This window comes from Pseudomonas sp. Ma2-10 (assembly GCF_054330215.1).
This window is the reverse complement of sequence record NZ_JBTEYL010000017.1, coordinates 56,500-111,498: the sequence shown is the minus strand read 5'-3', so window position 1 is coordinate 111,498 and position 54,999 is coordinate 56,500. Positions and strand designations below refer to the sequence as shown.

Here is a 54,999-nt window from a genome sequence, read left to right as displayed (position 1 = left end):
CGCCGCAACAGTGCTTGGCACCAGGTTTTCGAAGTTACCGCCAGTGGCTTTGGTGATTGTCGCCTGAACAGTGCCGGCATCTTTGTAGACGTCATCGGCCGGAGCAGCAACGGTCACGGAACCGGTGGTGGCGCCGGCAGCGATGGTGATTACCGCGCCGTTGCTCAATGTCACGGTGACTGGTGTACCAGCAGCATTGGTCAGGTTGGCGGTGTAGACGATCGAGCCGCCTTCAGCCACTTCAGGCGAGGCCAATAGGCTCAGGCCGGTAGTGTCTTTCGAGTCGGTGATAGTCGTCAGTGCCGGCTCAGCGCTTGGAGTCAGTTGCTCGAAGTTGCCGCCGGTGGTGCCAGTGATCGTTGTGCTGACTGTGCTGCCGTTGTTGTAAACGTCGTTCGGCGGGGTGTTGATCGTGACGGTGCCGGTGGTTTTGCCCGCTTCGATGGTAATGACCGAGCCATTGCTCAAGGTCACGGTCATCGGCGTGCCTGCCGGGTTGGTCAGGGTCGCGGTGTAAGTGATCTGACCGCCTTCGACGACGGTGCCGGTGGCGGTGAGGCTCAGGCCGGTGTTGTCGATCGAATCAGTAATGGTCGTTACAGCGGGAGCCGGGTTCGGCGTCAGCTGTTCGAAGTTGCCACCGGTTGCGCCGGTGATCGTGGTACTGACGGTGCTGCCGTTGTTATAGACGTCGTTGGCAGGCGTCGCGACGTTCACCGTGCCCGTGGACTTGCCGGCGTCGATGGTGATGGTCGAACCGTTGGACAGTGTCACGGTAACCGGGGTCTGCGCCGGGTTGGTCAGCGTCGCGGTGTAGGTGATCTGGCCGCCTTCAGTAACGGTGCTGCCCGCTGTCAGGGTGACGGTGGTCGTATCAATGGTGTCAGTGACCTGAGTCACGGCCGGCGCGGTCGGTGTGGTGACCACAATGCCGGCGCCGCCGCTGGTGCCAGTAACGGTTACGCTGATCTGAGTGGCGTCGTTGTAAACGGTGTCATTCGGCGCCAGCGGCACGTTGACGGTGCCGGTGGTCTGGCCGGCCTGAATCACGATCACCGAGCCGTTGGACAGAGTAATGGTCAGGTCGCTGGTCGGTGCCCGAGTCAGGGTCGCGGTGTAAACCAACACGCCACCGGCTTCGGTGATGGTCGGAGTGGCGCTCAGGCTCAGGGTCGAGGCGTTGACGACGGTGGTGTTGGTGGTCTGGCCACCGACGGTGTTCTGGGTGCCCAGCGCGGCAGTGCCGATGCCCGCAGTCGGGAAACCAATGGTCGGGTCGACCCGGCCAGCGGTTGCATCCAGCATCACGAAGCTGTGGCCGCCACCTGCCGCGCCGCCTGTGCCGGCAGCTGTCGGGCCGGCCGCGGTGGCTTCAAGATCGGTGGTCGGGTCAGCGCCGGCAGCGATGGCTTGCTGCAGTTCTTCAACCGACGGTGCGGCTTGCGCAGTGGCTGCTGCCAGGTCGGCGCTGGAATCCGGATCACTGCCGCTCCACTGAGTGTCGCGGCCCAGGTCCAGGGTCCGGCCGTCAGCCAGTTCGAGCGTGACGGCGCCTGCTATGCCTGTGTCTACCTGATCGCCGACAAACAAGCGGTCGCCTTCAACGAGCACGCGGCGGATGCCCTCTGGGGACACCGCGAAAACCTGACCGACAATGCTTTTGACGATGGCCACAACACTGCTCATTGAAGACTCTCCGGGTGTTGCATTCAGTTGACTTCCATGGACTTGAGGGCGTGTTTGCCAATCCAGTCTGGACGTACTTTCAAGGTATTAAGGCACAATTTTGACACGGGTATTCGTCAATAAATTGACCATATTTTTTCGTTATAAACTTTATGCCAAACTATTGACCTTGCGCCTGACATCCTAAACACTCGTCTCTGTAATGTCACATTGATATTTTGGTGCCGACCTGCCTCACAGAGTGTGATGCAGTTCAAAAATCCAACTTTCCGACACGCGGTCATTCCGGTTGTCATCATCCGATGCAGCGGCACGTTCTGCAGTGATTCAAGACAAGCAATTGCGGGAAACTCCAATAATGCGTTTGCACCTGCTCACGGCTTTACCCTTCGTCCTTGCCGCCAGTTTTGTTCAGGCGCAATCCCTTCCGGAGGCCATGCAACAGGCACTGGATGTCCATCCCGAAATCCAGGCAGGCGTTAACAGCCGATTGGCCGCGGATTATCAGTTAAAGGCAGCAAAAGGGGGATACCTCCCACGGGTCGATCTGCTGGGCGGTTATGGGCGTGAAGGCACTGACAATGTCACCACGCGTGCCGCTGGCAACAACAATCACTGGGAAACCCTGAATCGCAGCGAGTCGAGCGTGCGGTTGTCGCAAATGATTTTTGACGGTTTTGCGACCTCCAGTGAAGTGGGGCGTCAACAAGCCACTGTTAATTCCCGCGCCTACTCCTTGCTGGGCACGTCCGAACGCACCGCGCTCACCGTCGCTCAGGTTTATCTCGACGTACTGACCCGCCGCGAGTTCGTGCGCCTGGCAACCAATAACCTGAAGAGCCACGAACGGATTTTCGACCAGATCAAACTGCGCACCCAGCGCGGCGTGGGCAGCGGCGCCGACCTTGATCAGGCCGAAGCACGCATGGCTCAGGCCCGCAACAACCTGATCACCGAGCAGACCAACCTGGCTGACGCCGAGACCAACTTCCTCAGCGCCGTTGGCCAGATGCCCGATCAGTTGGAGCGTCCTTCCGATTTCATGGCGTTGTTGCCGGCCAACCTGAATGAAGCCCGGACGCAGATGCTGGAAAACAGCCCGATCCTGCGTTCCGCCGAATCCGACATCGCCGCTGCCGAGAAACAGTACGAAGCCGCCAAGTCGACGTTCTACCCGCGCTTCGATGCCGAATTGGGTCGCACTGCCGACAACGATCTCGACGGCCAGAACGGTCACAGCAATGAATGGCAGGCCATGTTGCGCATGCGCTTCAATCTGTATGCCGGCGGCAGCAACAAGGCTGATCTGGAGTCCAAGTCCTACCTGTCCAACCAGGCCCTGGATATTCGCAACAACGCTTTGCGCGTGTTGAACGAAGAGCTGGGCCTGGCCTGGAATGCCTTGAACAACGCCAATGCCCAAGTGCCGATCGCCCAGCAATATGTCGATCACAGCACCCGTGTGCGCACCGCCTATCAGAAGCAGTTCGGTCTCGGCGAGCGCACCTTGCTCGACCTGCTCGACAGTGAAAACGAGCTGTTCTCGGCTTCTCGTCGTCTGGCAGAGATCAAAAACATTCAGTTATTTACTCAGTACCGAATCAAGGCGACCATGGGCGAGTTGCTCAAGAGCCAGGGAGTGGTCGCACCGTTGGCATCCGTTGTGCAGAACGACGTGAAGCCTAAGGTTCAATTGCCCGGTATGAATTGAGCAGAACCTTCATTGTTCAATTGTTAGCCAAGAGTGTGCCGCGCGTGGAATCAGAAGTCAGTCGAGTTCAACTCATTCATGATCCGCGCGCGCTGCACGACGATCCATTACTGGACGGCTTGCTGGCTCTTTGCACCCTGCATCAGAAGCCCGCCAGCGCCGCGATGTTGACCACCGGCCTGCCGTTGCCCAAGCAACGCCTGAGTGTTGAGTTGCTGCCCCGCGCGGCCGCTCGTGCCGGCCTGCAAGGGCGGGTGCTGGTACGCAAACTGGAGCAGATCCCGGCGATTGCCATGCCGGCGCTGTTGCTGCTAAAGGATGGTCGCAGTGCCGTCTTGCTCGGTTGGCAAGGTGAAGACCAGGCGCGCCTGCTGCTCAGCGAAAGCGATGGCGGTGAAAGTGTCGTCAGCCGCGAACTGCTGGCCGATGACTACATCGGCAAAGTGTTCTTCGCCCAACCCCAGCACAAATTCGACGTCAATCACGGCACGCTGATCCCGCGTGCGCGCTCGTGGTTTCGCGACACCCTCAAGCGGTCCCGCTGGCTGTATGCCGACGCCATCGCCGCCAGTTTCCTGATCAACATCATTGCCATGGCCGCGCCGCTGTTCGTGATGAACGTCTACGACCGCGTCGTGCCGAACCAGGCCGAATCGACCCTGTGGGTATTGGCCATCGGCATCACCGGGGCTTACCTGTTCGACCTGATCCTCAAGAGCCTGCGCAGCCTCTGCCTGGACCTGGCCGGGAAGAAGACCGACCTGATCATCTCGGCCACATTGTTCGAGCGCATCGTCGGCATGGCCATGAAGTACCGCCCCGCACGGGTCGGCAGCTTCGCCCAGAACATCCATGAGTTTCAGAGCCTGCGAGACTTCCTTGCTTCGCTGACCCTCACCAGCCTGATCGACCTGCCGTTTACGCTGCTGATCTTCATGGTTATCGCGATTCTCGGCGGGCATCTGGTATGGATTCCGGTGTTGGCGTTCCCGATTGCCCTGCTGATCGGCTATGCGCTGCAGAAGCCGCTGGCGGCGACCATGGAGCGGACCATGGCGCTGGGCGCCGAGCGACAGTCGAGCCTGATCGAAACCCTCGCCGGCCTCGATGCCGTGAAAGTCAACAACGCCGAAAGCGAGCGCCAATATCAGTGGGAGCAGACCATCGGCACCCTCAGCCGCCTCGAGTTGCGGGTGAAAATGCTTTCCGGTCTGGCGATGAACATCACCTTGCTGATCCAGCAACTGGCCGGGGTGATCATGATCGTTTTCGGCGTGTACCAGATCATCGACGGTCACCTGAGCATGGGCGGTTTGATCGCCTGCTACATGCTCAGCGGTCGCGCGCTCAGCCCGCTGGCCTCGCTGTCCGGCCTGCTGACGCGTTACCAGCAAGCGCGGGTGACCATGACCTCGGTCGATCAGATGATGGAGTTGCCGCAAGAGCGCAACTTCGAGGAACGCCCACTGAGCCGCAAGGTGCTGCAAGGCGCCATCGAATGCCGGCAGATGAACTTCACTTACCCGAACCAACAGAACGCGGCGTTGAAGAACATCAACCTGATCATCAAGCCGGGCGAGAAAATCGGCATCATCGGGCGCAGCGGCTCGGGGAAAAGCTCCCTGGCCAAACTGCTCGTAGGCCTCTACCAGCCGGACGACGGCGCCCTCTTGGTGGATGGCGTCGATATCCGTCAGATCGACGTCAGCGAATTGCGCCACAACATTGGCTACGTGGCTCAGGACATCCAATTGCTCGCCGGGACTTTGCGCGACAACCTCGTGTCGGGCGCGCGCTATGTCGAAGACGAGATGGTGCTGCAAGCTGCCGAGTTGGCCGGCGTCCACGAATTCGCCCGTCTGCACCCGCAAGGTTATGAGCTGCAAGTCGGCGAGCGTGGGCAGAACCTGTCTGGCGGTCAGCGCCAAAACGTTGCCCTGGCACGTGCGTTGCTGCTCAACCCGCCGATCCTGCTGCTCGACGAACCGACCAGCGCCATGGACAACACCGGCGAAGAACGCCTCAAGCAACGCCTCGCGGCGGTGGTTGAAAACAAAACCGTGGTGCTGGTGACGCACCGGGCTTCGCTGTTGTCGCTGGTGGATCGTCTGATCGTCATCGACCGCGGGCAGATACTCGCCGACGGGCCGAAAGCCGCCGTGATGGAAGCGTTGAAGAAGGGGCAGATCAGTGTTGCTTAAGTCGGGCTTCAAGAATTCGATCGGCCGTTATTTCAAAGGCTCCGAGTCGCTGCATGGGCAGCCACTTCCCGAGGTCAACAAAGCGCTGATCGAAGACGCCCCGCGCGTGGTGCGGCTGACCATCTGGGCGATCATCGGCTTCTTCGTGTTCCTGTTGCTCTGGGCCAACTTCGCCGTGATCGACGAAGTCACCAAGGGCGACGGCAAGGCGATTCCGTCGTCCAAGATCCAGAAAATCCAGAACCTCGAGGGCGGCATTGTCTCCGAGTTGTTCGTGACCGAAGGGCAGATCGTCGAGGCCGGCGCACCGCTGATTCGCCTGGACGACACGCGATTCGCCTCCAACGTCGGCGAAACCGAAGCTGATCGGCTGTCGATGCTACTGCGAGTCGAACGCTTGAGCGCAGAAGTCGACGACCGCCCGCTAAACTTCCCCGCCGATGTGCTGAAGGCCGTACCCGGTCAGGCGGCCAGCGAAGAGTCGCTGTACATCAGCCGCCGTCAGCAGTTGCACGATGAAATTGGCGGTTTGGAGGAACAGTTTATCCAGCGTCAGCAAGAGCTGCGCGAATTCACCTCCAAGCAGTCGCAGTACCGCAACGGTCTCGCGTTGCAGCGTCAGGAAATCAACATGTCCGAGCCGTTGGTGGCCCAAGGCGCGGTATCGCCGGTTGAAGTGTTGCGACTCAAGCGCGCCGAGGTTGAAACGCTCGGACAACTGGACGCGACTACCCTGGCCATTCCTCGCGCTCAATCAGCGATCAAGGAAGTGCAACGCAAGATCGACGAGACTCGCGGCAGATTCCGTAGCGAAGCGCTGACTCAACTCAATGAAGCACGCACTGATCTGAACAAGGCCCGGGCCACTGGCAAGGCGCTGGAAGACCGGGTCAGCCGGACGCTGGTCACCTCGCCGGTACGCGGCATTGTTAACAAGTTGCTGGTCAATACCATTGGCGGCGTAATCCAGCCGGGCAGCGATCTGGTGGAAATCGTGCCTCTGGATGACACCTTGCTGGTAGAAGCGAAGATTCGCCCGCAAGACATTGCCTTCCTGCATCCGGGGCAGGAAGCGACGGTGAAGTTCACGGCGTATGACTACACCATTTATGGTGGGATGAAGGCCAAACTTGAGCAGATCGGTGCTGACACCATTACCGATGAAGACAAGAAAGCCACTTACTACATCATCAAACTGCGCACTGATCGCAGCCACTTGGGGACGGATGAGAAGCCATTGCTGATCATCCCTGGGATGGTGGCTTCGGTGGATATCATTACCGGTAAGAAGACCGTTCTCAGTTATCTGCTCAAGCCGATTATTCGCGCCCGCGCCGAAGCGTTGCACGAGCGATAAGCCTGACTGAGCGAAGACCCTCCGGGTTTCCATGCGGCGATGTTTGCCTTGCCTGATTCCGATTTGATTCTGCCGGTGGTGGTGTCTGTAGGAAAGGTCAGGGCTTGGACGACAAATCCGCCATTCCCTTGAGTAATTCAATCGGCAGCGGAAAGACAATCGTCGACGTCTTGTCCCCGGCAATCGCACTCAATGTCTGCATATACCGCAGTTGCATTGCCCCAGGCTGGCGTCCGAGCATTTCGGCGGCTTGCATGAGCTTTTCCGACGCCTGCAATTCGCCCTCGGCATGGATCACCTTGGCCCGGCGTTCCCGCTCGGCTTCGGCCTGTTTGGCGATGGCGCGGACCATCGATTCGTTGAGGTCCACGTGTTTGATCTCGACATTGGCGACCTTGATGCCCCACGCATCGGTCTGGGCGTCGAGCACTTGCTGGATGTCGATGTTCAACCGCTCACGCTCGGCGAGCAGTTCATCGAGCTCATGTTTACCGAGCACCGCCCGCAACGTGGTCTGAGCCAATTGGCTGGTGGCCATGAGAAAGTCTTCGACCTGAATAATCGCTTTCTGCGGATCGAGGACGCGGAAATACAGCACGGCGTTGACCTTGACCGACACGTTGTCGCGAGTGATTACATCTTGCTCAGGCACGTCGAGGACCACCGTGCGCAAGTCAACGCGAACCATTTGCTGCACCACCGGAATCAGCAGGATCAGGCCAGGGCCTTTGACCTGCCAGAAGCGCCCGAGCTGGAACACTACCCCGCGCTCGTATTCGCGCAGGATGCGCAAGGTCGACCCCGCCAGTGCAATCAGCAGTAACAGCAGCGCGACAAAACCCAGTTGCAGGCTCATGGTTATTCTCCACCCGGCGCCGCGTCAGCCGCGGCCACTTCCAGCAATAATCCCTTGCGTGCCACCACCCGGACCCTTTGCCCGGGTTGCAGCGGCGTGGCACTGAGTACTTGCCACTTCTCTCCTTGCAGGTGCACCCAACCGTTGCAGGCGTTGCCGGCCAGCGACATCACCGGGGTCACGCTGCCAACCAGTCCTGCATCGCCACTGACGTTTTCGCGAGGTCGGGTTTTCAGGGCGTGGATCAGCAGGAAAATCAGCAACAGAGCACTGATCAGTCCCAGGCCGATCATCAACGGAACAGGCAACTCGGTGTTGGTCAGAATCACTGCACCGATTACAAACATCACAATGCCACCCAGGCCGATTACCCCGTAATTGGGCAGGGCGGCCTCGGCGATCAAAAACGCGATGCCGAACGTGATCAACCAGATCCCGATGGGGTTGGGCGCCAGCAGGACGACGGCGTCCGCGGCGAATACTGATCCGCTCAAGGCCAACAGCAGCGCTACTGCACAACAACGAGTGCTCACGTGACCCTCCGGGAGAGTCATTGATGGTTCTTCATACAGTCTAGCTGAGCTCTTGATTGTACGAATTTTGATCAGTTGTTGACGTTGTTCCGGCGGGCAGATTTCCCGCGCGATTGCGCCAGCGGGCCTAGACTTTTAGTGGAGAGAAAGGGTTTAACCATCGTCCGCGAAACGCTATTGCGGACTCCGAGGTGCATCATGCGTATGGCAAAAACTGTGCAGGAAAGCCTCAATAAGGCTCACTGCGAATTTGACGTCGTCACCCATCCGCATTCGGCCAGCAGCCTTGAAACGGCGCGGGTCGCGGGTATTCCTGCCGAGCGGGTGGCCAAATCGGTGATCCTCGACGACCACCACGGTCATTTCCTGATGGCTGTGTTGCCGGCGAGTCGTCACCTGGACCTGAGCAAAGTACGCGGCAGTGGCGAATGGCAGATCACCCGGGAAAGCACCCTGGCGTATCTGTTCACCGACTGCGAACGCGGCGCCGTGCCTGCGTTGGGCGAATCCTATGGCCTGGACGTGGTCATCGACCCACTGCTGACCCGGCAAAAAGACATCTACCTGGAGGCTGGTAACCACAACAACCTGATACACATGAGCGTGCCGCAATTCCTCAAAATGGTGCCGCATGCTGAAGTGTGCGAGTTGAGTCAGTAGCTTTTGCGGCGTCAGTTACACCGCCAATCATGTGCCATAAAAAAGGAGCCCGACATGGAATCCCCAACCCACAGCCTCCCCTCCCTGTTCAAACAACTCGGCCTGCCTGATGACGCCGAAAGCATCGATAAATTCATCGCCACCCATTCACCGCTCAAACCCGAATTGCACCTGGCGGATGCGTTCTTCTGGACCAAGAGCCAGGCGGATTTCTTGCGTGACGAGATTCTGGATGACGCCGATTGGGCGGAGGTGGTGGATCAACTGGATGTGCTGATGAGGAAGGGGCGAGGGGTGTAAATATCAACTGTTTGGTGGCCACTGTCGGGATGTATGGACTAGGGCGAGTATTCAGATGCCGTACGATCCTGTGCAGCTGCAGGCGTCCAGATTATCTTCATCCTTTTTTGGCTGCCTGTGCACGCCTGGCCGCGAACTGCTCGCGCAGTTCAGGTTCAAGTTTCATTGTAAAAACGGCTTGTTTGGACATAGCTGCATCCTCGATTGAAATACTGGCGAAGTATAGACATCGTCATTACCGAGTCTGATCCAAGCAAGCTCCTCGCGACAGATGACCGCCAAATTGTTTCAAAACTTGACCGACTTTCCCCTCAAATGTCATATTGATAGTTAGCAAACTAACAGTGTGTATCCCCTCGTGCCGAAGACCCTCGACGCTCTCCAGATGAACATCAGCAGCTCCATGGTGGTGGCCGCCAGGCATTGGCGGAAGATCTGCCAGACCACGCTGGTCAACTATGGAATCTCCGAAGCCTGCGCTGTCCCGTTGTTGATGATTGGGCGTTCGATGAGGTGCCGGCGGATTTCCGCATGATCGCCGGGCGTACCGCCACGGTGTCGATCATTGGCGATGAAACCCAGGTCACCCGCTCACAAACCCAATTCAAATCCTTGCGCGCCGATATGCCGCGTTATGAGGCGGCGCGTCAGGCGGGGTTGTTCCGGTTGTCGATGCTGCTGGCCAAACCTGTGGATCAACTGCCGGCCGGCACCGATCGCTGCGCGGAGCTGCCAAAGATTGCGCAATTGTTGCCGGTCGGTGACGGCGCCACCTTACTCAAACGCCGTCCCGATGTGCGGCAGGCCGAGCGACGACTGGCTGCCGCGACTGCCGGCATCGGCATCGCTACTGGCGAGTTGTACCCGGACATCAGCATCGGCGCGACCATCGGTACCGTCGGCATCCTGGAAAACCTCGGCAAACCGGCGACCAATCGCTGGGGCTTCGGGCCGTTGCTGACCTGGACCGTGCCGTCCAACGGCTCCCGGGCGCGAGTCCGTGAGGCCGAAGCAACGACCCAAGGCGCGCTGGCGCATTTCGATGGCGTAGTGCTCAACGCCATCGGCGAAACCCAAACCGGCCTGGCCCAGTACTCTGCGTTGCTGCAACGACGCGACGCATTGGGCGACGCCGAGCAATCGGCGCAACTGGCTGCCGCCAGCACGCAGGTTGCCATGAGTCAGATCGATTTGTTCCTGGCATTGGGTGGCGGCTGGGAAAGCGGACGAACGCAAGGCACGAACTCCGGCAAACCCTGAGGCCGTTGCTATGCTTTGATTTGATGAGGTCGCGCGTCGAACTCATCAGTCAAGGCTCGCGTTGGTCATGGGGATTCAAATAATGAAAAACCCTTATGCTCCTGGCTTCTGGTGCGCTATTGCGGCATTGGTGTTGCTGTCGACCACCTATTTCTACGGCATCATGCTGGCCCACCAGATCGACAAGGCACTGGTGTTCCTCGACAGTGCTGCGGCACTGATTGCCGTAATGGCAATCGTGGTAGTGGCCTGGGCTTCGGTCCAGGGTCAGCGCATCAAAAAAAGACAGCTCGAACAAGGCAAGACCCTGGTGCTGATCTGGGACACCAAGGTCGCGCTGCGCCGTGTTGAAACGGTGTTCGATCGGTATTTCTGGGGCAGTTACTGGCAACCGGGGCGTACGTTCCAGGAAGTCATGGGCGAACTGACCGGTACACCGCTGGAAAAAAGCCTCGAAACCCTGAAAAAACAATGTCAGGCGCTGGACAAGCAATTGTCCGAGGAGGGCTGGCACTGGCTCAATAACGCCAGGGAACTCTCCGATGTCGCTACCGCCATGGCGCGCGAACGTTATCAACTGGACTTCTGCGACCCGCGCTCGGAATCTCCAAGCGGCACGGCGGTGATCAATCGCGACTTCGAAGTGCTGGTCTATACATGGACCGCACGGCTCAAGAGCTTTGATCATCAACTTGATGAGATCGAGGTTCAGTATTCCTGATCTGTGTTTGCAGGACTGACACCATCGCGAGCTTGCTCGTGATGGCGATCTCATGCCCGCCGAAACTCTCGCCTCCTGTGAGTTGTCCACAAGCAGTGACATTCCATAGACACTCTTTAACCTTTAATCATTGGGTCGCCCGGTGCGCCTGATGCTAACCTCCATCGCACTTTTAACGCAGTCGTGACCGTAACCCGTCGGGTTCAGGGAAGACGACCACACCTTCAACAACGGACATTGATCGGGTCATTCATGAATAAATCAGCAGGCGTGCTTCTAGGAATTATTGTCGTTATCGGGGCGATCAGCGCCGGCGGTGCCTGGTACACCGGGACCAAACTCGAAGGTGTGCTGAACACCTCGATCGCCGACGCCAACAAAGAGCTGCAAGCCGCGCTGGTCGGTTCCAACGGCACCGCGTCCCTGGAACTGGTGTCGCTGGAGCGCCATGTGTTCAGCAGCACCGCGCACTACCGCCTCAAGGGCGAAGGCGAGATGTTCGGTGAAGCACCGGTAGAGTTGCTGTTCGTCGATAGCATCGAGCATGGTCCGCTGCCGTTTTCACGCCTGATGTCGCTGAAGTGGCTGCCGGTCCTGGCCACCAGTCACTACGAACTGGAAAGAACTCCGACCACCGAGAAATGGTTCGCCGCTGCCAAGGACACGTCCCCACTCACGGGCGTGGTCAACATCGGTTACGACAATGCCACCAACAGTACCCTCCAATTGCTGCCGCTGGACGTGGCGCTTGACGACACGTCCAGCCTGAAATTTTCCGGGCTGAACCTCGATGTCGCCGCCAGCGCTCAAGCGCAGAAGGTCAAGGTCAACGGCTACATGGACAGCCTGACACTGAGCACCGTGGCTGAAGATCAGACGCCGGTGAAGGTCGAACTGAACGGTCTGACCCTGGCCAGCAACCTGACAAAAAGCACCTACGGCTACTACACCGGCGAGAACATCGTCGAACTGACCGATAGCAAGACTACCTTCGGCGCCAAGCAGTCGGTCTTGGGTATCAAGAAATTTGAAATGAAGAACCAGACCGAGGAGTCCGGCACCAGTGCTTCTGGGCGTGCCGATTACAAGGTGGGTGAAGTGTCTTTGAACGGCAAGACGGTCGGCTCTGCGCAGATGGCTATGAGCCTGAAGAACCTCGATATCCCGGCAACAATGTCGTTGATGCAGATTTACCAGACCAAACTGCAACCGTACGAGAGAGCCGCCGCTGAGGCCATCGCTGCGGGTGAACCGGCTCCAGAGCTGATCCTGACCCCGGCCGAAGAGGCGCAGGTCAAATCCGGACTGGAGAAACTGCTGGCGGCCGGCCCGCAGGTCGCCCTGGAGAATCTGTCGTTCAACACCCCCAATGGCGAAAGCCGCGCCAACCTGGTGCTCGACCTGACCAAGCCACAATCCATGGACCTGCCGCCCGACCAACTGACCCAACAACTGATCGCGCTGCTGGACGTCAACGTGCAAATCTCCAAGCCAATGCTCGTTGACCTGCTGAGCGTCCAGTCGCAAATCGACGGTCAGACCGACGCCAAACTTATCGCCGATCAGGCCACCGCCACCGCGGACATGTTTGGCAGCATGGCAGTCGGCACGCAGTTGGCAAAACTGGAAGGCAACAACATCGTCGCCACACTGCACTACGCCAGTAATCAGGTGGAACTCAACGGCCAGAAGATGACCGTCGAAGAGTTTGTCGGGTTTGTCATGAGCAAACTCGGTGGGAATGTCGCTGTCGAGTAAAACCAGGGCTTACAGACCGACGCCCGGCCTCTGCGCAATGCAGACGCCGGGCGTTTTGTTGTCTGGCGTTTGACGCGGGACAAGGAGTGACGCCCAATTTTCTGAAGAACGGAAAGGTCTGACTGTATTCGAAGACCCTTCCGACATTAATCCTTTCTCCCCGTTGCTAACGTGCCCGCCAATTTCGCGTGCACAGACCATGGACGGTTTGGACATCGTGCTTCATTTCCTCTCTGCTTAAGGAAAAGCGTATGTTCCGGTCGGCCAATACGGCGCACGTCGCGCTAAGCAGCTCGGAGTCGACCGCTGGTAATGGCCCTTCAGGCCTCGCTTTCGTCAGCTCCATCAATGCCCTGACCATCGACTTGCCAGGAGCCGAGCCCGGCAGTGTCTACCTGGAACTGAGCATGGTCGGTGACCCGGAGGATACCCAAGGCTACCGCCATCTGATCAAAAACAGCCGGACCAGTAACTTCAAGCCACCTCGTCCTTGGCGAGATATGACACCTCATTGGCTGTCCAGCAGCGTCTGTCAGTGGATACCGTTCAAGGAAGGTCAGGGCTTACGCTTGAGCGGCCCCTTTATCGGCGGCGAGCGAGGGCTTGCCTTTACCCTGAATGACTCAACTGGTGTGATAGAGCTGCAGGCCGACCCGATGCCTCAACTGGATCGTGTGCCGAGTTATCCGCTCGGCGAGGAACTCCCCGGCGCTATTTACCTGCAACCCAAGGACAAAACATGAGCACGTCACCGGCAGGCACCACGAAAAAAAGGATATTTTCGCGCAATGACTACCTGGCGCCGTTGCCGATGCCCACGGGTAGAAAACCCTCTGATGTGCTCAATATCATCTGGCGCAAAAACGATGTGTTTCTCGATATTATTGGTGTTGGGGGCTTGCATCATGGTTATCCCGATTTTTTGTTGGTCCAAGGCCTCTTTCGCGCAGTCCCTCTCCCCGTGCGCTTCAATCGCCAGCGCCGAGAAGTCTGCGTACCCCGCGACGACGGCGAGTACTGGATCGTCCCCTGGGAAACTGTGACCGCCGCCGCCACCCAGCAGTCGTCGGTCAGCCAAGCCGGTAAAGCCACAATGGGTTTGCTGATCATCGGTTTCGAAAATCCAGATCCGCTGGCTAAGGACGACAACAAGCATTTCTCCCTAGGCTTCAACTGTGGAGGCGGCACCACGGCGATGGCGTTGTGGGAGTGCATGCGCAGTTACATGGAGATTGGTCCAACAGTGGGCCAAACGCTCCCCGGAACTGTAATGCCCCAACTTCCCTCACTCCCAATCCCCGGACACGGCGATCTACCGGACTACGACGTGTGCCTCCCGGTGAACCTGCGCCCCGACGCCGATCGTTTGATCCGCTATCTGCACGAATTGCCGCATCGGCGAGTGAAGTACTGCCCCTGGTGTGGCAATACCAACGTGAATCTCAAAAATCATTCGGCCCGACAACGGCTCCCGAGTTACCACTGCGGTTCCTGTCGCAAGAGCTGCAATAGTTTGAGCGATTCACCCTTTGCGAACATGCATCGGATGGATTTGTGGTCAACGTTTGCGGTGTACCTGCTGGCCGGTTGGTCCAGCGTCCAGATAGCGTCTAGCTTGGTAGTGACTCCAAAGGTCTACTTCAACTGGGGGCAGGCGGTCGGGGAGGTGATGGCTGAGGAGTGTCCGCAGTTGCATCAGTGGTGGACGACACGCCATTACCGGGAAAACCTGCAAGCACCCGAGCACATCGCGGCGCAACAGCAAGCGGTCATCACTTGGATTGAGACGACGCTCAATGCACAGCACGCGATATGCCCCAGGTGCGGGGGAACGCGGACCTATCGAATTAAAGGCGTTCGTCCGAAATTCAAGTGCGATCCCTGCGTGACCTGCTTCTCCATTTTGTCCGGGACACCGCTGGTCGGGATGATTCGACCCGAGCTCTGGGTCGATTTCGTGAAAGGGGTGATGGATGGTCAAAGTATCCAGGACCTTAAACGGCACTCAGGGCTGGGCATGGGCGGCAGTACACGCTGGCGTCAGCAGTTTTTATTGTTGATCGAAGCGTTGGGGCACTCTGAACTGTTGCAATGGATCACCTGGATGCGCAGTCGTCGTAATAACGAAGCGGTCAGTTTTGTGCGTCAGGGTGGTCACCTGGACAAGGCAACGCGCTCTATTTATCCGCAAGGGACGCGTAAAGGCAGGTTTGTTGCCCGCATTTGCAGCTAATACATGATCAGGATTCCAGCCTGTTTGTGAACATAGCGTTTAGCCAACGTCCCGAACCAGCCGCCACGCCTCATCCACCGGCAACGGCTGTTTCATCCGTTCGGCGAGCATCGCCATCGCTCGTTCTTCATCGCAAGCCAGCGCCGCGACCACCACTCCCTCCTTGCTGAACAGGCCGATAAAGGGCGGATGGTCGGGGTCGCCTTTGAACTCGACCTCATCCCAGGTCGCGGCGTGGCCAAGGTAGTCGTAGTTTTTTCCGAAGTGCCAGGTCCAGAAATAAGGCACGTCGAGGTAATGCTCGTCGCCGCCGAGCATGTTCATCGCAGCGATCCGTGCCTGTTGCTGTGCCAGGCGCCAATGTTCGATCCGTTGGGGCTGGCCATTGAGCGGGAAGGTCGCGATATCGCCGGCGGCCCAAAGCCCATCGGTCACGCGCATCCCGCCGTCGACCTTCAGCGACAGGTCCTTTTCCAGGGGAAGGCCGGTAAATGCACCGGTTGCCGGGCTGATACCAATGCCGACCAACACCAGATCCGCCGGTAAACGTTGACCGTTGTCCAGGCGCACCGCGTCGACTTTGGCGGTTCCTTCGATGTGCGTTGCGTTGCCATCTGTATGAAACACCACGCCGTTGGCCTCGTGCAGGGCACGAATCGCCTTGCCGACGGCATCGCCAAACTGTTTGGCAAAAGGCACTGCGTGACGGGCCAGAACGGTGACATCCAGGCCGTATTGACGCAGGGAGGACGCGGATTCCATGGCAATAAAGCTGTCACCGATGATCACCGCCCGTTGGCCTGGTTTTGCCGAGCCCAGAATCCGCTGCGCTTGATCCTTCGAACGCAACACGAACACCTGCGGCAGATCGGCGCCAGGCAGCGTCAGCGGATTGGGTGTGCCTCCGGTGGCGAGCAAGGCAGCGTCGTAGCTCAGCGACTGACCATCAGCCAGGCGCAACGTCTTGTTCGTGGCGTCCAGGCTTGTCACTTCAGCGTTTATTCGCTCAATGCGCTGTTCGCGGTAAAAGTGTTCATCACGCAGCGGCGCAACTTCTTCCGGCGGCATCTCCCCGGCAATCACGAATTTGCTCAAGACCGTGCGGTCGTACCCGGCGTCGGTTTCACGGTCGATCAACAGCACCCGGCCACCGAAGCCCTTTTCGCGCAACGCTGCCGCGCACGCCGTGCCTGCGGCGCCGGCACCGATGATCACAAACGTTCGATCGTCGTCCGCCGGTGGGGTATGAGCGTGGGACATCGGCTGATCGTCGACCCAGACCTCGTCATCGCGCACTTCCAGCGGATAGCGCTTGAGGCTGTCCAGGGCCGGCGGTTCGCACAGTGCGCCGTCCTCGATCCGATACGCAGCCTTGTGCCATGGGCAGATCAAACGTCCGTGGCACAGCGCACCGTCGGCCAGCGGCGCCCCGGCATGGGGGCATTCGCCCTGAAAGGCGCGTAGATGATCGCCTACCCGCAGCAAGACAATTTTCGTGTCCGCGATCCGGACTTCAAGGCCCCGGGTTTCGGACACATCGGCGAAGCGGGCAACGCGGTGCAGTGCCATGATCACTCTCCAGGAAAGCGTTTCACTTAAGAGTTTGGCGCTTATCTGGAGGTTCAGCCAATTCCCTCTGCCACCGAATGAACGGTCCGGCTATAGTTTGCACGCCGACGACGGCCCCACCCGCACAAGGTGCTCCGGTATGACCCGATTGACCTCTCTGAACCCTTGGCTGGCGGCCGTTGCAGTCGCCCTTTGCGTGCAAGTTTCGGCGCAGGCCCAGGAGCGTTTTACCCTGAACATCCCAGGTGTTTCGGATAACCGACTGTTCACGGTAGCTGCCGCTAGCGATGCCCCGGGTTGTGGCGGGCATAACGCATCACCGGCACTGAACTGGAACGCCAGGCCGGCGGGTACGTTGAGCTATGCCATTGTCATGCACGATCCTGACGGTCAAAGGGGCCAAGGTGTCGATCACTGGGTGCATTACGGCATCAAAGCCACGACGCATCAGATTGCCGCCGGTGTCGGCGCAAAATCCGCCCTAGAAGGTGTCGGTGGTACCAACAGCAAAGGCACCACCGGTTATGTCGGTCCTTGCCCGCCGGTCGGCGACAGCGCGCACCACTACATCATCCAGCTCTACGCCCTGGACCTGGCGCCGGAAGCTTTGCCCACCGGCCTGACACGCGCGCAGCTACTGGAAAAAATCAAAGGCCATGTGTTGAAAAACAGCAGTGTGGTACGGCGTTATCACCGCTGAAGTTTTTTTCAGGGGGCTTAACCCGGATCGACGGAGTTGTCCGTCTCAGAGGATGAACGGATCAATTTCCTCCTGAGGTCAGCCCCCATGTCCCTCCCTCTGCATTTCCTCCGCCCGGCCGCCCAGGGTTTCGCCGCCGGGTTGCTGCTGGCCATTGCCGGTTGCGGTGTTTCATCCAAGCCTGATTCCGCCTCGGCTCCGCCACCGGCTCAAGGTGCGCGGCCGGCGCAAATGCTGGTGCGCAGCGAGGCTGTCATGGCGGACACCTCGACGGCCAAGCGCAGCGTTCGCCCCGCACCGACAGCGAGCTATGCACCGATGTCCGCGGGCGAGGCATCTGCGAATGGATATCGGGATGCGCAACGCGAGCAGTATCAAGCGCTGGCGGATAATCCGATTCACAGTGTGGTCGACGCGCCCGTCTCGACGTTCAGCGCCGACGTCGATACCGGCGCTTACGCCAACGTCCGCCGCTTGCTCAATCAAGGGCGCTTGCCACCGGACGGTGCGGTGCGACTGGAGGAAATGGTCAATTACTTTCCCTACGATTACGCATTGCCCACCGATGGCTCGCCCTTCGGCGTAACCACAGAGCTGGCGACGTCGCCGTGGAACCCGCATACCCGATTGCTGCGTATCGGCATCAAGGCCTCGGACCGCGCGGTCGCGGAGTTGGCCCCGGCGAACCTGGTGTTTCTGGTGGACGTGTCCGGCTCGATGGACCGACGCGAGGGGTTGCCGTTGGTCAAAAGCACTCTGAAATTGCTGGTCGATCAATTGCGCGAGCAGGACAGGGTTTCGTTGGTCGTCTATGCCGGTGATTCGCGTGTGGTGCTGGAACCGACCTCCGGGCGCGACAAAGCGAAAATTCGTACCGCCATCGATCAATTGACCGCCGGCGGCTCCACCGCCGGGGCGTCAGGCATCGAACTGGCCTATCAAATGGCGCAGCAGGCGTTTATTCCCAAGGGCATCAACCGCATCCTGCTGGCCACCGACGGTGACTTCAACGTCGGCAGCAGTGACTTCGACAGCCTCAAGCAAATGGCGGTGGATAAACGCAAGACAGGCGTTTCTCTGACCACATTGGGTTTTGGTGTGGATAACTACAATGAACACCTGATGGAACAGTTGGCCGATGCCGGCGACGGCAACTATGCCTACATCGACAACCTGCGCGAGGCGCGCAAGGTGCTGGTGGATCAACTCGGCTCGACCCTCGCGGTCGTGGCGAAAAACGTGAAGCTGCAAGTGGAGTTCAACCCGGCGCAGGTCAGTGAATATCGGCTGTTGGGGTATGAAAATCGTGCGTTGAAGCGTGAGGATTTCAGTAACGACAAGGTCGATGCCGGTGAAATCGGCGCAGGACATACGGTGACGGCGTTGTACGAAATTGTGCCGAAGGGTGAGAAGGGCTGGTTGGAGCCGTTGCGCTACGGCAATTCCGGGGCAGTTGCTTCCGGGAAATCTGGGGAAATGGCCATACTGCGCGTGCGATATCAGTTGCCCGAAGGTGGGAACAGTCGCTTGATCGAGCGGCCGATCACTGACAGTGCTGCGCCAGCCAGTGAAGACCTGCGATTTGCAGCGGCCGTGGCGGCGTTTTCCCAGCAGCTCAAGGGCGGGCGATATACCGGCGATTTCAGCCTGAAAGACACCGAAGCTTTAGCGCGCGGTGCGCGGGGCGAAGATCGATTGGGTCTGCGGGCAGAGTTCGTGCAATTGGTGGAGTTGGCGCAAAGTCTGCGACCCACGACCGCATCCAATAGTGAGCCACTTAAAGGAGGCTACAACTGAAATGTCTGCTCCTGAATCGAGCGACGCATCGCTGCTGGCCCGTTATCGCGTAGGCGACGGGCCGGCGTTCGAGATTTTGTACGCCCGTCACCGCCAAGGGCTCTACCGATTCCTGCTTGGCCTGAGCGGCAAGCCCGAGTTGGCCGAAGAGGTTTACCAGGACACCTGGCTGAGCCTGATCCGCAGCACCAGTCAGCCACAAGGCCGTGCGAATTTTCGTACCTGGCTCTACCAGATTGCCCGCAATCGACTGATCGATCACTGGCGCAAACACGGAATCCACACCCCCTTGCACGACAGCTATGACGAACAGATCCACGCGCTGAGCGATGACGCGGCTGATCCCGAACAACGGCTGAGCCTGAGCCGCGACAATCAGCGCCTCGACGCAGCCCTGCAAAACCTGCCCGCTGACCAGCGCGAAGTGTTCCTGCTGCGCGCCCACGGCGATCTCGACTTGCCGCAGATCGCCACCCTCACTGAAACACCGCTGGAAACCGTCAAAAGCCGCTTGCGCTACGCCCAGCAAAAACTGCGTCGGCTGCTGGCCGAGGAGGTACTGACATGACTGACGCCCGTCCTACGCCAGAAGACGAAGTGTTGAAGCACTATCGTGAACACGCGACCAGCGAACCACCGGCTCATCTCGACGCATTCCTCCTGGCTGCCGCACACCGTGAAGTCCCTGCGCGCAAACCAAGTCTGTGGAAACGCTGGGTTCAGGCTTGCCAGAAACCCCGTTGGCAGGTCGCATTTGCCAGCCTCGTCGGCGTGGCTCTGATGCTGGCGCTGGTGCAACGCACGGAGAAGCAACCGTCGAGTTACGACTTCGCGCCTGCACCTAAAGCGTCTGCACCGGCCGGTGCGATATTCGCCCCCGCGCAGAGCGAATCGATCAATGCCGAAATGGCCGATGAAGCCAAGGTCAGCAAGCGCGCAGCAGCACCGACGAAAACCCTGGAAGACCAATTGGGTGAAGTGATGCGCCTGCAAAAGACCGGACAGACGCAAGCCGCCGATGCGCTGTTGAAGACATTGCACAAGCGCTTTCCTGACGAAAACCTCACGGCTCGACTCAAGGAGCTACAGAAAAACTGAAGGGCATTGCGGTGGTCAATTTGGCATCGGCGCCCGAAAGCGCGCACTATCGGCCCATAGCCGATGCGTTGGAGGAAGCCATGGCGAAAAAAATCGACCGCATCGCCCAAATGCTCAACTGTCCACTGAAGGGACAGGAATTACGGCGAGCTGTTACTGAGAGTCGTAAGGAGTTTCTGCTGGCGAAGCAGGCAGAAGAAGCGTTTGAGGACGACGTTCTTGATGATGAGTTTATCGAGGATGAAGAAGACGATGATGAGTACGACGAGTTTGATTGGACCACTGAATAAAAGAACCGCTTCGGCGGTTTTTTTTCAGGCGCAGTTGTGCGGTTGAACTGGAGGCAGGGACTAAAGCTTGAGCTTATCCCCTACGAAAATAGAGACAACCCCATTCTGCCTATCAAAAATACAAGCAGAATCAGGAAAAATATCCTGATAAAGCCACTTCCGTAACGGAGTGCCAAGAAAACACCGGTGAGAGAACCTGCCATATTGCACAGAGCAACTACACCGCCGATAGTCCATAAGACGTTGCCAGACGGAACAAAAAATATAAGCGCTGCGCTAAACGTACCCAAATTAACCAGTTTTGCAGAGGCTGATGCGTTTAAAAAATCGAAGCCAAAAATTTTGACAAATATAAAAAGCAGAAGGCTACCGCTGCCAGGTCCAAAGACACCATCATAGAAACCAATGAGGCCACCCAAAAAAACCCCTAATATAATCTCCTTTGAACCGTAATGTTTATCTGACGCCACCAAGCCTAATTTTTTTTCCGTGAAAGTATAAATAGCCATGGCTATGAGGATGAAAAAAACAACAAACTCCATCAGTTTTTTTGGCACGATAGATACTGAGAAGGCACCAATAAAGGCAAATACAAATGCGGAAAGCATGGTGGGAAGCATTAACTTCCATATGATTTTTATTCGCTTTACATAGCTGAATATGGAAGATAAATTTCCCGCCAAAACAGCCAATTTATTAGTCCCAAAAACAGTAGCTAGACTTTGCTGAGGGAGGGCATGTAAAAGTGCCGGCAGTTGTACAAGCCCGCCACCACCGACGGCAGCATCTATCAAGCCGCCGCAAAAGGCAAAAAAACCTAGCGCGATCAAAGTGTGTTCAAGATCCATATAATGGATCCTTTTGTAACTTGAATTTCCCACAGAAAACCATGACACTCCTCTTGGTTTGAACTCTACGTTTTTCGAGTTATACCGATTAGCCTATGGCTCGTTTGAAGAAAGATAATCGGTATATCCCTCTGGCTATAGAACCGGGCTCTATGAGGTCAGGGCTTGGTGCATAGCTGCAAAAGCGTTTCCTACTCGTTCATTGTAATTGAGCATAATCCCTTTCAGTCGACCCAACTTGAAAGTTATATCGGCCGTTCGAGCAAATGCTTGTGCTGCGGCTAAAGCATGCAAGCCATGCTTGTTTTCCACTTCGCCAGAATGTCCCATGACATATCCTTTAGCGTTACGCAAACTCTGAGCGTTCGTTCTCAGAGAAGGATTAAGGGTGAGTAACGTGTCCTCTATGTATTGGGCAATGAAGTTGTACTCCCGACCATTCCAAATCTCTGAAGCGATAGAAACCATCATCGCCTCCATGATTGAGTGTTTATGCTCGGCTGAACTCAAAGCCGCCTTATGTTCTGCTACACCGGTGTTGTACAGAAACTCTGAAAATTCGTTACATTCGCGTATTTTATATTTATCTTCAACCCACGCCGTGGCGCCAAACGCTGCGGTCATGTAGCCGTACATACCATCGTGGCCTGGATGGCCAAGCCCAAAATCATCCTTCGCGACTTCATGCATATGCGCCATGACGTGGTGATAGCCAACTAGTTTTTCGGCAGGCACAGAGATCGCATCTGCTGATAGCCGCATGATGATTTTAGCCGAGACCAAGCCGGTAGTTTTATGGGTTTCATTCCACCCATTAAAAAATTTCAGCACAGCCGAGTCTACCGTTGGTTTTTCCAAAAGAACTCGAAAGGCATGTTCACTATGGAACTGAGCTTCTTGCGTAATCGGATGATTAAGCACTTCAAACATCGCATCCTGAAGTTCGGATATTTGCGTGATATGTGCTAATACAGGCGGTCTCCGGTCATTTTCAAATATAACCCGACCGGGGATCTTTAAATTCCGTATGTGCTTGGGTAGCGCTTCAATAAAAATCTCACCAAACGCTTGCATGGACTTGTACTCAAACGCTTCGTAACGAATTTGCGACGATGCTGAGTTCATGATTTGCCTTTCTCCATAAAGACGGGTCGGATTATCTAGTTGAAATGCACTGAATGAAATTAGCATCTACAAATTAAACGAGTTGAATGCTTGCAGCAAGTGACTTATAGTGATCACACTATTCACTTTTAGTGAGCAATGACATGGAGTTGTCTCAGTTAGCGATGTTCAAAACAGTGGCCGATCAAGGAAGCATTATCCGCGCCTCTGAGCTGTTACACTGTGTTCCGTCAAACATCACAAACAGAATCAAGCATTTAGAAAGAGAGCTCGGGGTCTCGTTATTTATAAGGAAAGGCCGGGGGCTTGTAATCAGCCCTTCCGGGCGGTTGTTTCTTGACTACGTTAATAAGATCCTGTCGTTGTGTGAGGAATCACAAAGAGCCCTCGATCCCGCCGCCGCGCCGTCGGGGAACTTGAGAATTGGCGCTATAGAGTCATCCGCCACAGGCCGGTTGCCCAAGCTTTTATCAAAGTTCCATCAGCTCTACCCTTCTGTACAAATGCAGTTTAGTACGGGGGATTGGTCGCAATTATCAAGCGATGTGGTCAGCCATGAACTGGATGGAGCAATCATCGCTGTCAGGCCTGAGCACCCGGATCTTGAAATCATTGAGATTTACAAGGAGGAACTGGTATTGATCGCCTCTCCGGCTGCGGGGCGAATACATGAGCCGCAGGATTTGAGTGGCACTGATATATTCATGTGGCCTGAAGGATGCCCTTACAGGAAGACGTTGGTAAATTGGCTGGAAAGGCATGAAGTATCAGCCTCCATAACAAACATCGCCAGTTATGGCACAATCCTGGGTTGCGTAAGTTCCGGAGCAGGCGTGTCGTTAGTTCCGAAAGGTTTGTTTGAGCAGTTCGGGCGGATCGGAAGTATAAGTGAATATATGTTTGAAGATTTGCGGCCTGTGCAAAATTATTTTATATCGAACAAAAACGTTGAGCTTCATCGTGCAAAAGATAAGTTTTCCGAGCTACTGAAAGAAGAATTTAAACACCTGTGATGTTGTTTATAAAAAATGGTTTTTTGACTATGCCAAGGCGCATGTCCACGGGGTCAAGTATCAACCAGACCTGTGTCGGCAGCAGCACCCATCTGTTCCATGGCGAAGAAAGTGCCGGTACGACCAGCGCCGGTTTGTGCTTCGGAGCGATCGCGGAGATATAGCGATCTAGGAGTTGATGAAAGGCGGTGCGTTCAGCCTCGACGCGAGAGACAAAAATGCCTCGGTCGATTTCGCTTTCGATCATGCGCGCCCAGGCTTGGGCATCAGATTTGGTTTCGAAGGTTTTGCGCTGGGCTGGATAGCCCTTGCGACGGATTTGCGCTTCCCACTGATACTCGCCGCGATTCCTGATTGTTGCCATTTCGACCATTCCCGCCACTTTAAGTGTGGCAAATTTGTGGCAAAAACGACTTTCAGGACTAGGACAGGTTTCTGTCAGGAGTGCTATCCCCTTGTAATACAAGGGAAAGAAGATGGTGCACCAGGCGGGATTCGAACCCACGACCACTGCCTTCGGAGGGCAGTACTCTATCCAGCTGAGCTACTGGTGCAATGCGGGCGCCATGATACTCATATGCACTGCGGGCGTCCATGCTGCTGAATCGTCTGCGTTTTTCCAAAGCGTAACCTGCGGTTGCTACGCTGATCAGAAAAATTAGGCAAATGCGCCGTTTTCGTTCTTTTTTTCGAACGCCCTATTGTCCTTTCCCGGCATTGATCCTAGGATTCGTTCGAGATTTCAAACGCTCTTGTCTGGGTGCTGAACCGCACGAGTTTCAATCAGTGCGCTATTTATGTGCTTCAGCCCGGTGAATGATTTCCCTGACGGCAGCCTATAAGGCGCCTTTCTACAATCATAATTCGCTCCGCGCTGGCCGCGGTGCTGTTAAGGAAAGCCGACATGCAGCTTAAAGACACCCAGTTGTTCCGCCAGCAAGCCTTTATCGATGGCGCTTGGGTTGATGCGGACAATGGTCAGACGATCAAGGTCAACAACCCGGCAACGGGCGAAATTCTGGGCACCGTGCCGAAAATGGGCGCTGCCGAAACCCGTCGTGCAATCGAAGCCGCTGACAAAGCGCTGCCGGCCTGGCGTGCACTGACCGCCAAGGACCGCGCGAACAAGCTGCGTCGCTGGTTCGAACTGATCATCGAGAACCAGGACGACCTGGCTCGATTGATGACCCTGGAACAGGGCAAACCATTGGCCGAAGCCAAGGGCGAAATCGTTTACGCCGCTTCCTTTATCGAGTGGTTCGCTGAAGAAGCCAAGCGCGTCTACGGTGACGTGATTCCGGGCCACCAGCCAGACAAGCGCCTGATCGTGATCAAGCAGCCAATCGGCGTGACCGCTGCAATCACCCCGTGGAACTTCCCGGCCGCAATGATCACCCGTAAAGCCGGCCCAGCCCTGGCTGCCGGTTGCACCATGGTGCTCAAGCCTGCTTCGCAAACTCCGTTTTCCGCATTCGCTCTGGCTGAACTGGCCCAGCGTGCTGGCATTCCAGCCGGTGTGTTCAGCGTTGTGTCCGGCAGCGCCGGCGACATCGGCAGCGAGCTGACCAGCAACCCGATCGTGCGCAAATTGTCCTTCACCGGCTCGACCGAGATCGGTCGTCAGTTGATGGCCGAATGCGCCAAGGACATCAAGAAAGTGTCCCTGGAGCTGGGCGGCAACGCGCCGTTCATCGTATTCGACGACGCGGACCTGGATAAGGCTGTCGAAGGCGCGATCATTTCCAAGTACCGCAACAACGGCCAGACCTGCGTCTGCGCCAACCGTCTGTACATTCAGGATTCGGTCTACGACGCGTTCGCCGAGAAGCTGAAAGTGGCCGTGGCCAAACTCAAGATCGGCAACGGGCTGGAAGAAGGCACCACCACGGGCCCGCTGATCGACGAAAAAGCCGTGGCCAAGGTTCAAGAGCACATTGCTGATGCGATCAGCAAAGGTGCGACAGTTCTGGCGGGTGGCAAGGTCATGGAAGGCAACTTCTTCGAGCCGACCATCCTGACCAACGTGCCGAAAAACGCTGCCGTGGCCAAGGAAGAAACCTTCGGTCCATTGGCGCCGCTGTTCCGCTTCAAAGATGAAGCCGAAGTGATCGCGATGTCCAACGACACCGAGTTCGGCCTGGCTTCCTACTTCTATGCCCGTGACCTGGGCCGTGTGTTCCGTGTGGCTGAAGCCCTGGAATACGGCATGGTCGGCGTCAACACCGGGTTGATCTCCAACGAAGTCGCGCCGTTCGGCGGCATCAAGGCGTCGGGCCTGGGCCGTGAAGGCTCCAAGTACGGCATCGAAGATTACCTGGAAATCAAATACCTCTGCCTGGGCATCTAAGCCCGGCCAGGCGTTTTGCTTCAAGCAGAAAGGGCACGAGAGCGCTGTCCCTTTCTGCGCTTCAAATGGAATTTTCTCTGTGGCCGGGAAAGCTGTGGCAGTCGATCATCGCATGCTGCCGTAGTTGCCTCCCCGCCGCATTTTCCTTGAACCACGCCGCCCGATGAGCGGTGAATGAGGACTGTATGAGCAAGACTAACGCATCCCTGATGAAACGCCGCGAAGCCGCTGTACCACGCGGTGTTGGCCAAATTCACCCGATCTTCGCCGAGTCCGCGAAGAACGCCACCGTGACTGACGTTGAAGGTCGCGAGTTCATCGACTTCGCCGGCGGTATCGCCGTGCTGAACACCGGTCACCTGCACCCGAAGATCATCGCCGCCGTGACCGCGCAGTTGAACAAGCTGACCCACACTTGCTTCCAGGTACTGGCCTACGAGCCGTACGTTGAGCTGTGTGAAAAAATCAACGCCAAGGTGCCGGGTGATTTCGCCAAGAAAACGCTGCTGGTGACCACCGGTTCCGAAGCCGTAGAAAACGCTGTGAAAATCGCCCGTGCCGCCACTGGCCGTGCTGGCGTGATCGCGTTCACCGGCGCTTACCACGGTCGCACCATGATGACCCTGGGGCTGACCGGTAAAGTCGCGCCTTACTCGGCTGGCATGGGCCTGATGCCAGGCGGTATCTTCCGCGCGCTGTACCCGAACGAGTTGCACGGTGTGAGCATCGACGATTCGATCGCCAGCATCGAGCGCATCTTCAAAAATGACGCTGAGCCACGTGACATCGCTGCAATCATCATCGAACCAGTTCAGGGCGAAGGCGGTTTCTACGTCGCGCCTAAAGAGTTCATGAAGCGTCTGCGCGCGCTGTGCGACCAGCACGGCATCCTGCTGATCGCTGACGAAGTACAAACCGGCGCTGGTCGTACCGGCACTTTCTTCGCCATGGAACAGATGGGTGTTGCTGCCGACCTGACCACCTTTGCCAAATCCATCGCTGGCGGCTTCCCGTTGGCCGGTGTCTGCGGCAAGGCCGAATACATGGACGCCATTGCGCCGGGCGGCTTGGGCGGCACCTACGCCGGTAGCCCGATTGCTTGCGCCGCGGCCCTGGCCGTAATGGACGTGTTCGAAGAAGAGCATCTGCTGGACCGCTGCAAGGCTGTCGGCGAACGCCTGGTCACTGGCCTGAAAGCCATCCAGACCAAGTACCCAGTGATCGGCGAAGTCCGTGCCCTGGGCGCGATGATCGCAGTCGAGCTGTTCGTCGACGGCGACAGCCACAAGCCGAACGCTCCAGCGGTAGCCGCCGTTGTGGCCAAGGCTCGCGACAAGGGCCTGATCCTGCTGTCCTGCGGCACTTACGGCAACGTTCTGCGCGTGCTGGTTCCGCTGACTTCGCCGGACGAGCAGTTGGACAAAGGTCTGGCGATCATCGAAGAGTGCTTCTCCGAGCTGTGATCTCCACGCGCTGATCGATTTGTGAACTGATCGACAAAAAAACCCGCTTCGGCGGGTTTTTTTGTGTCCATGGAACACATCAATGGCAAATGCGCTATATCGAATGGCCGGCATTGACTAAGGTGCGAGCACTAGCTTTGGAGTGTGTAAATGACTGTTGTGGTGTTACCCGCTGCACCGCGAGTGCTGATTGCCGAGGCCGACCCCTGGTCCCGCGACCTGCTCAAGCAGGTTTTGTTGAATGTGCGCTGCGACGCGCGGCTGGATCTGTGCGCCGATGGCCAGGAAGCGTTGAACCTGTTGGCGGAAAATCCTTACGACTTGGTGATCGTCGACCGGGAACTGCCCGGCGTCGATGGTTTGAATGTCTTGCGTAATGTCCGCCAGCGCAAACGTAATCCACCACTGCCGTTCATTCTGATGAGCAGCCGCAACGACAGCGCCAGCGTGCGCGAAGTCTTGCCCCTGGCGCCTGCGGCGTACCTGACTAAACCCCTGAAGATGGAAAGCCTGACCCAACGGCTGCAGGACTTGCTGCTGAACGCCGGTGAAGAGGTGTCTTGCGAGACGCCGTCATTGGCGCCAGACATCGCCTTGTCAGCGTACCTGGAGCGTCGTCGTGAGTTTGCCGACGGTGCGCCGCTGATGACTGACGTGCAGTTGGCGGTCAAACGCAGCCTCAATCCCAACGGCCTCGATTTGACGGTGCTGGAGGACGAGATCCGCACCGATCCGCAGGTCACCGCCGTGCTGATCGCCGCCGCCAACAGCGCCGCCCATCATCTCGGCGCCACGGTGCAGACCCTGTCCCAAGCGCTGCAGCGCCTCGGCACCGGACAAAGCATGAACCTGATTCTGGGGTTGGCCCTCAAACGCAGTGCTCGCCTCAGCGATCCGTTTCTGGCCGACTATGCCGAGCGCTATTGGGGGCTGTCGCTGCGCACCGCCGAATATGGCCGGACCCTGGCGCGCTTGCTGGATCTGGATCAGGAGCGGTGTTATTGCGCCGGCATGCTGCATCGCCTCGGCGACCTTGCGCTGTTGCGGTGTTTGCAGGAATGGAAGCAGGCCGGTGGTGAGCTGGATGAATGGGAGGAAGTTGGCGAGGCGCTGGCCGAATTCGGTGCGGCCTATGGTTCGGCGCTTCGCACTCGCTGGCGCCTGCCGCTGGAGCTGCGAGAGCTGATTGCGGCGGTCTACCATCTCGGTGGCGGGGTTTACTCCCGCGAAGCGCTGGTGATGAACATGGCTGCGCAACTGGCGCGACTGACCGAACATGAGGGCATTGAGGACCTGGCGAAGAGCCGGACGGCGCGGTTGCTCAAGATCGGATTGCCGGAGTTGATGCGCTTGCGCAAGAAATAACGTCGGTAGATCGCTCCCACGCTGAGCACGGGAACGATCCAACATCTCAAAGGGCGTGTGTCGCTCGAGGTTTGAAAGCGGCCAATACCAGGGCCCGCCTGGATGGCGAAGTGTCTTTGAGATAAGGGGGTTGGAGCTTGGTTCCGAAGGGTGCGCCCACGAACGGGGCGCACCGATCAACGGCGTCAGACAGTGGCGGGGCGCAGGGAGTAGGTTTTCAATTGATTGGCGAAGTCGCGCAAGGATTGAATCCCGCTGGCTTCGGCTTCGTGTACCCAATCCTTGATGGCGGCCAGCATGTCGTGGCCATTTGAGCTGGTCTTGACCCAGATCTGCTGCAAGGCCAGGCGTTTCTCGTAAATCACCTTCAGCGCCTGACTGTGCTCGAGCATGGTCTGGATGCGAATGTGGTGTTTGTCATCCAGCAGGCTGGTTTCCCGCGAGAGTAGGCGCTTGGCACGGTGGAACTGGTGACGGACCGAGTGATCGACCTTTTCCAGCTCTTGTTTGACCAGCGGTGCGATCACCAATTTGCGGTACTGAGCCATGATCTGGAAGCGATTGTTGAGGATCGCCATGGCGGTGTCCATGTCCAGGTTACCTTTGCCTTCGACCCGATGGGCGATGGGCGCGACCCGCTGAACCTTGGCCAGGCGCAGGAAGCTGAAGACCTGGATCCAGGCCCAGCCGAGATCGAATTCCCACTTCTTCACCGACAGTTTTGCCGAATTAGGGTAGGTGTGATGGTTGTTATGCAGTTCTTCGCCGCCGATCAGGATGCCCCAAGGCACCAGATTGGTCGCCGCATCGCGGCACTCGAAGTTTCGGTAGCCGATGGCATGGCCCAAGCCATTGACCACGCCGGCGGCCCAGACCGGGATCCACATCATCTGGATAGCCCAGATGGTGATGCCGATGGTGCCGAACAGCAGCAGGTCGATGACGCCCATGATCGCCACGCCCAGCAGCGGAAAACGGCTGTACAGGTTGCGTTCGATCCAGTCTTCGGGGCAGTTCTTGCCGTAGATGCGCAGAGTCTCAGGGTTTTCCGCCTCGGCACGGTACAGCTCGGCGCCTTTGCGCAGAACGGTGGACAGGCCCTTGATGACAGGGCTGTGCGGGTCATCGACGGTTTCGCATTTGGCGTGATGCTTGCGGTGGATAGCGGTCCACTCGCGGGTGTTCTGTGCCGTGGTCAGCCACAGCCAGAAGCGGAAGAAATGTTTCAGGCCTGCATTGAGCTCAAGCGAGCGATGGGCTGAATAACGATGCAGATAGACCGTGACGCCGATGATCGTCACGTGGGTCATCAGCAGGGTGACTGCCACCAGTGACCAGGGCGACAAGCCGAGAAAACCTTCGTACCACATAGGCTATAGGGCCCTCGATAAAGAAATAAACAGCCGCTGCATTATCACTTAGCTCACAGATAAAACCAGTCGCCCTTTCAGATAAGAGTGGCTGGATGTTTCTTTAAACTACAATTCCACCCTTTTTGAAAGGACATGGACAGCCGAATGTCTGCCACCTATCGCGATGTTTTGCGTGCAGCGCTGCTTTACCTTCTGGTTTCTGTAGGTTGGCTGTTGTTCAGCGGCCATTTATTGAACCGTTTCTTCGATGGCTCTGCTGAGCTAATGCGATGGCAACTGATCAACGGTTATGCCTGGGTGGTATTCAGTGCCGGTTTGATTTTTCTCGCCCGGGCGCGATTGTTCCGTTGCCTGGGCATCGGCGCAAAATTGCGTGAGCGCATTGAAGACCACGAGCGTCTGCGTCAGGCGGCCGCGGTGTTCGATTGCACGCGTGAAGGGGTGCTGGTCACCGACAACAAAGGGTTGATCGTCCATGTAAACCGGGCATTCATGGCAATCACCGGCTATCAGGACGAGGAGGTGCTCGGCCAGCGCCCCAGCCTGTTCAAGTCCGGTCATCATCCGCCGGCTTTCTACCAGGCGATGTTCGCGACACTCAACAGTGCCGGTGAATGGAGCGGGGAAATCTGGAACCGCCGCAAAAGCGGCGAGATCTACCCGCAGTGGCAGACCATCGCGTCATTGACGATGAGAGGGGGCGGCGCAGCCATTACGTGGCCGTGTTTTCCGACATTAGCGCAATCAAAAACTCCGAACATGAACTGGCGCACCTGGCTCACTTCGATCCGCTGACCGACCTGCCCAACCGCTTGCTGTTCACCGACCGCACTGAGCAGGCCCTGGCTTCGGCACAGATCCACAAGCGCGGCTGCGCGTTACTGATGATCGATCTTGACCACTTCAAGATGATCAACGACAGCCTTGGGCATAGCATTGGGGACCAACTGCTCAAGGGCGTGGCCGAGCGTTTGAAAGCGATGGTCGATCCGGGAATCACGCTGGCACGCCTCGGCGGTGACGAGTTCGCCGTGCTGGCTGAAAGCTGTCCGCAAATGGTGCACGCGGCGGCGCTGGCTCAGCGGATCATCGATGGCCTCAAAGAGCCGTTCCAGATCGACGGGCATCAGTTGTTTGTCAATATCAGCGTCGGTATCAGCCTGTTCCCCGGCTGCGCCTTGAGTGCCGAGCAGCTGTTGCGTAACTCCGATTCGGCGCTGTTCAAGGCCAAGAGTGCAGGCCGCAATGGCTACGCCCTCTATACCGAAGAGTTGACCGCCCATGCCCAGAAACGGGTCGAGACGGCATTCGAATTGCGCCGTGCGCTGGAGCAGCAGGAGCTGCGGGTTTATTACCAGCCGGTTCATGACCTCAAGACCCGTCGCGTGATCGGCGTCGAGGCATTGGTGCGCTGGGAGCATCCGCAGCGAGGGTTGGTGTCGCCGGCAGAATTCATTCCCATTGCCGAACGCACCGGGCTGGATCCTGCCTGTCTGGAGCTGGAAGTGACTGAGAGCGCTGTGATGGATGATCAGGAAGTCGCGCTGGCGCAGATGCACAGGTTGCGTGAATTAGGCGTTCGGCTGGCCATCGATGACTTCGGTACAGGCTATTCGTCGTTGCTGCGTCTCAAGCGGATGCCGGTACAGAAACTCAAGATCGATCAGGGCTTCGTTGCGGGGTTGCCGTGGGATGAGGATGACGTGGCGATTGTGCGGGTGATCATTGCGCTGGCCCAGAGCATGGAGATGCAGGTTCATGCCGAGGGGATCGAGCAGGTCGAGCAGGTCGAGCAGGCGAGTTTCCTGCTCGAACACGGCTGCGATCTGGGGCAGGGGTACTGGTTTGGGCGGCCGGTGCCGGCCGGGCAGGTGGATTGGGACCGGAGTCCACAGATTCTCCAGCACTGACCATTCTTTTGGTTATATAAAAATTCTTAAATAGTCTTTTTAAGAATATCTGCGTTTACCTACTATTGCTCTCACGCCGCAAGCTGTCTCGCCACTGGCAGGCAGCTTCTCGTTGAAGGAGCAGCACCCTGAGCGCATTCCTGCGTGGCGTTGGCGGCCAGGACGAAGGTGGTCCAGATCGAACGCAAAGAGAAATTCCGGTTGCAGAACCCAAGCAACACACCGATAGCCGCACACCATAAGAAAAAGCCAACACCATCAGCATTCCAGGAGCGTTCACCATGTCGTCGATTCGCCATTTCGCTTTGGCTGCCTTGGCCAGCGCCCTTTTTGCTGGCTCCGCGGTTGCCAAGGATTACGAATTGCTCAACGTGTCGTACGACCCGACTCGCGAGCTGTATCAGGACTACAACGCTGAGTTCATCAAGCTCTGGCAGAAAGACCACGCTGGCGACAGCGTGAAAATCCAGCAGTCCCACGGCGGTTCGGGCAAGCAGGGGCGGGCAGTGATCGACGGTCTGCGTGCCGACGTGGTGACCCTGGCCCTGGCCGGTGACATCGACGAAATCGCCAAACTCGGCAAGGCCCTGCCGGCGGATTGGCAGAAGCGTCTGCCGGAAGCGAGCACGCCTTACACCTCGACCATCGTATTCCTTGTGCGCAAGGGCAACCCTAAAGGCATCAAGGACTGGGGCGACCTGACCAAGAACGGCGTGGAAGTCATCACCCCAAACCCGAAAACCTCTGGGGGCGCACGCTGGAATTTCCTCGCTGCCTGGGCCTATGGCCTGAAAGCCAATGGCGGTGACGAAGCGAAAGCCAAGGAATACGTGCAAACCCTGTTCAAACACGTGCCCGTGCTGGACACCGGTGCTCGCGGTTCGACCATTACCTTCGTCAATAACGGTCAGGGCGACGTGTTGCTGGCCTGGGAAAACGAAGCCTTCCTGGCCCTGAAAGAAGACGGTGGCGCTGACAGGTTCGACATTGTCGTGCCTTCGCTGTCGATCCTCGCCGAACCGCCGGTAGCCCTGGTCGACAAGAATGCCGAGAAAAAGGGCAACACCGAGATCGCCGAAGCGTACCTCAAGCACCTGTACAGCCCGGCCGGCCAGGAAATTGCGGCAAAAAACTTCTATCGGCCACGTGACAAGGGTATCGCCGCCCAGTACGCCAAACAGTTTCCGACACTGGACCTGGTGACCATCGACAAGGACTTCGGCGGCTGGAAAACCGCTCAACCGAAATTCTTCAATGACGGTGGCGTGTTCGACCAGATCTATCAGGCGCAATAACCTGAGATAAGCCATAAGCGAGCGTTCTCAACCAAGGACTTTTATGTCGCGCCGTATCTCCCCCGTCATACCCGGCTTCGGGCTGACGCTGGGCTACACTTTGGTGTACCTCAGCCTGATTGTGCTCATTCCACTGGCGGCGATGTTCGTGCATGCCGCTCAACTCACCTGGGGCCCGTTCTGGGCAATTATCTCGGCGCCACGGGTGCTGGCGGCGTTGAAGCTCAGCTTCGGCACCGCGCTCTATGCCGCGATCATCAACGGCATCATCGGCACGCTGCTGGCCTGGGTGCTGGTGCGCTACACGTTCCCCGGTCGCAAGATCATCGACGCGATGATCGACCTGCCGTTCGCGCTGCCCACTGCCGTGGCCGGTATCGCGCTCACTGCGTTGTACACCCCCACAGGATTGGTGGGTCAGTTTGCAGCGGACCTGGGTTTCAAGATCGCGTATACCCCTCTCGGCATCACCCTTGCCCTCACTTTTGTGACACTTCCATTCGTGGTACGTACCGTACAGCCAGTATTGGCTGATATCCCTCGTGAAGTGGAAGAGGCCGCGGCGTGCCTGGGTGCAAAACCGTTGCAGGTTTTCCGCCATATTCTGGTGCCCGCGCTGCTGCCAGCCTGGTTGACCGGTTTCGCGTTGGCCTTTGCTCGTGGGGTCGGCGAGTACGGTTCGGTGATTTTCATCGCCGGCAACATGCCGATGAAAACCGAGATCCTGCCGCTGCTGATCATGGTCAAACTCGACCAGTACGATTACACCGGCGCCACGTCCATTGGTGTACTGATGCTGGTGGTTTCCTTCGTCCTGTTGCTGCTGATCAACTTGCTGCAGCGGCGTATCGAAACCCCATAAGAAGGCGCCAATATGTCCCAATCGTCTATTCGCGCCGCTTCCTCGGCCAACGCCGCCCGCCGTGGCAGTGCCACTTCGCGGCGAATCCTGATCAGCCTTGGCTGGTTGGTTTTTGCGCTGTTTCTGTTGCTGCCACTGTTCATCGTGGTGTCCCAGGGGCTGAAAAATGGCCTCGGTGCGTTCTTCGCCGCGATCTTCGAGCCCGACGCTTTGTCGGCCCTGAAACTCACGGTGATCGCCGTGCTGATTTCAGTTCCGCTGAACCTGGTGTTCGGTGTCAGCGCTGCATGGTGCGTGAGCAAGTACTCGTTCCGTGGCAAAAGTATGCTGGTCACGCTGATCGACCTGCCGTTCTCGGTCTCACCGGTAATCGCCGGTCTGGTCTATGTGCTGATGTTCGGTGCCCAGGGCATTTTTGGTCCGTGGTTGCAGGACCATGACATTCAGATCGTCTTCGCCTTGCCGGGCATTGTGCTGGCGACGATCTTTGTCACCGTGCCGTTCGTGGCGCGCGAGCTGATCCCGCTGATGCAGGAACAAGGCACGCAGGAAGAAGAGGCCGCGCGTCTGCTCGGGGCCAATGGCTGGCAGATGTTCTGGCACGTCACCGTTCCCAACATCAAATGGGGCCTGATCTACGGCGTGGTGCTGTGTACGGCGCGGGCCATGGGTGAGTTCGGTGCGGTGTCGGTGGTGTCCGGGCACATTCGTGGGGTGACCAACACCCTGCCGCTGCACGTCGAGATCCTCTACAACGAATACAACCACGTGGCCGCGTTCGCCGTGGCGAGCCTGTTGCTGATCCTGGCGCTCTTCATCCTGCTGCTCAGGCAGTGGAGCGAAAACCGCATTAACCGCCTGCGCGCCAGCGCCGCGGAGGAATAAGTCATGTCGATTGAAGTGCGTAACGTCAGCAAGCATTTTCACGCGTTCAAGGCGCTGGACAACATCAGCCTGGACATTCAAAGCGGCGAGCTCGTGGCGCTGCTTGGCCCGTCGGGTTGCGGCAAGACCACGCTGTTGCGGATCATCGCCGGTCTCGAAACGCCGGATCAGGGCAGCATCGTGTTTCACGGTGAAGACGTTTCCGGCCACGACGTGCGTGATCGCAACGTCGGTTTCGTGTTTCAGCACTACGCGCTGTTCCGCCACATGAGCGTGTTCGACAACGTCGCGTTCGGCCTGCGCATGAAGCCGAAAAACCAGCGCCCGAGCGAAAGCCAGATCGCGGTGAAAGTCCACGAATTGCTGAACATGGTGCAACTGGACTGGTTATCCGATCGCTACCCCGAACAACTCTCCGGCGGTCAGCGTCAACGTATTGCTTTGGCTCGTGCCTTGGCGGTAGAACCGAAAGTCCTGCTGCTCGACGAACCCTTCGGCGCCCTCGACGCCAAGGTCCGTAAGGAACTGCGGCGCTGGTTGGCGCGGCTGCACGAAGACATCAACCTGACCTCGGTGTTCGTGACTCACGACCAGGAAGAAGCGATGGAAGTCGCCGACCGCATCGTGGTGATGAACAAGGGCGTGATCGAGCAGATCGGCTCGCCGGGCGACGTCTACGAAAACCCGGCCAGCGATTTCGTTTATCACTTCCTGGGTGACTCGAACCGGTTGCATTTGGGTGAAGACAACCCTGTGCTGTTCCGTCCTCACGAAGTGTCGCTGTCGCGTCATGAGCTGGAGGATCACCACGCGGCCCAGGTGCGGGATATTCGTCCGCTGGGTGCGACGACACGGGTGACGCTGAAGGTCGAAGGCCAGAGCGAATTGATCGAAGCTGAAGTGGTGAAAGATCACGACAGCCTGATCGGGTTGGCGAAGGGCGAGACGCTGTTCTTCAAGCCGAAGGTCTGGCAAAACGTCGCCAACATTTAAAGCCCGAGCTTCGTCGGAACGCCGCCCGGAGCCTGCTCGCGAATGCGATCTACACAGCAGCATGCTTGGGGTTGACCCGCACCGAACCCACCCGCGTCTCGATCTGCTCTTTGAGGTCATGCCGCAACCCCGGCAAAAACGCTAGCTCAACCACCACAAACAACGGCCCAGTAACGTCACGACAGACCACCAACCAGATTCTCAAGGACTTGCAGGGGCAGGAAATCCTGAATCTTAAGTAGGGTGCGATCGAGATTCTGGATGTGCAACGACTGCGCAAGTTGGCGATTAATTAAAACCCGGCGGTAGTGGTGGGCTTTGGACGCGAAGACGCCTAGCCTGTGATGACGACAATCGAGGTGTGCCATGCGTGTGTTGTTAGTGGAAGACGAACCCGAGACCGCCAAACTCCTGGCCAAGGGCCTTAGCGAGGCAAGCTATTCAGTCGATGTGGCGGCCAACGGCATGGCCGGCCGTCGTTTCATCGAGTCGGGCGAATACGAGTTGATCATCCTCGACGTGATGCTGCCGGGGCTCAATGGCTGGCAGTTGCTGCAACAGATCCGCAAGCTTGGCGAAACGCCGGTGCTGTTCCTCACCACTAAGGACGGCATCGAGGATCGCCTGCGCGATCTGGAGTTGCATGAGGATGATTACTTGCTCAAGCCGTTTGCCGTGAGCGAGTTGGTGAAGCGGGTGCGCAAGTTGTTGCGCAGGGATCGGGGGCGCTGAGACCGGGGCCGATCAGGGCGGGTGCGCAAATCAGACGGGCTCTGGCCTATGACATCGTCACGACGTCGGTCTACATCAAGGCAGACAGCCTGGCATTGCGGTCAGGCGGACCAAAGGCGTGGCCCAAATACAAAATGCTAATGCGTTTTGGTCGGTCGGCTTGCAACCTGACCGAGGGGCGGTGCAATGAATTGCGGCAGCAAGTCGTTCATGGAATGGATGTCGCGCTGGCGGAAATGGTTGATGACATCAGGGAAAATGGCGCAGCGTGGTCAAAAGCTGATTAACGCAACCCATCCCGAAACTGCCCCGGTGTCATCCCCGTCCAGCGCTTGAACGCGCGGCTGAAGCTGCTCGTATCTGCAAATCCCAGCAGGTAGCTGATTTCGCTCAACGAGCATTGCGGGTCGCGCAGATGCAGCAGCGCCAGGTTCTCGCGGCTTTCGTTGAGCAGCGTATCGAACCGGTAACCCTCGTCGGCCAGATGCCGTTGCAGGCTGCGCAAACTCAGGTGCAGGGCTTGGGCGATGTGTTCGGCGCTGGGTTCACCTTCCGGCAATTGCTCTTCAATGGCGTCGCGAACCTTTCGTTCCCAGGTCAGGGGTTTGAGTTGTGCGAGGGTGCGATTGAGCACGGTTTGGTTGTGTTCGGCCAGTTCCGGGTTGGCGTCGTCCAGGTGGCTGTCGAAGTCGACGACGGCGAATTCCAGTCGGTCTTCATCGGCGGCGAAGTACACCGGTGAGCGGAAGACTTTGTGCCATTGATGCGGGTCCGCCGGCTCGGGGCGGCGCAGATACACCGCCAGCGGGGCGTAATCACGGCCCAGACGATTGCGGCAGGTGCGCACGTAAATCGCCGTGAACGCGTCGATGGCCTCAAAGGCCGGGGCCGGATTGCCGGGCGGGATTTTCAGACGGAAGCGGTAGCGGTCCTCGGCGCGGGTCAGTTCCAGTTCCAGGGCATCGCTGACCACTTGGTGATAGCGCACGATGCGCTCGAACACTTCTCGCAGACTGCCACTGGCCACCAGCGCATAACCGAGCGCGTGAAATGTGGTGGGGCTGACGAAGCGCGATACCCGCAAACCAATCGCCGGGTCGCCGCTGACCTGCACCGCGATTTCCCACAGGCGCGTGGTGCCGGACAACGGGTAACGGGCGTTTGGGTCGTCCATCAGTTGCGGGTCGAGCCCCGCCTGTTGGCACAGGGCGGTGCTGTCGAGGCCCAGGGCATCGAGTTGCTTGCGCAGGGCGCGGGTCCAGCTGGCGAGGGAGGTCGGTTCAGTCATGCTGATTGGCGCTTCCGGTCAACAGGTTGGCGTTCACGGCTACCGCTTTGCGAGGGTTCACAAGGCAGGATGCGCACCTCAATAACCAGAGGATGGAAGCATCCACGGTACTTCTGCAAGTCCCCAGCGACTGAATGCAGCCCAGCGCCCAGGGCATATTCGCCAAGGGGTGCTGGCCAAGGGGGCCGAAGGGCGTCAGCGCTACCCGATTCTCAATCATCAGGACGCCCGAATCGATGTGGGCGCCCGTCATCAATCTGGCCCAAAGGGGCGATACGTTGTGACGCAAGCAAGGTTGTTTGGCGGTCCTTTTTTTGTCTATTGAAAATCATCGTATATTCCTTATGGTTCTTAGTAAGTGAATTTTTATTCCTTAGTGAATATAACTCTCCTCCCTATACTTGCTCAGGAACAGGCACACAGCAGGAGAGCGCCGCCATGCGCAACGAATCAATTCGCTACCTGATTGTGCCGGGCTGGCAAGGATCGCCAGACGATCATTGGCAAAGCCATTGGCAGAACCGCCTGCCCAACAGCGCGCGGGTGGAGCAGGCCGACTGGCTGACGCCGCGTCGTGAAGACTGGGTTGCGGCACTGGCTGAGGCGATTGCCGCCGACAGCACGCCGGTGATCCTGATCGCCCATAGCCTGGGTTGCATCACTGTCGCGCATTGGGCGGCCACTGCGCCCATGCAGTTTTTGCGTCAGGTTCGTGGCGCCTTGCTGGTTGCCCCGGCGGACGTCGAGCGTGCGACCTGCGCACCGGCCCTGCGCAATTTCGCACCGATTCCAGCCTACCTGCTGCCGTTCCCGAGTCAGGTTGTCAGCTCCGATAACGACAGTGCTGTGAGTACATCGCGTGCATTGGAACTGGCACGTCACTGGGGCGCCGAGGCGGGAATTTTGTCGGGGGCCGGACATCTCAACGTGAAGTCCGGTCACCAACGCTGGGAGCAGGGCTTTGCCTATCTCTATCGCCTGCAAAACCGGATGGGACGCTCTACCACTACCTCAGCGAAGGCCGACTCGAACTGCCGGCCTTGCGTAAATGGGTGGGCGATATTCTGTCGCTGTCCAGGCGCCGCTGCCGAGCGATCTGCACACAAGCATTTGCTCGACAGCCTGACGCAGACGCTGTAGCGATCTGTATGAACGAAATGGAATATGAAAGTGAATAAAAGATATTGTTCGGGAATAAAAAATCCCGGTATTGTCCGCGTCACGCCAGCGATAGCACTTCACTGGCACTTGAACTAAACAAGCCGTCGTCGATGACGACCGTGATTTTCGATAAGGACACTGCATGAAGAAGGTTCTGTTGTTCACCGCATTGGCGGCTGCCCTGACCACGGGCCTGGCCCAGGCTGGCGAGAAACTGGTGGTTGCGGCGACCCCGGTTCCACACGCCGAGATTCTGGAGCTGATCAAACCCATCCTCGCCAAAGAAGGCGTGGACCTGGAAATCAAAGTCTTCACCGACTACGTTCAGCCGAACGTGCAAGTTGACCAGAAGCGTCTGGACGCCAACTACTTCCAGACCCTGCCGTATCTGAAAAGCTTCAATGAAGGCAAAGGTACCAATCTGGTGACCGTGATCGGCGTGCACGTCGAACCGTTCGGCGGCTACTCGAAGAAAGTCAAAACCCTGGCTGAACTGAAAGACGGCGCAACCATCGCGATCCCGAACGAAGGCAGTAACAGCGGCCGCGCCCTGATCCTGCTGCAGAAGGCTGGCCTGATCGAGTTGAAAGACCCGAAAAACGCGCTGGCCACCCCGAAAGACATTGCCAAGAACCCGCACAACTTCAAGTTCAAGGAACTGGAATCGGCCATGCTGCCGCGTGTTCTGGATCAGGTCGACCTGGACATGATCAATACCAACTACGCGCTGGAAGCAGGTCTGAATCCGGCTAAAGACGCGCTGGTGATCGAAGGTGCAGATTCGCCTTACGTGAACTTCCTGGTGGCTCGTCCGGACAACAAGGACAGCGTAGCCATCCAAAAACTGGCCAAAGCGTTGACCAGCCCGCAAGTGAAAGCATTCATTGAGAAGAAGTACAGCGGCGCGGTATTGCCGGCGTTCTGATTCGCGCGGTAAACCCCTTCAAGGTTTCAATGCCGACGGCTGATATAGCGTCGGTGTGATCGTTCCCACGCAACGTGGGAACGACTGTCTTAGGCCGCCTGCGCCTTCAAAGCCCTGCGTAACGCCACCAACAATTTCACGATGTCCTGCGGATCCAGTCGCTGCGGTACTTTTACGCCAGCCATTTTCTCTTCCCTGTGATGGTTCGGCCGGGGAAGCTTCCTGCTGCGTGGCGCGCGATTCTGTCCTATTGTCGACGTCATCGTGCGCCAGGCTTTATTTCAAACCGTGAGGCGCACTCTATGAACCCTGTTCTACGCTCACAGTCGTATCGTCACTGGCACGAACGTACAACGCAAAGGAGGCTGCATAGTGGGTCCCGGATTGAAAACAGCGGTTGGCCTGAGCCTCCTTGTCCTGCTGAGCGCTTGTGGCGATAAAAAGCCGGTCGAAAAGGAGCGTCCGCGGGTATTCGTGCAAGAGGTAAAACCTGCGAATTACGCGGCGACAGTGACCTTGACCGGCGATGTTCAGGCGCGGGTCCAGACCGACCTGTCGTTCCGCGTTGCCGGCAAGATCATCCAGCGTACAGTCGATGTCGGTGATCGGGTTTCGGCTAAACAAGTGCTGGCCAAGCTCGATCCCAAGGAGCTGCAAACCAGTGTCGACTCGGCCCAGGCGCAGGTTGTTGCCGAACAGGCCCGAGTCAAACAGACCGCCGCTGCTTTCGTTCGCCAGCAAAAACTCCTGCCCAAGGGCTATACCAGCCAAAGTGAATACGACTCCGCCCAAGCCGCCTTGCGCAGCAGCCAAAGCGCTCTGACAGCTGCCCAGGCGCAACTGGCCAATGCTCGTGAACAACTGAGCTACACCGCGTTGGTCGCTGACGCGCCGGGGGTGATTACCGCCCGCCAGGCTGAGGTTGGCCAGGTGGTGCAAGCCACTGTGCCGATTTTCAGCCTGGCCCGGGACGGCGAGCGCGACGCAGTGTTCAACGTCTACGAATCGCTGCTGACAGAGCCACCGGAGGGTAAAACGGTGGTCGTCAGCCTGCTCGACAAACCTGAGATCAAAACCACCGGCACCGTTCGGGAAATCACCCCGGCCGTCTCCGCGCAAACGGGCACGGTGCAGGTCAAAGTCACTCTCAACGGACTACCGGAAGGCATGCAGCTCGGTTCGGTGGTGAGTGCCACGGCCAAGACGCCGGGCAAGTCGGCGGTCGAACTGCCCTGGTCGGCACTGACGAAAAACCTCAGCGACCCGGCCGTGTGGGTGGTGGACGGCGAGGGCAAGGCACAGCTGCACACCGTCACGGTCGGTCGCTACTTGACGGGTAAAGTGATCATCAGCGCCGGCCTGAAGGGGGGCGAAAAAGTCGTCATCGCTGGCGGCCAGTTGCTGCACCCAGGCGTGAAGGTGGACATCGCCGAAAACACCTATAAGGATTTATCCGCGGGAGCCCAGCCATGAAGCGTCTGTTACTGGTATGCGCCGGTTTGATGCTGGTGGCCTGCTCGAAAAAGGAACCGCCGCCGGAGCCTGTGCGCCCAGTGCTGTCCATCAAGGTCCAGGCGCTGGATGAAGAAAGCCTGGGCCGCTTCGCCGGCAGCATTCAGGCCCGGTATGAAAGCAATATCGGCTTCCGGGTGCCGGGACGCATCGCCAGCCGTAATGTCGATGTCGGTGCCGAAGTCGATCAGGGGGCGTTGCTTGCCACGCTCGATCCCACCGATCAGCAGAACCAGTTGCGCTCCGCTCAGGGTGATCTGGCCAGCGTTCAGGCGCAACTCATCAACGCCCAGGCCAACGCCCGGCGTCAGCAAGAGTTGTTCGATCGCGGCGTGGGTGCCCAAGCGCAACTCGACGTTGCACAGACCGATCTCAAAACCACCCAGGCCTCCCTCGATCAAGCGAAGGCTGCGGTCGATCAGGCCAAGGACCAGCTCAACTACGTCGAACTGCGCGCCGATCACAAAGCCGTGGTCACCGCGTGGAACGCCGAAGCCGGGCAAGTCGTCAGCGCCGGCCAGCAAGTGGTGACCCTGGCGCAGCCGGACATCAAGGAAGCGGTGATCGATCTGCCGGATACGTTGGTCGACCCGTTGCCGCAGGACGTGGTGTTCCAGGTTGCTGTCCAACTCGACCCGAGCACCACCACCACAGCCATCGTTCGCGAAATCGAACCCCAGGCGCAAAGCGCGACCCGCACCCGTCGTGCCCGCCTGACACTGACCGACACGCCACCGGGGTTTCGCCTGGGCACGGCGATCAGCGTGACCCTCAGCTCCGCGATCAAACCGCGTATCGAACTGCCCCTGACTGCGCTCCAGGAGGTCGATGGCAAACCGCGGATCTGGGTCATCGACCCGCAGACTCAAACCGTTTCCCCACGAGACGTCAGCCTGATCAGCCGCACTGATTCAACGATGGTCCTGGCGAACGGCGTGAAGTCCGGCGAGCGAGTGGTCAGTGCTGGCGTGAATAGCCTGAAACCAGGGCAAAAAATAAAAATCGCTGAGGACAGCCCGCAATGAAAGGGAGCTTCAACTTATCCGAATGGGCCCTCAAGCATCAGTCGTTTGTCTGGTATTTGATGTTCGTCGCGCTGCTGATGGGTGTGTTCTCGTACCTGAACCTCGGCCGCGAGGAAGACCCGTCGTTCACCATCAAAACCATGGTGATCCAGACCCGGTGGCCGGGCGCGACCCAAGAAGAAACCCTCAAGCAGGTCACTGACCGGATCGAGAAAAAACTCGAAGAGCTCGACTCGCTCGACTACGTGAAAAGCTACACCCGCCCCGGCGAGTCGACGGTCTTCGTTAATTTGCGTGATACCACCAGCGCCAAGGACATTCCGGAAATCTGGTATCAGGTGCGCAAGAAGATCAACGACATTCGCGGCGACTTCCCTCAAGGCTTGCAAGGGCCGGGATTCAACGATGAATTCGGTGACGTGTTTGGCTCGGTGTACGCCTTTACCGCCGATGGTTTGTCGATGCGCCAATTGCGCGATTACGTCGAGCAGGTCCGCGCCGAAATCCACGAAGTACCGGGGTTGGGCAAGGTCGAGATGATCGGCGAGCAGGATGAAGTCCTCTACCTGAACTTCTCCACCCGCAAACTGGCGGCACTGGGTATTGATCAGCGCCAGGTGGTGCAGAGCCTGCAATCGCAGAACGCGGTGACACCGGCCGGTGTGATAGAGGCCGGTCCCGAGCGGATTTCCGTGCGGACTTCGGGGCAGTTTGCCTCCGAGAAAGACTTGGAAAACGTCAACCTGCGACTCAACGACCGTTTCTACCGTTTGGCCGACATCACCGAGATCAGCCGTGGCTATGTTGACCCGGCGACGCCGGAGTTCCGCTTTAACGGCCATCCTGCCATCGGCCTCGCCATTGCGATGAAGAAGGGCGGCAACATTCAGGTGTTCGGCCAGGCGTTGCACCAGCGCATGATCGACCTGACTGCCGATCTGCCGGTGGGCGTCGGCGTGCACAACGTTTCCGACCAGGCCGAAGTGGTCGAAAAAGCCGTCGGCGGCTTTACCAGCGCACTGTTCGAAGCGGTGGTGATCGTGCTGATCGTCAGCTTCATCAGCCTCGGCGTACGTGCCGGTCTGGTGGTGGCGTGTTCGATTCCGCTGGTGCTGGCGATGGTCTTCGTTTTCATGGAATACAGCGGCATCACCATGCAGCGGATTTCCCTCGGCGCGCTGATCATTGCGCTTGGGCTGCTGGTGGATGACGCGATGATCACCGTCGAGATGATGGTCACGCGCCTGGAAATGGGCGAGACCAAGGAGCAAGCGGCCACGTTCGCTTACACCTCGACGGCGTTTCCGATGCTCACCGGTACGTTGGTGACGGTGGCCGGTTTCGTGCCCATCGGCTTGAACGCCAGTTCGGCCGGCGAGTACACCTTCACGCTGTTCGCGGTGATCGCGGTGGCCATGATCGTGTCGTGGATTGTCGCGGTGCTGTTCGCCCCGGTGATCGGCGTGCACATTCTCAGCGCCAACGTGAAACCTCACGACGCAGAACCGGGACGCATCGGTCGGGCGTTCAATTGCGGCATGCTCTGGGCCATGCGCAATCGCTGGTGGGCGATCGGCATTACCGTCGCGCTGTTTGTTGCCTCGGTATTTTCCATGCAGTTTGTGCAGAACCAGTTCTTCCCGTCCTCGGACCGTCCGGAAATTCTTGTCGACCTGAATCTGCCGCAAAACGCCTCAATTGCCGAAACCCGCAAGGCGGTGGACAAGCTAGAGGCGACGCTCAAGGGCGACCCGGACATCGTGCGCTGGAGCACCTACATCGGCGAAGGTGCGATCCGATTCTACCTGCCCCTCGACCAGCAATTGCAGAACCCGTACTACGCGCAACTGGTGATCGTCAGCAAAGGGCTCGAATCGCGTAACGCGCTAAGCCAGCGCTTGCGAGAGCGGCTGCGCAAGGATTTTGTCGGTATCGGCAGCTACGTCCAGGCGCTGGAAATGGGCCCGCCAGTGGGTCGGCCAATTCAGTACCGGGTCAGCGGCAAGGACATCGATCAGGTGCGTAAACACGCCCTTGCCCTGGCCACTGAACTGGATAAAAACGCGCACATCGGCGAGATCATTTACGACTGGAACGAACCGGGCAAAGTCCTGCGCATCGACATCGCTCAGGACAAGGCGCGGCAATTGGGGCTGTCGTCGGAAGACGTGGCCAATCTGATGAACAGCATCGTGGTCGGTGCGCCAGTGACTCAGGTCGATGACGATATCTACCTGATCAATGTGGTGGGGCGTGCGGTAGACGCCGAGCGGGGCACCCCGGAAACCCTGCAGAATTTGCAGATCGTCACGCCGGGCGGCACGTCGATTCCGCTGCTGGCGTTCGCCTCCGTGCGTTATGAACTTGAGCAGCCGCTGGTCTGGCGCCGCGACCGCAAACCGACCATCACTATCAAGGCTGGGGTGCGCGATGAGATTCAGCCGACCGATCTGGTGAAACAACTCCAGCCCGACATCGATAAATTCGCCGCCAGTTTGCCGGTGGGCTACAAGGTCGCCACAGGCGGCACCGTCGAGGAAAGCGGCAAGGCCCAGGGGCCGATTGCCAAGGTCGTGCCGTTGATGCTGTTTTTGATGGCGACCTTCCTGATGATCCAGCTGCACAGCGTGCAGAAGCTGTTCCTGGTGGCCAGCGTCGCGCCACTCGGGCTGATCGGCGTCGCGCTGGCGCTGATCCCGACGGGCACGCCGATGGGTTTTGTTGCGATTCTGGGGATTCTGGCGCTGATCGGCATCATCATCCGCAACTCGGTGATTCTGGTGACGCAGATTGATGCCTTGGAGAAGGACGGTCATGCACCGTGGGATGCGGTGGTGCAAGCCACGGAACATCGTCGCCGGCCAATTCTGCTGACGGCAGCAGCGGCGAGCCTGGGGATGATCCCGATCGCCCGGGAAGTGTTCTGGGGGCCGATGGCGTACGCGATGATTGGCGGGATTATTATTGCGACGTTGCTGACGCTGCTGTTTTTGCCGGCGCTTTATGTGGCTTGGTACAAGATTCGCGAACCGAAAAAAGAAGCGCAATAGTTGATGCGTTGATCGCTCCCGAGTGACGCTTGGGAACGGTCCTACTTACATGGCTGGTGCGTTGCTGTACGGTCCCTTTTCAAATGGAGGAGGGACTTTGATGTCATCGATGACCTATTGTCTGCGCTATGTGCTGTTGCTCGGCGCTCTGTTGTTTTCATCCCTGACGCTGGCCGGCAGTGTGCTGGAAAATTCGCTATGGCGCGTCGAACTCGATCCCGCCACGCTGGCCATCCGCGTCATTCCTGCAGAAAATTTGCCAGTGCAGGCCTCGTCGGGCGTTACGGGGCACAAGGTCAGCGACCTCAAGCAACGCGCCAATCGCATGGACTGGCAGTGGGATGACGGCGCCTGGACGCTGAGTGCCCTCCTCGATGAGCGTGACCTTTCCCTGTCCATCACGGCCCGTGACCCCGGTGAGCTGAGCTTTCTAAAACAGCCCGGCAGTTCTATGGGCAAAGGACTGATCTTGCCGCTGGCCGAGGGGCATTACGTGCCTGCCGGCGATCCGCTGTGGCAAACCTTTCTGCTCGATCAGGGGGCGTTCAATACCACCCAAGACCTGAGTTTGCCGCTGTGGGGTACTGATCACGGTGGCTTCACGCTGAACTGGCTGATGACCAACCCTTACAACAATCGCTTGATCTTCAGCGCCGAAAACAACAACACCCTTGCTCTGACTGTCCATCATCAATTCACCTCCCTTGAGCCCAATGCACCGCTAACTTTCAAGCTGTCGTTGGGTGATGTCGATCTGTTGGCGGGTGCCAAGCGCTATCGCAAATGGTTGGTCGACAGCGGGCAATACGAAACCTTGAGCGACAAACTGCTGAAGACTCCCGAAGCCAAAAAGCTCCTGGGAGCCAGTCATGTTTATCTGTGGGGTAACGACCTGCTCGGACTGGACGATGTTCGAAGCTGGCCCGCTTTGCTCAAAGGGTTGCGCGGTAACGGTGTACTGGCCAGCGAGTTACGTAGCAGTTTTGACGCTGAAAGTACGCAGTTATTGGCCCGGGCTGAGCCACCGCTTGATCGTTACCAGCAAGTCACGTTGCTACGTAACCTCAATGCGGCGCTCAACAAGAAGGCACGCAGCGGCTGGCAGTCTGTCGTCGAACCGGACATGCAAAAATTGGCTGACGGCTACGGCTTAATACGTGCAGAGCTGGCCGTGGCGTTCTCCGATGCTATGACGGCACTACCGGAACGCTGGGGCAATACCTTGTCACCAACGACTATCGAACAACTGAAAGCCGCGGGCTTGTCGCGATTATGGTTAGGCCTTGGCGAGGGTTGGGAAGGTGGTCTCTGGCACCCTGAAACGGTGCGTCAAGGCGTTGCCGCAGGCTACCTGGTGGCGCCTTATGATTCCTATGAGACGGCACTGACCGTCACGGATAACCCGGACTGGACCACCGCGCATCTGGGCTCCAGAGCCAATCAGGAATGTGCGATTGTGTTGGAAACCGGGGCATTCAAAAGCGGGTTCCAGCAATCGGGGCATTACACCGTGCCGCGTTGTGTTCGACCATTGCTTGAGGCGCGCATCAGGGCTGTACAAAGCAAGGCCGGGTTCAATAGCTGGTTTCTAGATGCCTACGCCACCGGCATGCTGTTCGACAGTTACCGTGTGGGAGCGACCATGACTCAGGTGCAAAATGCCGAGGGCAACATCGACGCCTCGCGCTGGGTCAATGAGACGTTGCAGCTACCGACCGGCTCCGAGGATGGCAATGCCACCACGGCCCAAGGTGTACTGTTTGCCCATGGGATGCAGACACCGGTGATCGGCTGGGGCGATGCGGACATGAGCAAGAATCCGAAGTCACCCTATCATCTGGGCCGCTGGTTTCCTAATGAACAGCCGCAGGTTTTCTTCAAAACCGTGCCACTCAAGGAGCCTTACCGCACGGTTCACTTTGCTCCGCAAACGCGCTTGCCGCTTTATCAGGCGGTGTTCCATGGCTCGGTGATCACCACCCATCATTGGCTGTTCGACAGCCTTAAGTTGAGCAATGTGCGCGCCGAGAATGAGCTGACTCAATTGCTCTACAACGTGCCGCCGCTGTATCACCTGAGTGCGGCGACGCTGAAGCAGCGGTTGCCGGTGATTGCTCGTCAGGATGTTTTCTTCCGCCCGCTGCATGAGCGTCTGGCGACTCAGGCGATGACAGATTTTCGTTGGCTGACTGAGGATCGTCAGGTACAGCAGACAACGTTCGCCGATGGCACCAGACTGGTGGCGAACTTTGATTTACGCGAACGTGAAATTGATGGGCGACAACTGGCCGATCGAAGCATCACCGCGTTTGACGCGAATGGTGGAGTGGCAACCTATCAAGTTGCCGTGCAACGTTAGAAAACCTTCGCGAGCTTGCTCGCGATTGCGTCCTGATAGGCTACGCCGGATTACGCCAAACACTCGCCAGCCAAGCCTGCTGCTCGCGCGGCAACCCCGCCGGCCGGTAGTAATGCTCCAACTCTACAAACCCCGCCGCCGTCAGCAATTGCTGCCACGTCTCAAGATCGTGATATGCCCCATAACGAGGCCCATTCCATCCCTCCTGGTTCTCGCCACGCGGATTGGAACTGAACAACACCCCGCCCGGCTTCAAAGCCCCGCGCAATTGCGTCAACACCCGAGGCAATTCCTGACGCGGAATATGAAACAACACCGCATTGGCGAAGATCCCGTCAAAGCGCTCGGCCGGCAAATCCAGCTTCAGAAAATCTTGCTGCCAGACCTCACAGCCACTGTCTTCGCGCGCCATTTGCGCAAACTTCTCCGAGCCATCAAGCCCGACAGCGGTATGGCCCATGCGCGTGAAGGTTTGCAAATCACGCCCCGGCCCACAGCCAAAGTCGAGAATGTCGAACGGTGCCTCCCCCTGCACATGCCGCAGCAGCGCATCAATGTTCTGGCGGACATCATGATCGCGAGTCCCTTCGCGAAAACTGTCAGCCACAGAGTTGTAATGGCCCAGGGTGGTGGAGGTGATCTGATCGAGGTCGGTGGGGGTCTGTTTCATGGTCGGCTGCGCAGGCAATGTGAGTTCGCCGAATATACGCCATGAGGCAGAAGGCTGCTGCGCAGCCATCGCGAGCCTGCGACAAGGACCTCAGTGTTTGCGGGGTTCGGCGGCCATGAGCACGTCTTTCGGCCGGGCCTTCAAATAGGGATTGGCGCAACCGATCTTCAGCCGACGCGGTGGTGCCCAGCGGGAGTTGTTGCCCACTCGGTCGAGGATGCAGTAAGTCACTTCCAGCCGCAGGTCTTCGCCGGCTTCGAGAATGATCGCCGGCGGCACCCAGACCTGGATCGGCTGGCCGACATCGCCGGCCTTGAGTCGTGGCAAATCCATGCGCACATCGCCCCAGCGCAGGGTTATTTCGTCATCGGCGGCCATGTTCAGGTAAGGCTCGATGGTCAACGGAACGCCGCGTTTGATCTGGTTCGGATTGACTCCCTGACGGCGAATGGTCTCGGGGATATTCACAGGCTCCAGACTCTGGTTTTCATCGTCGCACAGCGCAGACGGTAGGCCACCGGGGCAGTCGAGTTTGATTTGCAGCCGTCTGATGGCTGACAGGGTTGGTCCTTGCCCGATCTGCATGATCCGGTAGTGAACGCGCGAGGTGCCATTGGCGATGAAGCTTTGGGGCACACGCAGTTGGACCGGTTGGCCGACATCGTCGGCCGTCAGCACTCTGGAGGCCACGTAGCAGTTGTCCCAGAACAGTTCGATCAGGTCGCCTTCGTCCATGCCGGAGTAGGGCGCCACATCGATCAGCAAGCGCGCCGCCGAGGTGATGTTGATGCAGGTTTTGTGAGATTGCGCCAGGGTCGGGGCCGCAAGTTCGGGTTTGTTCGAAGTGCTTGTCATGGGGTTTCTCCTTGAAGCCTTGCAGCGAAAGTCCGTTTCTGAAAGTTCGAAAGGCGTGAATTATCGAGCAACAAAACTGCTCACTATTTGTGAAGTTAAATAATGAATGCGTGCAAGGTTAAACGCCTGTTGAGACTAGATAAGAGTGCGCTTGAATAGGTGTCAATAGAGAGGATTAGTTAAGTATGGGATCTAGTGTTATTCAGAAAATTCCTACGCTTCGAGGTTAATAAACTGCACCGCCTTGTCGGATTTGACCTTGTTTTATGGGGTTTCAGTGCGCTACTGAGAGCGAAGCCCGGTTCGGTGAGGGCGCTGGTTTGGTGAATTTTAGGCGAGATTATTCTGTTGCAGGACATATATATGTACCGCACACAGCTATAAAAATTATCTGTTGTTCAGGTAAGTTAATAAAAGAAGAGGGCGCAGCGAGGGGTTTTATTAATGGGGGTGGTTGTCACTTCCTTCCGTGGAAGTTAACAAGTAGTGAGGCGATGTTTCAGTGGTGAGCGTTATTCAGAAACTTGCTGAGGAACTGCTTCGTGCGCTCTTCTTTCGGATTGGCAAACAGCGCTTTGGCTTCGCCTTGTTCGACGATCACTCCCTTGTCGAAAAACACCACGCGGTTCGCCACGTCCCGGGCAAAGCCCATTTCGTGGGTGACGATGACCATGGTGCGTCGCTCTTCAGCGAGGCTGCGGATGGTCGCCAGCACTTCACCCACCAGCTCCGGGTCGAGGGCTGAGGTGGGTTCGTCGAACAGAATCACTTCCGGCTCCATCGCCAGCGCGCGGGCAATCGCCACACGCTGTTGCTGACCACCGGAAAGGCGTCGCGGGTAAGCATCTTCCTTGCCCGCCAGGCCAACCCGGGCCAACAGCTTTTTGCCCAGGGCAACGGCTTCGGCGCGTGGGATTTTTTTCACCACGATCGGGCCTTCGATGACGTTTTCCAGGGCGGTGCGATGGGGAAACAGATTGAAGCTCTGGAACACGAAACCCACGTGCTGGCGCAAACGTCGCACCAGACCTTGCTGCTGGTTCAGCGGACGGCTGCCATCGATCTCGATGTCACCGACCTTGATCCGGCCGCTGGTGGGTTCTTCCAGAAAATTCAGGCAACGCAGGAACGTGGTTTTACCCGAGCCGCTAGGCCCGATGATCGCCACCACCTCGCCTTCCTTTACCTCCAGATCGATGCCGTTGAGCACCACTTGACCCTTGAACTGCTTTGTCAGTTTTTCCACGACAATCATTGGGTCAGGACTCCAGATCGTGCCGATTGACCCGTGCTTCCAACTGGTTCTGCAGGTGCGAAAGCACCGTGGCCAGAATCCAGTAGATCAGCGCGGCGGCCAGGTACATGGTGAAAATTTCAAAGGTACGGGCGGTAATCAGCTGCGCCTGACGGAACAGTTCCGGCACCTGAATAGTGGCTGCCAGCGCGGTGTCCTTCACAAGCGAAATGAAGCTGTTGCCCAGCGGTGGCAGGGCCGTGCGCATCGCTTGCGGCAGGATGGCCCGGCGCAGCGTTTGCGCACGGGTCATGCCGATACTCGCGGCGGCTTCCCACTGGCCACGTTCGATGGAGCTGATCGCGGCACGCAGGATTTCGCAGGCATAGGCCGCCATGTTCAGCGAGAAGCCGATCAGGGCTGCCGGCAACGGATCAAGTTCGATGCCCAATTGCGGCAAGCCGTAATAGATCACGAACAGTTGCACCAACAACGGCGTGCCGCGAAAGAACGACACGTAGATGCGGGCAATCCAGCTCACCAGTTTGAAGCGCGACAGGCGCATCAACGCCAGACCAAACCCCATCACCAGGCCGAAGAACATCCCGCCCAGGCTCAGAATGACCGTGTAGTACGCGCCCTTCAGCAGGAAGGGCGCGGAATCCAGCGCGAGTTGGAAAGCTTCTTCCATTATTGAGTGACGTCAGCGCTGAAGTATTTTTCCGAAAGCTTGGTCAGCGTACCGTCGGCACGCAGCTTGTCGATCGCCTTGTTAACGGCCGCCAGCAGCTCCGGCTCGCCTTTGCGCAGGGCAACACCGGCTTCCTGACGGGAAAACGCTTCGCCGGCGGCGGTGGTGTCCTTGGCTTTCTTGGCGTATTCCAGCGCGGCGAGGCGGTCGATCAGGATGGCATCGATGCGGCCAACGCGCAGATCCTGGAACTTGGTCGGATCATCGTCATAGGTCTTGATGATAGCGTTTGGCTGATTGACCTTGAGCCACTGCTCGTAGTTGGTGCCCAGGCCTACACCGACTTTCTTGTCGGCCAGATCGGCGGCAGACTTGATGTTCAGCTCCGCAGCCTTCTTGGTCAGCACCAACGCCTGAATCCCGGAAACGGTGTAAGGCTCGGAGAAGTCATACTTCTTCTTGCGCTCTTCGGAGATGGTCACCTGGTTGATCACGGCGTCCAGACGTTTGGATTCCAGCGCCGCGAGGATGCCGTCCCATTTGGTGGGTTGCAGTTTGACCTTCACGCCCAGCTCTTTGGCCAGGGCTTCGGAAAATTCGACTTCGAAGCCGGCCAGCTTGCCGTCGGCGTCGACGAAACTGAACGGTGGGTAAGTGCCTTCCAGACCAATATTGATCACGCCAGCGTCTTTGATTTTTTGCAGCTGCTCACCGGCAACCGCTTGCCCCATCAGGCCGGCGCTCAGCGCGAGGCCCAGCGAACCTACCAGCAGATTTCGTCGTAGTGCGGAAAAATTCATGACAAGCCCCTGTGTACTCTTATGAAGACGCTTTTAGGAATGTTGGCAAATTCGGGATTTGAACGGCTGCAATATCCTGCCCTAAAGCATCGTATGCGTCTCGCTGCAAATTCGCCTGCGGCGTGACTATATGATGGCGTCTTTAGATTGGTAAATAATGAATAGTCAGTTTGTTATTCTTTTTTGAGCTAAGCGATCGTTCTCACCACCCACCTGCGTGGGAACGATCGGCTACAAAAAGTCTTTGTAGGCAAACAGTGCCGGCGCGCCGCCGGTGTGCAGGAAGATGATCGGGCCGTCATTGAAGCGCTGGCGCCCGATGCCATCGAGCAAACCCGCCATGGCCTTGCCGGTATAAACCGGGTCCAGCAGCAAACCTTCCTGACTCGCCAGCAGCTTCACGGCGGCCAGCGTCCCGGCATTCGGTTCGCCATAGCGCGGACCGAAATATTCGTCCCACAGTTCGACCTTGAAACTCGCTGGCACGCTCACGCCCAGCAGTTCCGCAGTGCGTTCGGCGAGGCCCTGGACTTTCGGGCGCTGGTCTTCGTCGCTGCGAGAAACCGTGACACCAATCACCGGCAAATCCGGCAATGCTTCACTCAACGCCACCGCCAGGCCGCTATGAGTCCCGGCGCTGCCCGAAGCCAGAACCACGGCCGCAAATGTCAGCCCGGTGTCCTTGATCTGCTCGGCCAATTCCAACCCGGCGCGCACATAACCCAAAGCGCCCAATGCGTTGGAGCCACCAATCGGCACCCGATACGGCTTCTTGCCGTTGTTGCGTAGGCGATCGCACAAGGCTTGCAGTTGTTCGTCGGCGTTGTCGAGGTTTTCCACCAACTCGACCTTGGCATCGAACAGGTCCAGCAACAGTCGATTGCCGTTGCCGACATAGTTAGCGTCGTCGGTACCCAGGGGGTTTTCCAGCAGGGCAACGCAGCCCAGGCCAAGCTTGGCCGCAATGGCGGCCGTCTGGCGCACATGGTTGGACTGAAGCGCGCCAGCGGTGATCAAGGTGTCGGCGCCTTGTGCCAGTGCATCGGCCGCCAGGTATTCGAGCTTGCGCAGCTTGTTGCCGCCCATCGCCAGCGGCGTCAGGTCATCACGCTTGACGTACACATCGCGGCCCAACCAGGCCGACAGGCGTTCGAGTTTTTCCAGGGCCGTGGGGTGACCGAGCAGGTCGAGGCGGTTAAAGCGGGCAAGCTGTTGTTTGATCATGGGGTCCGTACTGGCGGAGGGAGATGACAGGACTATAGGCACGCCTATTTAGCGGGGCAACTGCCAATCGCCTTATGCCAAAAAGTGCTGAGCACAGCACAATCGGTTCTTAGTTTAGCCTCCAGAGCCTGCCGTGAAGTAATCGCGGTTAACGCGGCCAGACAAACCTGGGACCGGTGGATTTACGCGACAAGAGTGAAGACTTCTACGTCGGCCACACGCCATACCCTTACTTGCGCTAGCGTACGAACAGTGCCAGCGAACCTTGCGATTAGTCCTTAGCACCCTATTCATGTTTAACTTGAACACTCGATCAAGTTAAACCGCCGGTTTGCTGCCCGCTCACCGCAGGAGGCTAGCCTATGCCGAGTCCGTTATTAATTGCCCTGTTTCACTCCTTTGAGGTGCACCTTTCATGAGCGCATCGCCCATCCCCGCTAGCGGTCAGGTCCGCATGAATCCGCCGGTGTTTTACTTCTCGGCGACGTTCATTCTGCTGTTCGGCATCATCGTCATCGCCATGCCTGAACAAGCCGGCGCCTGGCTTCTGGAGGCGCAAAACTGGGCGGCCAATACGGTCGGCTGGTACTACATGCTCGCGATGACGCTGTACCTGCTCTTCGTGGTGGTCACCGCCTTGTCGGGCTACGGCAAGATCAAGCTCGGTGCCGACCACGACGAACCCGAATTCAGTTATTTGTCCTGGGCCGGCATGCTGTTCGCGGCCGGCATCAGCATCACGCTGTTTTTCTTTTGCGTGTCCGAACCGCTGACCCATTTGGCGCAACCGCCGCAAGGCGAAGCGGGCACGGCGGATGCAGCGCGTCAGGCGATGCAGGTTCTGTTTTTGCACTGGGGCCTGCACGGCTGGGGTGTGTTCGCTTTCGTCGGCATGGCGCTGGCTTATTTTGCCTACCGCCATAACCTGCCGCTGGCCCTGCGTTCGGCGCTCTATCCGCTGATCGGCAAACGCATCAACGGCCCGATCGGTTACGCGGTGGACGGCTTCGGCATCATTGCCACGGTGTTTGGCCTTGGTGCCGACATGGGCTTTGGCGTGTTGCACCTCAACTCGGGTCTGGACTATCTGTTCGGCATCGCTCACACCCAGTGGATTCAGGTCGGCCTGATCACGGTGATGATGGGCGCGGCGATCACCGTCGCGGTGTCTGGCGTCGATAAAGGTGTGCGGGTGATGTCCGACATCAACATGCTGCTGGCCTGCGCGCTGTTGCTGTTCGTATTGTTCGCCGGCCCGACCCAG

At 58.1% G+C, this 54,999-nt stretch carries 43 protein-coding genes, 1 tRNA gene and 9 pseudogenes (1 of these 53 only partly in view); 36 read left to right on the top strand and 17 right to left on the bottom strand.

Annotated features, from left to right (window positions below; translation table 11 throughout):
• Positions 1-1,686, bottom strand: a 1,686-nt coding sequence (locus tag ACXPVS_RS19460) for a retention module-containing protein (protein ID WP_458511379.1), incomplete at its 3' end; no start/stop codon positions are given.
• Between the two features lie 358 nt (positions 1,687-2,044).
• On the opposite strand from ACXPVS_RS19460, the gene ACXPVS_RS19455 reads away from it, so the two are divergent.
• The 3 genes from ACXPVS_RS19455 to ACXPVS_RS19445 are packed head-to-tail and all read left to right on the top strand — an operon-like array spanning position 2,045 to position 6,955.
• Positions 2,045-3,397 (top strand): TolC family outer membrane protein, encoded by a 1,353-nt coding sequence (locus ACXPVS_RS19455; protein ID WP_458511378.1) that lies wholly within the window; start codon positions 2,045-2,047, stop codon positions 3,395-3,397.
• A 44-nt stretch (positions 3,398-3,441) separates the two neighbouring features.
• Positions 3,442-5,598, top strand: a complete 2,157-nt coding sequence (locus ACXPVS_RS19450) for a type I secretion system permease/ATPase (protein ID WP_458511377.1) — start codon at positions 3,442-3,444, stop codon at positions 5,596-5,598.
• Positions 5,588-6,955 (top strand): HlyD family type I secretion periplasmic adaptor subunit, encoded by a 1,368-nt coding sequence (locus tag ACXPVS_RS19445; protein WP_458511376.1) that lies wholly within the window; start codon positions 5,588-5,590, stop codon positions 6,953-6,955. Before ACXPVS_RS19450 ends, ACXPVS_RS19445 begins: the two co-directional genes overlap by 11 nt.
• Before the next feature lie 97 nt (positions 6,956-7,052).
• Here ACXPVS_RS19445 and ACXPVS_RS19440 read toward each other — a convergent pair whose 3' ends face one another.
• On the bottom strand, positions 7,053-7,811 hold the full coding sequence (locus ACXPVS_RS19440) for a slipin family protein (RefSeq protein WP_458511375.1): 759 nt from the start codon (positions 7,809-7,811) through the stop codon (positions 7,053-7,055).
• A gap of 2 nt (positions 7,812-7,813) precedes the next feature.
• Positions 7,814-8,344: an NfeD family protein gene (locus ACXPVS_RS19435; RefSeq protein WP_458511374.1), complete on the bottom strand. Its 531-nt coding sequence runs from the start codon at positions 8,342-8,344 to the stop codon at positions 7,814-7,816.
• A 198-nt stretch (positions 8,345-8,542) separates the two neighbouring features.
• On the opposite strand from ACXPVS_RS19435, the gene ACXPVS_RS19430 reads away from it, so the two are divergent.
• Positions 8,543-9,004: an aminoacyl-tRNA deacylase gene (locus ACXPVS_RS19430; protein ID WP_458511373.1), complete on the top strand. Its 462-nt coding sequence runs from the start codon at positions 8,543-8,545 to the stop codon at positions 9,002-9,004.
• A gap of 54 nt (positions 9,005-9,058) precedes the next feature.
• Positions 9,059-9,304 carry a DUF2789 domain-containing protein gene (locus tag ACXPVS_RS19425; RefSeq protein ID WP_458511372.1) on the top strand — a complete coding sequence of 82 codons (246 nt, stop codon included), beginning with the start codon at positions 9,059-9,061 and terminating at the stop codon, positions 9,302-9,304.
• A gap of 127 nt (positions 9,305-9,431) precedes the next feature.
• Here ACXPVS_RS19425 and ACXPVS_RS19420 read toward each other — a convergent pair.
• Positions 9,432-9,494: pseudogene (locus ACXPVS_RS19420) on the bottom strand (antitoxin of toxin-antitoxin stability system); the annotation flags it as partial.
• A 195-nt stretch (positions 9,495-9,689) separates the two neighbouring features.
• Between ACXPVS_RS19420 and ACXPVS_RS19415 the strand changes: the two are divergent.
• From ACXPVS_RS19415 to ACXPVS_RS19390, 6 genes and pseudogenes are all read left to right on the top strand, one after another.
• Positions 9,690-9,809: pseudogene (locus tag ACXPVS_RS19415) on the top strand (MarR family transcriptional regulator); the annotation flags it as partial.
• 62 nt (positions 9,810-9,871) lie between these two features.
• Positions 9,872-10,564 (top strand): annotated as a pseudogene (locus ACXPVS_RS19410) (TolC family protein); the annotation flags it as partial.
• Positions 10,565-10,646: 82 nt separating this feature from the next.
• Positions 10,647-11,285: an NADH:ubiquinone oxidoreductase subunit N gene (locus tag ACXPVS_RS19405; RefSeq protein WP_458511371.1), complete on the top strand. Its 639-nt coding sequence runs from the start codon at positions 10,647-10,649 to the stop codon at positions 11,283-11,285.
• 252 nt (positions 11,286-11,537) lie between these two features.
• Entirely contained in the window at positions 11,538-13,043 is a 1,506-nt protein-coding gene (locus tag ACXPVS_RS19400) for a YdgA family protein (RefSeq protein ID WP_458511370.1), read from the top strand.
• A gap of 251 nt (positions 13,044-13,294) precedes the next feature.
• On the top strand, positions 13,295-13,786 hold the full coding sequence (locus ACXPVS_RS19395) for a hypothetical protein (protein ID WP_458511369.1): 492 nt from the start codon (positions 13,295-13,297) through the stop codon (positions 13,784-13,786).
• Positions 13,783-14,283, top strand: a pseudogene (locus ACXPVS_RS19390) (hypothetical protein); the annotation flags it as partial. The gene ACXPVS_RS19395 and the pseudogene ACXPVS_RS19390, both read left to right, overlap by 4 nt.
• Before the next feature lie 1,032 nt (positions 14,284-15,315).
• On the opposite strand, the gene ACXPVS_RS19385 reads toward ACXPVS_RS19390, so the two are convergent.
• The gene (locus tag ACXPVS_RS19385) at positions 15,316-16,845 is read right to left on the bottom strand and encodes an FAD-dependent oxidoreductase (RefSeq protein WP_458511368.1); all 1,530 of its coding nucleotides are present in this window, start codon (positions 16,843-16,845) and stop codon (positions 15,316-15,318) included.
• Positions 16,846-16,984: 139 nt separating this feature from the next.
• Here ACXPVS_RS19385 and ACXPVS_RS19380 point away from each other — a divergent pair, with 139 nt between their 5' ends.
• From ACXPVS_RS19380 to ACXPVS_RS19360, 5 genes are all read left to right on the top strand, one after another.
• Positions 16,985-17,545: a YbhB/YbcL family Raf kinase inhibitor-like protein gene (locus ACXPVS_RS19380; RefSeq protein ID WP_458511367.1), complete on the top strand. Its 561-nt coding sequence runs from the start codon at positions 16,985-16,987 to the stop codon at positions 17,543-17,545.
• Between the two features lie 87 nt (positions 17,546-17,632).
• The gene (locus ACXPVS_RS19375; protein ID WP_458511366.1) at positions 17,633-19,342 is read left to right on the top strand and encodes a vWA domain-containing protein; all 1,710 of its coding nucleotides are present in this window, start codon (positions 17,633-17,635) and stop codon (positions 19,340-19,342) included.
• 1 nt (position 19,343) lies between these two features.
• Entirely contained in the window at positions 19,344-19,910 is a 567-nt protein-coding gene (locus tag ACXPVS_RS19370) for an RNA polymerase sigma factor (RefSeq protein ID WP_458511365.1), read from the top strand.
• A complete protein-coding gene (locus ACXPVS_RS19365) occupies positions 19,907-20,440 on the top strand; it encodes a hypothetical protein (RefSeq protein ID WP_458511364.1) in 534 nt (177 codons plus the stop codon). The genes ACXPVS_RS19370 and ACXPVS_RS19365 overlap by 4 nt, the downstream gene beginning before the upstream one ends.
• Positions 20,441-20,460: 20 nt before the next feature.
• Positions 20,461-20,730: a hypothetical protein gene (locus ACXPVS_RS19360; protein ID WP_458511382.1), complete on the top strand. Its 270-nt coding sequence runs from the start codon at positions 20,461-20,463 to the stop codon at positions 20,728-20,730.
• Positions 20,731-20,810: 80 nt separating this feature from the next.
• On the opposite strand, the gene ACXPVS_RS19355 is transcribed toward ACXPVS_RS19360, so the two are convergent.
• A complete protein-coding gene (locus tag ACXPVS_RS19355; protein ID WP_458511363.1) occupies positions 20,811-21,578 on the bottom strand; it encodes a sulfite exporter TauE/SafE family protein in 768 nt (255 codons plus the stop codon).
• 150 nt (positions 21,579-21,728) lie between these two features.
• Entirely contained in the window at positions 21,729-22,703 is a 975-nt protein-coding gene (locus tag ACXPVS_RS19350; protein ID WP_458511362.1) for a hypothetical protein, read from the bottom strand.
• A 143-nt stretch (positions 22,704-22,846) separates the two neighbouring features.
• Here ACXPVS_RS19350 and ACXPVS_RS19345 point away from each other — a divergent pair, with 143 nt between their 5' ends.
• Complete coding sequence (locus ACXPVS_RS19345; RefSeq protein WP_458511361.1) at positions 22,847-23,716, top strand: LysR family transcriptional regulator; 870 nt, start codon at positions 22,847-22,849, stop codon at positions 23,714-23,716.
• Here the strand turns inward: ACXPVS_RS19345 and ACXPVS_RS19340 are convergent.
• Positions 23,703-24,221: a hypothetical protein gene (locus ACXPVS_RS19340; protein WP_458511360.1), complete on the bottom strand. Its 519-nt coding sequence runs from the start codon at positions 24,219-24,221 to the stop codon at positions 23,703-23,705. The two genes, ACXPVS_RS19345 and ACXPVS_RS19340, sit on opposite strands and share 14 nt — an antisense overlap.
• Positions 24,194-24,270 (bottom strand) — tRNA-Arg (locus ACXPVS_RS19335). Before ACXPVS_RS19335 ends, ACXPVS_RS19340 begins: the two co-directional genes overlap by 28 nt.
• Positions 24,271-24,620: 350 nt before the next feature.
• Here ACXPVS_RS19335 and gabD point away from each other — a divergent pair.
• From gabD to ACXPVS_RS19320, 3 genes are all read left to right on the top strand, one after another.
• Positions 24,621-26,063 carry an NADP-dependent succinate-semialdehyde dehydrogenase gene (gene gabD / locus ACXPVS_RS19330; protein WP_008148203.1) on the top strand — a complete coding sequence of 481 codons (1,443 nt, stop codon included), beginning with the start codon at positions 24,621-24,623 and terminating at the stop codon, positions 26,061-26,063.
• A 185-nt stretch (positions 26,064-26,248) separates the two neighbouring features.
• Positions 26,249-27,526, top strand: a complete 1,278-nt coding sequence (gene gabT / locus ACXPVS_RS19325; RefSeq protein WP_458511359.1) for a 4-aminobutyrate--2-oxoglutarate transaminase — start codon at positions 26,249-26,251, stop codon at positions 27,524-27,526.
• A gap of 150 nt (positions 27,527-27,676) precedes the next feature.
• Positions 27,677-28,891, top strand: a complete 1,215-nt coding sequence (locus tag ACXPVS_RS19320; RefSeq protein WP_458511358.1) for an HDOD domain-containing protein — start codon at positions 27,677-27,679, stop codon at positions 28,889-28,891.
• Between the two features lie 185 nt (positions 28,892-29,076).
• Here the strand turns inward: ACXPVS_RS19320 and desA are convergent, their stop codons facing one another.
• Complete coding sequence (gene desA / locus ACXPVS_RS19315; RefSeq protein ID WP_458511357.1) at positions 29,077-30,261, bottom strand: delta-9 fatty acid desaturase DesA; 1,185 nt, start codon at positions 30,259-30,261, stop codon at positions 29,077-29,079.
• A 147-nt stretch (positions 30,262-30,408) separates the two neighbouring features.
• On the opposite strand from desA, the pseudogene ACXPVS_RS19310 reads away from it, so the two are divergent.
• The 8 genes and pseudogenes from ACXPVS_RS19310 to ACXPVS_RS19275 all read left to right on the top strand — a co-directional run.
• Positions 30,409-32,174, top strand: a pseudogene (locus ACXPVS_RS19310) (putative bifunctional diguanylate cyclase/phosphodiesterase).
• Positions 32,175-32,455: 281 nt separating this feature from the next.
• Positions 32,456-33,469, top strand: a complete 1,014-nt coding sequence (locus ACXPVS_RS19305) for a sulfate ABC transporter substrate-binding protein (protein WP_458511356.1) — start codon at positions 32,456-32,458, stop codon at positions 33,467-33,469.
• 43 nt (positions 33,470-33,512) lie between these two features.
• Positions 33,513-34,331, top strand: a complete 819-nt coding sequence (cysT, locus tag ACXPVS_RS19300) for a sulfate ABC transporter permease subunit CysT (protein ID WP_458511355.1) — start codon at positions 33,513-33,515, stop codon at positions 34,329-34,331.
• Positions 34,332-34,343: 12 nt separating this feature from the next.
• Complete coding sequence (gene cysW, locus ACXPVS_RS19295) at positions 34,344-35,216, top strand: sulfate ABC transporter permease subunit CysW (protein ID WP_458511354.1); 873 nt, start codon at positions 34,344-34,346, stop codon at positions 35,214-35,216.
• Positions 35,217-35,219: 3 nt separating this feature from the next.
• Positions 35,220-36,209: a sulfate/molybdate ABC transporter ATP-binding protein gene (locus ACXPVS_RS19290; protein ID WP_458511353.1), complete on the top strand. Its 990-nt coding sequence runs from the start codon at positions 35,220-35,222 to the stop codon at positions 36,207-36,209.
• A 176-nt stretch (positions 36,210-36,385) separates the two neighbouring features.
• A pseudogene (locus tag ACXPVS_RS19285) lies at positions 36,386-36,451 on the top strand (hypothetical protein); the annotation flags it as partial.
• Positions 36,452-36,575: 124 nt separating this feature from the next.
• A complete protein-coding gene (locus ACXPVS_RS19280) occupies positions 36,576-36,941 on the top strand; it encodes a response regulator (protein WP_458511352.1) in 366 nt (121 codons plus the stop codon).
• Positions 36,942-36,964: 23 nt separating this feature from the next.
• A pseudogene (locus ACXPVS_RS19275) lies at positions 36,965-37,198 on the top strand (type II toxin-antitoxin system HipA family toxin); the annotation flags it as partial.
• A 26-nt stretch (positions 37,199-37,224) separates the two neighbouring features.
• Here the strand turns inward: ACXPVS_RS19275 and ACXPVS_RS19270 are convergent.
• Positions 37,225-38,229, bottom strand: coding sequence for an AraC family transcriptional regulator (locus tag ACXPVS_RS19270; protein ID WP_458511351.1), 1,005 nt, complete (start codon positions 38,227-38,229; stop codon positions 37,225-37,227).
• Between the two features lie 100 nt (positions 38,230-38,329).
• Here ACXPVS_RS19270 and ACXPVS_RS19265 point away from each other — a divergent pair.
• The 7 genes and pseudogenes from ACXPVS_RS19265 to ACXPVS_RS19235 form a co-directional block, all read left to right on the top strand.
• A pseudogene (locus ACXPVS_RS19265) lies at positions 38,330-38,458 on the top strand (fatty acid desaturase); the annotation flags it as partial.
• A 209-nt stretch (positions 38,459-38,667) separates the two neighbouring features.
• Positions 38,668-39,222: pseudogene (locus tag ACXPVS_RS19260) on the top strand (alpha/beta hydrolase); the annotation flags it as partial.
• Positions 39,223-39,532: 310 nt separating this feature from the next.
• Positions 39,533-40,315 (top strand): MetQ/NlpA family ABC transporter substrate-binding protein, encoded by a 783-nt coding sequence (locus tag ACXPVS_RS19255; RefSeq protein WP_458511350.1) that lies wholly within the window; start codon positions 39,533-39,535, stop codon positions 40,313-40,315.
• Between the two features lie 369 nt (positions 40,316-40,684).
• Positions 40,685-41,788 (top strand): efflux RND transporter periplasmic adaptor subunit, encoded by a 1,104-nt coding sequence (locus ACXPVS_RS19250; protein ID WP_458511381.1) that lies wholly within the window; start codon positions 40,685-40,687, stop codon positions 41,786-41,788.
• Positions 41,785-42,852: an efflux RND transporter periplasmic adaptor subunit gene (locus tag ACXPVS_RS19245; protein ID WP_458511349.1), complete on the top strand. Its 1,068-nt coding sequence runs from the start codon at positions 41,785-41,787 to the stop codon at positions 42,850-42,852. The genes ACXPVS_RS19250 and ACXPVS_RS19245 overlap by 4 nt, the downstream gene beginning before the upstream one ends.
• Entirely contained in the window at positions 42,849-45,902 is a 3,054-nt protein-coding gene (locus ACXPVS_RS19240; protein ID WP_458511348.1) for an efflux RND transporter permease subunit, read from the top strand. The genes ACXPVS_RS19245 and ACXPVS_RS19240 overlap by 4 nt, the downstream gene beginning before the upstream one ends.
• A gap of 100 nt (positions 45,903-46,002) precedes the next feature.
• Positions 46,003-48,261 (top strand): glycoside hydrolase, encoded by a 2,259-nt coding sequence (locus tag ACXPVS_RS19235; RefSeq protein WP_458511347.1) that lies wholly within the window; start codon positions 46,003-46,005, stop codon positions 48,259-48,261.
• Between the two features lie 40 nt (positions 48,262-48,301).
• Here the strand turns inward: ACXPVS_RS19235 and ACXPVS_RS19230 are convergent, their stop codons facing one another.
• From ACXPVS_RS19230 to ACXPVS_RS19205, 6 genes are all read right to left on the bottom strand, one after another.
• Positions 48,302-48,931, bottom strand: coding sequence for a class I SAM-dependent methyltransferase (locus ACXPVS_RS19230; protein WP_458511346.1), 630 nt, complete (start codon positions 48,929-48,931; stop codon positions 48,302-48,304).
• A 90-nt stretch (positions 48,932-49,021) separates the two neighbouring features.
• Entirely contained in the window at positions 49,022-49,786 is a 765-nt protein-coding gene (locus ACXPVS_RS19225) for a hypothetical protein (RefSeq protein ID WP_458511345.1), read from the bottom strand.
• Positions 49,787-50,285: 499 nt separating this feature from the next.
• Positions 50,286-51,041, bottom strand: a complete 756-nt coding sequence (gene tcyN / locus ACXPVS_RS19220) for an L-cystine ABC transporter ATP-binding protein TcyN (RefSeq protein WP_458511344.1) — start codon at positions 51,039-51,041, stop codon at positions 50,286-50,288.
• Between the two features lie 4 nt (positions 51,042-51,045).
• Positions 51,046-51,711, bottom strand: a complete 666-nt coding sequence (gene tcyL / locus ACXPVS_RS19215; protein WP_033058489.1) for a cystine ABC transporter permease — start codon at positions 51,709-51,711, stop codon at positions 51,046-51,048.
• Positions 51,711-52,511: a cystine ABC transporter substrate-binding protein gene (tcyJ, locus tag ACXPVS_RS19210; RefSeq protein WP_458511343.1), complete on the bottom strand. Its 801-nt coding sequence runs from the start codon at positions 52,509-52,511 to the stop codon at positions 51,711-51,713. The genes tcyL and tcyJ overlap by 1 nt, the downstream gene beginning before the upstream one ends.
• Before the next feature lie 231 nt (positions 52,512-52,742).
• Positions 52,743-53,735 (bottom strand): D-cysteine desulfhydrase, encoded by a 993-nt coding sequence (locus ACXPVS_RS19205; protein ID WP_458511342.1) that lies wholly within the window; start codon positions 53,733-53,735, stop codon positions 52,743-52,745.
• 454 nt (positions 53,736-54,189) lie between these two features.
• Here ACXPVS_RS19205 and betT point away from each other — a divergent pair, with 454 nt between their 5' ends.
• A protein-coding gene (gene betT / locus ACXPVS_RS19200; RefSeq protein WP_458511380.1) for a choline transporter BetT crosses the window boundary here: on the top strand, positions 54,190-54,999 show its beginning. 1,146 nt of this gene lie beyond the right edge of the window; only the first 810 of its 1,956 coding nucleotides appear in the window; the start codon lies at positions 54,190-54,192; its stop codon lies beyond the right edge, outside the window.

What these genes read in the sequence shown, in the direction of transcription:
- ACXPVS_RS19455 (WP_458511378.1), top strand. Translation starts at nt 2,045, where the DNA reads ATGCGTTTGCACCTGCTCACGGCTTTACCCTTCGTCCTTGCCGCCAGT.
- ACXPVS_RS19440 (WP_458511375.1), bottom strand. Translation starts at nt 7,811, where the DNA reads ATGAGCCTGCAACTGGGTTTTGTCGCGCTGCTGTTACTGCTGATTGCA.
- ACXPVS_RS19430 (WP_458511373.1), top strand. Translation starts at nt 8,543, where the DNA reads ATGCGTATGGCAAAAACTGTGCAGGAAAGCCTCAATAAGGCTCACTGC.
- ACXPVS_RS19425 (WP_458511372.1), top strand. Translation starts at nt 9,059, where the DNA reads ATGGAATCCCCAACCCACAGCCTCCCCTCCCTGTTCAAACAACTCGGC.
- ACXPVS_RS19405 (WP_458511371.1), top strand. Translation starts at nt 10,647, where the DNA reads ATGAAAAACCCTTATGCTCCTGGCTTCTGGTGCGCTATTGCGGCATTG.
- ACXPVS_RS19400 (WP_458511370.1), top strand. Translation starts at nt 11,538, where the DNA reads ATGAATAAATCAGCAGGCGTGCTTCTAGGAATTATTGTCGTTATCGGG.
- ACXPVS_RS19395 (WP_458511369.1), top strand. Translation starts at nt 13,295, where the DNA reads ATGTTCCGGTCGGCCAATACGGCGCACGTCGCGCTAAGCAGCTCGGAG.
- ACXPVS_RS19385 (WP_458511368.1), bottom strand. Translation starts at nt 16,845, where the DNA reads ATGGCACTGCACCGCGTTGCCCGCTTCGCCGATGTGTCCGAAACCCGG.
- ACXPVS_RS19380 (WP_458511367.1), top strand. Translation starts at nt 16,985, where the DNA reads ATGACCCGATTGACCTCTCTGAACCCTTGGCTGGCGGCCGTTGCAGTC.
- ACXPVS_RS19375 (WP_458511366.1), top strand. Translation starts at nt 17,633, where the DNA reads ATGTCCCTCCCTCTGCATTTCCTCCGCCCGGCCGCCCAGGGTTTCGCC.
- ACXPVS_RS19370 (WP_458511365.1), top strand. Translation starts at nt 19,344, where the DNA reads ATGTCTGCTCCTGAATCGAGCGACGCATCGCTGCTGGCCCGTTATCGC.
- ACXPVS_RS19365 (WP_458511364.1), top strand. Translation starts at nt 19,907, where the DNA reads ATGACTGACGCCCGTCCTACGCCAGAAGACGAAGTGTTGAAGCACTAT.
- ACXPVS_RS19355 (WP_458511363.1), bottom strand. Translation starts at nt 21,578, where the DNA reads ATGGATCTTGAACACACTTTGATCGCGCTAGGTTTTTTTGCCTTTTGC.
- ACXPVS_RS19350 (WP_458511362.1), bottom strand. Translation starts at nt 22,703, where the DNA reads ATGAACTCAGCATCGTCGCAAATTCGTTACGAAGCGTTTGAGTACAAG.
- ACXPVS_RS19345 (WP_458511361.1), top strand. Translation starts at nt 22,847, where the DNA reads ATGGAGTTGTCTCAGTTAGCGATGTTCAAAACAGTGGCCGATCAAGGA.
- gabD (WP_008148203.1), top strand. Translation starts at nt 24,621, where the DNA reads ATGCAGCTTAAAGACACCCAGTTGTTCCGCCAGCAAGCCTTTATCGAT.
- gabT (WP_458511359.1), top strand. Translation starts at nt 26,249, where the DNA reads ATGAGCAAGACTAACGCATCCCTGATGAAACGCCGCGAAGCCGCTGTA.
- ACXPVS_RS19320 (WP_458511358.1), top strand. Translation starts at nt 27,677, where the DNA reads ATGACTGTTGTGGTGTTACCCGCTGCACCGCGAGTGCTGATTGCCGAG.
- desA (WP_458511357.1), bottom strand. Translation starts at nt 30,261, where the DNA reads ATGTGGTACGAAGGTTTTCTCGGCTTGTCGCCCTGGTCACTGGTGGCA.
- ACXPVS_RS19305 (WP_458511356.1), top strand. Translation starts at nt 32,456, where the DNA reads ATGTCGTCGATTCGCCATTTCGCTTTGGCTGCCTTGGCCAGCGCCCTT.
- cysT (WP_458511355.1), top strand. Translation starts at nt 33,513, where the DNA reads ATGTCGCGCCGTATCTCCCCCGTCATACCCGGCTTCGGGCTGACGCTG.
- cysW (WP_458511354.1), top strand. Translation starts at nt 34,344, where the DNA reads ATGTCCCAATCGTCTATTCGCGCCGCTTCCTCGGCCAACGCCGCCCGC.
- ACXPVS_RS19290 (WP_458511353.1), top strand. Translation starts at nt 35,220, where the DNA reads ATGTCGATTGAAGTGCGTAACGTCAGCAAGCATTTTCACGCGTTCAAG.
- ACXPVS_RS19280 (WP_458511352.1), top strand. Translation starts at nt 36,576, where the DNA reads ATGCGTGTGTTGTTAGTGGAAGACGAACCCGAGACCGCCAAACTCCTG.
- ACXPVS_RS19270 (WP_458511351.1), bottom strand. Translation starts at nt 38,229, where the DNA reads ATGACTGAACCGACCTCCCTCGCCAGCTGGACCCGCGCCCTGCGCAAG.
- ACXPVS_RS19255 (WP_458511350.1), top strand. Translation starts at nt 39,533, where the DNA reads ATGAAGAAGGTTCTGTTGTTCACCGCATTGGCGGCTGCCCTGACCACG.
- ACXPVS_RS19245 (WP_458511349.1), top strand. Translation starts at nt 41,785, where the DNA reads ATGAAGCGTCTGTTACTGGTATGCGCCGGTTTGATGCTGGTGGCCTGC.
- ACXPVS_RS19240 (WP_458511348.1), top strand. Translation starts at nt 42,849, where the DNA reads ATGAAAGGGAGCTTCAACTTATCCGAATGGGCCCTCAAGCATCAGTCG.
- ACXPVS_RS19235 (WP_458511347.1), top strand. Translation starts at nt 46,003, where the DNA reads ATGTCATCGATGACCTATTGTCTGCGCTATGTGCTGTTGCTCGGCGCT.
- ACXPVS_RS19230 (WP_458511346.1), bottom strand. Translation starts at nt 48,931, where the DNA reads ATGAAACAGACCCCCACCGACCTCGATCAGATCACCTCCACCACCCTG.
- ACXPVS_RS19225 (WP_458511345.1), bottom strand. Translation starts at nt 49,786, where the DNA reads ATGACAAGCACTTCGAACAAACCCGAACTTGCGGCCCCGACCCTGGCG.
- tcyN (WP_458511344.1), bottom strand. Translation starts at nt 51,041, where the DNA reads ATGATTGTCGTGGAAAAACTGACAAAGCAGTTCAAGGGTCAAGTGGTG.
- tcyL (WP_033058489.1), bottom strand. Translation starts at nt 51,711, where the DNA reads ATGGAAGAAGCTTTCCAACTCGCGCTGGATTCCGCGCCCTTCCTGCTG.
- tcyJ (WP_458511343.1), bottom strand. Translation starts at nt 52,511, where the DNA reads ATGAATTTTTCCGCACTACGACGAAATCTGCTGGTAGGTTCGCTGGGC.
- ACXPVS_RS19205 (WP_458511342.1), bottom strand. Translation starts at nt 53,735, where the DNA reads ATGATCAAACAACAGCTTGCCCGCTTTAACCGCCTCGACCTGCTCGGT.